The sequence below is a fragment of the Petrotoga sp. 8T1HF07.NaAc.6.1 genome (assembly GCF_016772115.1).
In the GTDB taxonomy this organism is placed as follows: domain Bacteria; phylum Thermotogota; class Thermotogae; order Petrotogales; family Petrotogaceae; genus Petrotoga; species Petrotoga mobilis.
Window position 1 is genome coordinate 57,672 of the sequence record NZ_AUPG01000003.1, and the last position, 57,671, is coordinate 115,342.

At 33.9% G+C, this 57,671-nt stretch carries 46 protein-coding genes, 1 tRNA gene and 3 pseudogenes (2 of these 50 cut by a window edge); 30 read left to right on the forward strand and 20 right to left on the reverse strand.

Features of this window, described 5'->3' with window-relative positions:
- From NAAC61_RS02955 to NAAC61_RS02975, 4 genes and pseudogenes are all read right to left on the reverse strand, one after another.
- Positions 1 to 110, reverse strand: the 5' end (the start) of a protein-coding gene (locus NAAC61_RS02955; RefSeq protein WP_103065187.1) for a taurine ABC transporter substrate-binding protein. 937 nt of this gene lie to the left of the window's left edge; only the first 110 of its 1,047 coding nucleotides appear in the window; its start codon is at positions 108 to 110; the stop codon falls past the left edge of the window.
- Between the two features lie 37 nt (positions 111 to 147).
- Positions 148 to 937, reverse strand: a pseudogene (locus NAAC61_RS02965) (ABC transporter permease).
- Between the two features lie 99 nt (positions 938 to 1,036).
- Positions 1,037 to 2,734, reverse strand: a complete 1,698-nt coding sequence (locus tag NAAC61_RS02970) for an FAD-dependent oxidoreductase (RefSeq protein ID WP_103065160.1) — start codon at positions 2,732 to 2,734, stop codon at positions 1,037 to 1,039.
- A gap of 89 nt (positions 2,735 to 2,823) precedes the next feature.
- Positions 2,824 to 4,116, reverse strand: coding sequence for a YeeE/YedE family protein (locus NAAC61_RS02975; protein WP_103065159.1), 1,293 nt, complete (start codon positions 4,114 to 4,116; stop codon positions 2,824 to 2,826).
- Positions 4,117 to 4,481: 365 nt separating this feature from the next.
- Between NAAC61_RS02975 and NAAC61_RS02980 the strand changes: the two genes are divergently transcribed.
- Positions 4,482 to 5,186 (forward strand): YjjG family noncanonical pyrimidine nucleotidase, encoded by a 705-nt coding sequence (locus NAAC61_RS02980; protein WP_103065158.1) that lies wholly within the window; start codon positions 4,482 to 4,484, stop codon positions 5,184 to 5,186.
- A 2-nt stretch (positions 5,187 to 5,188) separates the two neighbouring features.
- Here NAAC61_RS02980 and NAAC61_RS02985 read toward each other — a convergent pair whose 3' ends face one another.
- Positions 5,189 to 6,499 (reverse strand): alpha-amylase family glycosyl hydrolase, encoded by a 1,311-nt coding sequence (locus NAAC61_RS02985; protein ID WP_103065157.1) that lies wholly within the window; start codon positions 6,497 to 6,499, stop codon positions 5,189 to 5,191.
- Positions 6,500 to 6,682: 183 nt separating this feature from the next.
- Between NAAC61_RS02985 and NAAC61_RS02990 the strand changes: the two genes are divergently transcribed.
- The 8 genes from NAAC61_RS02990 to gcvH all read left to right on the forward strand — a co-directional run bounded on the left by NAAC61_RS02990 (position 6,683) and on the right by gcvH (position 16,236).
- On the forward strand, positions 6,683 to 8,164 hold the full coding sequence (locus NAAC61_RS02990) for a B12-binding domain-containing radical SAM protein (protein WP_103065156.1): 1,482 nt from the start codon (positions 6,683 to 6,685) through the stop codon (positions 8,162 to 8,164).
- A 13-nt stretch (positions 8,165 to 8,177) separates the two neighbouring features.
- The gene (locus tag NAAC61_RS02995; RefSeq protein WP_103065155.1) at positions 8,178 to 9,377 is read left to right on the forward strand and encodes a TolB family protein; all 1,200 of its coding nucleotides are present in this window, start codon (positions 8,178 to 8,180) and stop codon (positions 9,375 to 9,377) included.
- Between the two features lie 132 nt (positions 9,378 to 9,509).
- On the forward strand, positions 9,510 to 10,433 hold the full coding sequence (locus tag NAAC61_RS03000) for an alpha/beta hydrolase (protein WP_233186677.1): 924 nt from the start codon (positions 9,510 to 9,512) through the stop codon (positions 10,431 to 10,433).
- 34 nt (positions 10,434 to 10,467) lie between these two features.
- Entirely contained in the window at positions 10,468 to 11,481 is a 1,014-nt protein-coding gene (locus NAAC61_RS03005; protein ID WP_121959019.1) for a dienelactone hydrolase family protein, read from the forward strand.
- 294 nt (positions 11,482 to 11,775) lie between these two features.
- Positions 11,776 to 13,065: an amidohydrolase family protein gene (locus tag NAAC61_RS03010; RefSeq protein WP_158245193.1), complete on the forward strand. Its 1,290-nt coding sequence runs from the start codon at positions 11,776 to 11,778 to the stop codon at positions 13,063 to 13,065.
- Positions 13,066 to 13,140: 75 nt separating this feature from the next.
- Positions 13,141 to 15,141 (forward strand): S9 family peptidase, encoded by a 2,001-nt coding sequence (locus NAAC61_RS03015; RefSeq protein WP_103065151.1) that lies wholly within the window; start codon positions 13,141 to 13,143, stop codon positions 15,139 to 15,141.
- A 44-nt stretch (positions 15,142 to 15,185) separates the two neighbouring features.
- The gene (locus NAAC61_RS03020) at positions 15,186 to 15,782 is read left to right on the forward strand and encodes an ECF transporter S component (protein ID WP_012208096.1); all 597 of its coding nucleotides are present in this window, start codon (positions 15,186 to 15,188) and stop codon (positions 15,780 to 15,782) included.
- 103 nt (positions 15,783 to 15,885) lie between these two features.
- Positions 15,886 to 16,236, forward strand: coding sequence for a glycine cleavage system protein GcvH (gene gcvH / locus NAAC61_RS03025; protein WP_103065150.1), 351 nt, complete (start codon positions 15,886 to 15,888; stop codon positions 16,234 to 16,236).
- 30 nt (positions 16,237 to 16,266) lie between these two features.
- On the opposite strand, the gene NAAC61_RS03030 is transcribed toward gcvH, so the two are convergent.
- The 6 genes and pseudogenes from NAAC61_RS03030 to hutH all read right to left on the reverse strand — a co-directional run bounded on the left by NAAC61_RS03030 (position 16,267) and on the right by hutH (position 23,568).
- Positions 16,267 to 17,445 (reverse strand): ComEC/Rec2 family competence protein, encoded by a 1,179-nt coding sequence (locus tag NAAC61_RS03030; RefSeq protein WP_103065149.1) that lies wholly within the window; start codon positions 17,443 to 17,445, stop codon positions 16,267 to 16,269.
- 218 nt (positions 17,446 to 17,663) lie between these two features.
- Positions 17,664 to 17,752 (reverse strand) — tRNA-Leu (locus tag NAAC61_RS03035).
- A 57-nt stretch (positions 17,753 to 17,809) separates the two neighbouring features.
- A pseudogene (hutI, locus tag NAAC61_RS03040) lies at positions 17,810 to 19,083 on the reverse strand (imidazolonepropionase).
- Position 19,084: 1 nt separating this feature from the next.
- Entirely contained in the window at positions 19,085 to 19,984 is a 900-nt protein-coding gene (gene ftcD, locus NAAC61_RS03045) for a glutamate formimidoyltransferase (protein ID WP_103065147.1), read from the reverse strand.
- A gap of 12 nt (positions 19,985 to 19,996) precedes the next feature.
- Complete coding sequence (locus tag NAAC61_RS03050; protein ID WP_103065146.1) at positions 19,997 to 22,024, reverse strand: urocanate hydratase; 2,028 nt, start codon at positions 22,022 to 22,024, stop codon at positions 19,997 to 19,999.
- A gap of 17 nt (positions 22,025 to 22,041) precedes the next feature.
- Positions 22,042 to 23,568, reverse strand: a complete 1,527-nt coding sequence (gene hutH / locus NAAC61_RS03055) for a histidine ammonia-lyase (protein WP_103065145.1) — start codon at positions 23,566 to 23,568, stop codon at positions 22,042 to 22,044.
- Between the two features lie 360 nt (positions 23,569 to 23,928).
- On the opposite strand from hutH, the gene xylF reads away from it, so the two are divergent.
- The 7 genes and pseudogenes from xylF (at position 23,929) to NAAC61_RS03090 (ending at position 32,960) form a co-directional block, all read left to right on the forward strand.
- A complete protein-coding gene (gene xylF / locus NAAC61_RS03060; RefSeq protein ID WP_103065144.1) occupies positions 23,929 to 24,957 on the forward strand; it encodes a D-xylose ABC transporter substrate-binding protein in 1,029 nt (342 codons plus the stop codon).
- 83 nt (positions 24,958 to 25,040) lie between these two features.
- Positions 25,041 to 26,579, forward strand: coding sequence for a sugar ABC transporter ATP-binding protein (locus tag NAAC61_RS03065; protein WP_103065143.1), 1,539 nt, complete (start codon positions 25,041 to 25,043; stop codon positions 26,577 to 26,579).
- 41 nt (positions 26,580 to 26,620) lie between these two features.
- Complete coding sequence (locus NAAC61_RS03070) at positions 26,621 to 27,715, forward strand: sugar ABC transporter permease (protein WP_103065186.1); 1,095 nt, start codon at positions 26,621 to 26,623, stop codon at positions 27,713 to 27,715.
- A gap of 33 nt (positions 27,716 to 27,748) precedes the next feature.
- A pseudogene (xylA, locus tag NAAC61_RS11315) lies at positions 27,749 to 29,064 on the forward strand (xylose isomerase).
- A 23-nt stretch (positions 29,065 to 29,087) separates the two neighbouring features.
- A complete protein-coding gene (locus tag NAAC61_RS03080) occupies positions 29,088 to 30,284 on the forward strand; it encodes an ROK family transcriptional regulator (RefSeq protein ID WP_103065141.1) in 1,197 nt (398 codons plus the stop codon).
- 15 nt (positions 30,285 to 30,299) lie between these two features.
- Complete coding sequence (gene xylB, locus NAAC61_RS03085; protein ID WP_103065140.1) at positions 30,300 to 31,772, forward strand: xylulokinase; 1,473 nt, start codon at positions 30,300 to 30,302, stop codon at positions 31,770 to 31,772.
- A 201-nt stretch (positions 31,773 to 31,973) separates the two neighbouring features.
- Entirely contained in the window at positions 31,974 to 32,960 is a 987-nt protein-coding gene (locus NAAC61_RS03090; protein ID WP_103065388.1) for a 2-hydroxyacid dehydrogenase, read from the forward strand.
- Positions 32,961 to 32,962: 2 nt separating this feature from the next.
- Here NAAC61_RS03090 and lnt read toward each other — a convergent pair whose 3' ends face one another.
- Positions 32,963 to 34,438 carry an apolipoprotein N-acyltransferase gene (lnt, locus tag NAAC61_RS03095; protein ID WP_158245205.1) on the reverse strand — a complete coding sequence of 492 codons (1,476 nt, stop codon included), beginning with the start codon at positions 34,436 to 34,438 and terminating at the stop codon, positions 32,963 to 32,965.
- 234 nt (positions 34,439 to 34,672) lie between these two features.
- Here lnt and NAAC61_RS03100 point away from each other — a divergent pair, with 234 nt between their 5' ends.
- The gene (locus NAAC61_RS03100; protein ID WP_103065386.1) at positions 34,673 to 36,172 is read left to right on the forward strand and encodes a carboxypeptidase M32; all 1,500 of its coding nucleotides are present in this window, start codon (positions 34,673 to 34,675) and stop codon (positions 36,170 to 36,172) included.
- A 49-nt stretch (positions 36,173 to 36,221) separates the two neighbouring features.
- On the opposite strand, the gene NAAC61_RS03105 is transcribed toward NAAC61_RS03100, so the two are convergent.
- From NAAC61_RS03105 to NAAC61_RS03140, 8 genes are all read right to left on the reverse strand, one after another.
- Positions 36,222 to 38,594: a Lon protease family protein gene (locus NAAC61_RS03105; RefSeq protein WP_202695262.1), complete on the reverse strand. Its 2,373-nt coding sequence runs from the start codon at positions 38,592 to 38,594 to the stop codon at positions 36,222 to 36,224.
- 115 nt (positions 38,595 to 38,709) lie between these two features.
- Positions 38,710 to 40,005: an adenylosuccinate lyase gene (purB, locus tag NAAC61_RS03110; protein WP_443146877.1), complete on the reverse strand. Its 1,296-nt coding sequence runs from the start codon at positions 40,003 to 40,005 to the stop codon at positions 38,710 to 38,712.
- Positions 39,998 to 40,822 carry a pyrroline-5-carboxylate reductase gene (gene proC, locus NAAC61_RS03115; RefSeq protein WP_012208071.1) on the reverse strand — a complete coding sequence of 275 codons (825 nt, stop codon included), beginning with the start codon at positions 40,820 to 40,822 and terminating at the stop codon, positions 39,998 to 40,000. Before proC ends, purB begins: the two co-directional genes overlap by 8 nt.
- Position 40,823: 1 nt before the next feature.
- Positions 40,824 to 42,074 carry a glutamate-5-semialdehyde dehydrogenase gene (locus NAAC61_RS03120; RefSeq protein WP_202695264.1) on the reverse strand — a complete coding sequence of 417 codons (1,251 nt, stop codon included), beginning with the start codon at positions 42,072 to 42,074 and terminating at the stop codon, positions 40,824 to 40,826.
- 112 nt (positions 42,075 to 42,186) lie between these two features.
- Positions 42,187 to 42,477 carry a PadR family transcriptional regulator gene (locus NAAC61_RS03125; RefSeq protein ID WP_233186693.1) on the reverse strand — a complete coding sequence of 97 codons (291 nt, stop codon included), beginning with the start codon at positions 42,475 to 42,477 and terminating at the stop codon, positions 42,187 to 42,189.
- A 59-nt stretch (positions 42,478 to 42,536) separates the two neighbouring features.
- Positions 42,537 to 43,685 (reverse strand): MFS transporter, encoded by a 1,149-nt coding sequence (locus NAAC61_RS03130; RefSeq protein ID WP_103065384.1) that lies wholly within the window; start codon positions 43,683 to 43,685, stop codon positions 42,537 to 42,539.
- Positions 43,686 to 43,738: 53 nt separating this feature from the next.
- On the reverse strand, positions 43,739 to 44,530 hold the full coding sequence (locus NAAC61_RS03135; RefSeq protein WP_012208067.1) for an ABC transporter permease: 792 nt from the start codon (positions 44,528 to 44,530) through the stop codon (positions 43,739 to 43,741).
- Entirely contained in the window at positions 44,514 to 45,158 is a 645-nt protein-coding gene (locus tag NAAC61_RS03140; RefSeq protein WP_012208066.1) for an ABC transporter ATP-binding protein, read from the reverse strand. The genes NAAC61_RS03135 and NAAC61_RS03140 overlap by 17 nt, the downstream gene beginning before the upstream one ends.
- 289 nt (positions 45,159 to 45,447) lie before the next feature.
- Here NAAC61_RS03140 and NAAC61_RS03145 point away from each other — a divergent pair, with 289 nt between their 5' ends.
- The 13 genes in view from NAAC61_RS03145 to NAAC61_RS03205 are tightly spaced (at most 57 nt apart) and all read left to right on the forward strand, a layout consistent with a single transcriptional unit that may run on beyond the window.
- Complete coding sequence (locus NAAC61_RS03145; protein WP_012208065.1) at positions 45,448 to 45,954, forward strand: hypothetical protein; 507 nt, start codon at positions 45,448 to 45,450, stop codon at positions 45,952 to 45,954.
- Positions 45,955 to 46,011: 57 nt separating this feature from the next.
- The gene (locus NAAC61_RS03150) at positions 46,012 to 47,046 is read left to right on the forward strand and encodes a phenylalanine--tRNA ligase subunit alpha (RefSeq protein ID WP_202695265.1); all 1,035 of its coding nucleotides are present in this window, start codon (positions 46,012 to 46,014) and stop codon (positions 47,044 to 47,046) included.
- 45 nt (positions 47,047 to 47,091) lie between these two features.
- Positions 47,092 to 49,524, forward strand: a complete 2,433-nt coding sequence (gene pheT / locus NAAC61_RS03155) for a phenylalanine--tRNA ligase subunit beta (RefSeq protein WP_202695266.1) — start codon at positions 47,092 to 47,094, stop codon at positions 49,522 to 49,524.
- 36 nt (positions 49,525 to 49,560) lie between these two features.
- Positions 49,561 to 50,241, forward strand: coding sequence for a rhomboid family intramembrane serine protease (locus tag NAAC61_RS03160; RefSeq protein ID WP_202695267.1), 681 nt, complete (start codon positions 49,561 to 49,563; stop codon positions 50,239 to 50,241).
- Positions 50,242 to 50,262: 21 nt separating this feature from the next.
- Positions 50,263 to 51,630, forward strand: a complete 1,368-nt coding sequence (gatA, locus tag NAAC61_RS03165; RefSeq protein WP_237729728.1) for an Asp-tRNA(Asn)/Glu-tRNA(Gln) amidotransferase subunit GatA — start codon at positions 50,263 to 50,265, stop codon at positions 51,628 to 51,630.
- Positions 51,620 to 53,056 (forward strand): Asp-tRNA(Asn)/Glu-tRNA(Gln) amidotransferase subunit GatB, encoded by a 1,437-nt coding sequence (gene gatB, locus NAAC61_RS03170; RefSeq protein ID WP_443146880.1) that lies wholly within the window; start codon positions 51,620 to 51,622, stop codon positions 53,054 to 53,056. Before gatA ends, gatB begins: the two co-directional genes overlap by 11 nt.
- 23 nt (positions 53,057 to 53,079) lie before the next feature.
- Positions 53,080 to 53,871 (forward strand): hypothetical protein, encoded by a 792-nt coding sequence (locus NAAC61_RS03175; RefSeq protein WP_103876031.1) that lies wholly within the window; start codon positions 53,080 to 53,082, stop codon positions 53,869 to 53,871.
- On the forward strand, positions 53,861 to 55,003 hold the full coding sequence (hemW, locus tag NAAC61_RS03180) for a radical SAM family heme chaperone HemW (protein ID WP_202695270.1): 1,143 nt from the start codon (positions 53,861 to 53,863) through the stop codon (positions 55,001 to 55,003). Before NAAC61_RS03175 ends, hemW begins: the two co-directional genes overlap by 11 nt.
- A 13-nt stretch (positions 55,004 to 55,016) precedes the next feature.
- Positions 55,017 to 55,526 (forward strand): deoxycytidylate deaminase, encoded by a 510-nt coding sequence (locus tag NAAC61_RS03185; RefSeq protein ID WP_202695271.1) that lies wholly within the window; start codon positions 55,017 to 55,019, stop codon positions 55,524 to 55,526.
- Positions 55,527 to 55,561: 35 nt separating this feature from the next.
- Positions 55,562 to 56,395, forward strand: coding sequence for a 2-oxoacid:ferredoxin oxidoreductase subunit beta (locus tag NAAC61_RS03190; RefSeq protein ID WP_202695272.1), 834 nt, complete (start codon positions 55,562 to 55,564; stop codon positions 56,393 to 56,395).
- Entirely contained in the window at positions 56,392 to 57,003 is a 612-nt protein-coding gene (locus NAAC61_RS03195; protein ID WP_121514413.1) for a 2-oxoacid:acceptor oxidoreductase family protein, read from the forward strand. The genes NAAC61_RS03190 and NAAC61_RS03195 overlap by 4 nt, the downstream gene beginning before the upstream one ends.
- Positions 56,996 to 57,451 carry a diacylglycerol kinase family protein gene (locus NAAC61_RS03200; RefSeq protein ID WP_202695273.1) on the forward strand — a complete coding sequence of 152 codons (456 nt, stop codon included), beginning with the start codon at positions 56,996 to 56,998 and terminating at the stop codon, positions 57,449 to 57,451. Before NAAC61_RS03195 ends, NAAC61_RS03200 begins: the two co-directional genes overlap by 8 nt.
- A 57-nt stretch (positions 57,452 to 57,508) precedes the next feature.
- Positions 57,509 to 57,671 carry the beginning of a protein-glutamate methylesterase/protein-glutamine glutaminase gene (locus NAAC61_RS03205; protein WP_443146881.1) on the forward strand. It continues 863 nt past the right edge of the window, so 163 of the gene's 1,026 nt are visible here — the first part of the coding sequence; it begins with the start codon at positions 57,509 to 57,511; the stop codon falls past the right edge of the window.

Consider the following 57,671-nt stretch of genomic DNA (forward strand, 5'->3'; position numbering starts at 1 on the left):
TTGATCTCTTCGGGTAAGTCTTGCTGACCCTTATTACAACTTGTAAAAATAAGAGTTATCAATGTAATTAAAACCAAAAATAGTAAAGATTTCATTAATCTACTTTTCATATATGCCATAACACCTCCTCTAAGGAGAAACCAGTTTTTAAACCTTACCTTTCCAGAAAATTAATTTTCTTTCTAAAGATCGTAATCCATAATCTATTAAAACACCACTGATTCCCATTATAAAAATGCCAACGAATATGACATCGCTTTTTAAATAGTTAGAGGCATCAATTACCATCCAACCAATACCAGAGGTAGCTGCAACCATTTCAGAAGAAACAAGAGTTGTGTATGCCACACCGAAAGAAGTTCTGATACCGGTAAATATTTCTGGTAGACATGCAGGTAAAACAATTTTAAAAAACACATTCGTTTGATCTGCTCCCAAGGATCTTGCACTCAATATATAATCTTGGTTTATTCCTTTCACAGCGGAAACGCAAGCTATGTATATGGGAGCAAAGGCGGCTAAAAAAAAGTAAAACTTCTTTTGATAAGTCTCCTATACCAAACCATAAGATAAGAATCGTGTAATAAGCCAAAGGAGGTAAAGGCCTATAAAATTCTACGATAGAATCTATTATCGCTTCCACTCTTTTAAAATAACCACTTAAAAGTCCTATAGGTAAAGCAAATATTATAGCAAAAGCTATGGAAACGAATAACCTTTTGAAACTTGTTCCTATATGCACCCATAATGGAATATTGTTGTATCCATCTCTGATCAAATTTAAAAAAGCGGACCAGACTCTTTGAGGTGAGGGTAGCAGAGTTGGAGTAAATATTTCTAGTTTTGTAACAATATACCAGGCTAAAAATATCGTTAACCAAGTGAATACTGTTAATAAAATATGATTGTTTTTTTTGTTTGATTCATTATTATTCATGCAAACAATTCCTTCTCTTTTTACAAAGATTTTAAATGAAAGGCCATCAATTTTCTTGATGGCCTATGAATTGTATCACAATTTTAGTCTAAACATAAATCAATCAAAATTATAAGCGGTAACTATCTTTTCTCTACCAGTGATTTGGTCTAAATAATATTCATAATAACAGGTACCTAAGAATGAACCGGAAATATTAAAGACATTTTTGTACCCTCTTCCTTGAAGAGCTATAATCGCATTATAACTTCTCTGAGAAGAACGGCAATGAATATAGACTGGACGATCTTTAGGTATTTCATTCAGTCTTTCCCTAAGTTCACTCAACGGTATGTTAACAGCGGTTTTTAGATGACCTTTTTCGTATTCATCTCTTTCACGACAATCAATGATGAAAGCGCCATTTTCGACAAGTTCCCTAACTTTAGTCACAGGGACTTGTCTGAATCTACCATGCAATAGATTTAAACCAACTAACGCAGCATGATTAACTGGATCTTTAGCAGTGGAAAACAGAGGCGCATAACATAGTTCTAACTCTTTTAAGTCTTCTAATGTTCCATTCATACGAATTAGTGTAGCTATCACATCAATACGTTTAGGGGCATCACCTTCGCTAATTGCTTGTGCTCCAAGTATTCTTCCCGTAGGAACTTCGTATATCAATTTTAAATGTAGCTGATAACTATTCGGCATTAAGCCGACTTTATCCTGAGGAATGATATAAACAAAGTCGTAAGGAATGTTATTAGCTTTAGCTTGCTTTTCATTTAGGCCCGTGGCAGCTGCGTTTAAATTGAAAACTTTCACAACTGATGACCCAATAACGCCTTTATTTATATGAGGTATATTGTAAATATGATCTGCTGCAGCCCTTGCTTGTCGTTGGGCAGGACCAGCAAGAGGTAGTCTGCAAGGTTTGCATAGTAAAGCAGAATAGGTTTCTATGGCGTCTCCAACAGCATAGATATCATCATCGCTTGTTCTGTAGTTATGATCTACTTTAATACCACCTGTTTCACCTATTTCCAAACCAGCATCCTTTGCCAAAGAGGTTTCAGGGCATACTCCTACAGCCATTATAACAGCTCTAGCATTTACTTTTTTACCGGATTTTAGTTCTACATAATCATCAAAGATTTTAGTTACAGAATCACTTAAAATAAGGTTTACACCGTTATCGTATAACTCTTTATGTAAGATCTGAACCATATCGTAGTCAAACGTTTGCATTACTTGATCTAGAGCTTCTATCAAATTAACGTTATAACCCGCTAATTTAAGGTTTTCTGCAACTTCGACTCCAATATAACCTCCTCCAACTACCGCAACATCTTTTATGTTATTTTTTTCTATGTAGTCTTTAATTTTAACTATATCTACCACGTTTCTGACTGTAAATACATTTGCTCTGTCTATTCCTTCGATACTTTTTGGAAGAACAGGTTTGGCCCCTGGAGAAAGAACCAATTTGTCATAATGCTCTTCGTATTCTTCTCCCGTTTTTGTATTTCTAACAATGACTTTCTTTTGGTCCCTTATAATTTTTATAACTTCACTGTTAACCCTTGCTTCAATGTTATACTGTTTTTTAAATTGTTCTGGTGTCATCAAAACTAAATCATCACTATTTTCAACCATACCACTTAAATGAAATGGTAAGGCACAATTGGAGAAAGAAACATGGGGCCCTCTTTCAAACATTATTATTTCAGCAGATTCATCAAGCCTTCTTGCTCTTGCTGCTACTGAGGCACCTCCAGCAACTCCTCCAACTATAAGTATTCGTTTACCCATTTTAAAGGCCTCCTTTAGTTGACCAAAAAAAGTCTGAATCGCATTGCATCAATGAAATTCATCTTTTTTTATAGTTCACAACTATTGTGTTAATTCTTATCTACTTTAAACTCAGTTTTTGATGGGATCTTATAAAATATCTTATTGCTAACCACAGCACCTAAAACCATGAAAGCTAAAAATATCCAACCTGATAATGAAAATTCGACTATAGGACTGTATAGTGCTCCAACATTACAACCATTGGCAAAACGGGTTCCGAATCCCATCAAAATACCACCCAAAGCGTATAAAAAGGCTTCTTTTCCAGTTACACGCAGCTCTGATTTAAATGATTCAACAAATTTACCAGCTGATAGAAGATAAGCAAGTGCTCCTACTACTATTCCGAAGTTTTGAACTAACGATGCATTTTGAAAAAAAGGCGTAGTAAAGGTAGAAACAGGCATTTTTGTAAACTCAGCAATAGTTTCCCCTGAAACACCAAAAACCATAAGTATTTTGCCTATAAAAACCCCGTGTGGAGTAGAAGCTCCCCAACCTGCCTTTGTAACTCCAAACAATAGAACAAAAAGTATACTTAATACTACTGCCCCTTCAGTTAAAGTCCAAGGTTTCACAAATATATGATCATAAGTTTCTTGACTAAAAAGCTTGAAATTAAAAAGATCTAATTTCTTTCTGCTTTCTTGTTCTTTTTCTGAGGGAACTCCAAAATATGTATTTTCTTTCCTTCTCTTTTTTTCGTATTGGTAAGAAGCAAAAATCACTATTGAGGAAAATAATCCCAACAATAAGATAGCCCCTAAATAACCTTGAAAACCGTCCCATTTGAATAAATCTGGCAAAAAAACTCCTCCACTAAACTCAGCTCCAGTTGGAGATGTAATCCATGAATTGGTAACCCATCCAGCGGTTCTTTGAATAGGAAATCCCAGAAAAACACCTATTCCAAAAAATATCAAAGTTATCAAAGCTCTTGTAAATCCCATAGTTAAGTCGGTAAGTACACCTGTAGCACAACAAACAGAAAGGGACATACCAAAACCAAAGAGGAAAGCTCCCAACAGTAAACCTAAATTAATTGGGTTTATCCAAAGGCTGTAATTAGTGGGGTCTGAATTAAACAAAAATCCCATGATCATCACAGAGGTTATAAAAAACATAAATATCATAGCACGCATGAGTTGAGTAGATCCTGTTCTATAAGCTCTATTGACACTTCCAGCAAATCCGGTATAAGCTCTCGCTAAGGTGTATCCAAAACCTACTCCAATCAAAAGTCTAAAAAAAAGCATATCTGTTGCCAAAAGTGTGTTTCCGAGGATGAGAATCAGTGCAAAAGTTAACAAACCAAGGACTTTCTCTACTGTTTTAGTCATACTTTTTCCTCCTGTCTAAAGGCATTTTTAAAACAAAAGATTGAAATTTCTAAAAGAATAGTTTTACTAGAACATTAGTTTAATATTTAGGCTTCACCCCCTTTGTGAAATAGTTCATGAAGTATGAAAAAATATAAAATATTTTTAAACACTAAAATTTTAATTGTTAGTTCTTTCACTAATTACGATTCAAAATTATTCTAACAAAAAAAAGTAAAAATAGAATTAACTTTGTCAGCTTTTTAATAAAGAAAGATTAAATAATGGTTATTTCATAAGTTTTGAATAAAAAAGGTTTAATGTTATAATTAAAAAAGAGATTTTTTTCAGTAATTTTATCTAGTTGAAGAATAGAGGTGAAATATTTGAAAAACCAAGTAAAGATGATCTACTTTGATTTAGATCATACCCTTTGGGATTTTGAAAGTAATTCACAAGAAGCATTGAAGTTGGTCTATCAAAAGTACGGTCACGTTTTTCGTGAAACGTCTTTGGACAAGTTTGTAGAATCCTACCAAAAGATCAATAAAAAGTTATGGGAAATGTATAGGAAAAAAGAAATAGGTCAACATGAATTAAAACTTCTTCGTTTTGAAATTTCTTTGAATGCTTTAAAGATAAAGCATAGGGAAGATTTGATAGAAGAGATGAATAATACTTACCTAAATATTTTATCGAATCAAAAACTCCTCGTCGAAGGGACAGTGGAAATTTTGGAGTATTTAAAAGATAAATATGAATTGGGAATTTTGACAAACGGCTTTAGAGAAACTCAAATTGTTAAAATGAAAAGTTCGGGAATATATGACTATTTTAGTATTTTAGTTAGTTCAGAAGATGTCGGTTTTCCGAAACCCGATGAAAGGATTTTTAATTATGCCATTTTAATGTCTAAAAAGTCTAAAGATGAAATTATTTACGTTGGTGATGATCTTGAAAACGACATCCTACCGGCAATAAAATGTGGAATTGATGCCATCTGGTTTAAAAATCATGAGGAATCTCTTCAAATCCAAGAAAAGGATGTTCTCGCTATATCCAAGCTTATAGAGCTGAAAAATATACTTTAAATTCATTGAAGGTAATAAATGCCTTTTTTTAATTTCAAAACTTTTGTATTTCTAATTAGATCTAAATATTCTTTATCCAAATGATACTCTTGTTCTCCGATATAAATGACTACCTTTATCTCGTCATATGCTGCTTTCTTTTTAAAAATTAGTAAATTTTCTTCCGAAGTTATAAGTTCATAACTCCCTGATGAAAGAGAGGGGTGAACTCTTCTTAATTTAATGAGATTTTTACAATAATTGAAGGTTTGTTTCTCTAGATCTGACCAATCTTCTTTGAATTTCATCGCAACTCTTCCACTTTCGTGAAAATTTTGAATTGTTGAGTCTCCTTTTAAAGCTATCTCATTGCCATATTCTAACATCACATTTCCTGTAAGAGCCATTAATAAACCAAGTGCTATGTAAAATGTCTCTAATTCTTGGCATATATCTATGAACCTTGGAAGATCGTGATTTTCTATAAAATAAGTTAGCTGGAACACCCTTTCGTTTAATTGGTTTGATAATACTATTTGATTATATAAATCGAGTAACGACCCATTTTTCTTTCCTAAAACTTCTTTAATTGTATCGTATGTAGCAAAATCAAACAGACTGGTAAAACGTTGAGCATCTTCTCCTTTGAACTTTTTAAGGAGATTAAAATTTTTTATCTTATCTCCCTCGTCTTCCCATACTTCACCTAAAATTACCACATCTTTTTTTATTTTTTTCATCCTTGTAGAAAATTCCTCTAAAAAGTTTAATGGCAAGCCTAAGGCATGATCCAATCTAAATCCGTCTAATTCAAAGTTTTTTAGCCAATACTCTCCAACTCTTATTAAAAATTCTCTTGTCTCTTTATCATCTAGATTCCAAAACAAAAAGGATCTTTGCCATCTTTCTTCTTGAGGTGAACGGGGAGATTCAGTTTTAATGTTCAAATCTTTGGGGACAGAATTAAAATCAAATTCCTTTGAGGCATGGTTAAGTACTAGATCGATAATAACCTTTATTCCTCTTTTATGAGCATCTTCAATAAGCTTTTTAAAGATCGCTTTAGCATCTTCTTCGGAGTTGGAACTTATGTTTTCTGAGATAGAAAAATAATTGGTAATATCGTATCCGTGTGTGGTTTTACTTTTAAAAATAGGCCCAAGATATATCAAATCTATCCCAAGCTCTTTTAAATAGTCTAATTCTTTAATGACACCTTGAAGATCTCCATCTATTGCATTTTTTTCGTAATAGCGATAACTCTCCTTTGGAAAATCATTTGTTAATTCTCCATTTTTATAAAATTTTATTAGAATGTGGTATCCTAAAAACATAAAATTCCTCCCATAGTTTACTTCTGGTTATTTTACCACTCTTTTTTTAAAGAAATGAAAACGTTTCCTAAAGATATTCACTTTTTTTACTTTTAAAATTTAAAATTAAAAAATGTGGTATAATTAAATTATAAATGGATCGTTAGCCCCGTTGCAATAAAGCAACTAGAAGGAGGGGTAACTATGAACATACTTTTGGTTTATCCCGCTTATCCCGAAACATTTTGGAGTTTCAAACACGTGCTGAAATTTATTTCCAAACGCGCTGCTTTGCCGCCTTTGGGTTTGATTACAATAGCTTCTTATCTACCCGAAGAATGGAACATCAGGTTGGTGGATATGAATTGTGAAAAATTAAAAAAAGAAGATATATTAAATTCAGATTATGTTTTTATAAGCGCCATGGCTGTTCAAAGAGAGTCAGCGGTAAATGTGATCGAACAATGTAATGACTATGGCAAACCTATAGTTGCCGGTGGTCCTCTTTTTACAATGGAACCCGACACATTTCAAAATACTGTAGACCATTTTGTTCTTGGAGAAGCGGAAGAATTAATGGATGAGTTGGTTGAAGATATAAAAAATAACAAATTAAAAAGATATTATGCAAAACCTAATTTTTGCAATATTGAAACTACGCCTGTTCCCAGGTGGGATCTGTTAAATCTCAAATGGTATGGGTCCATGAGCATCCAGTATTCTAGAGGTTGCCCTTATAATTGTGAATTTTGCGATATTGCCGCCTTGAATGGTAGAAAACCCAGAACTAAGACAAGCGTACAGTTGATTCAAGAACTTCAATCTTTGTACGATGCAGGGTGGAGGCGTTCTGTTTTCTTTGTAGACGATAATTTTATCTCAAATAAATCAAAATTAAAAAAAGATGTGTTACCCGCAATAATACAGTGGCAAAAAGCTCATGGTTACCCGTTTTCTTTTTATACCGAAGTGTCTGTAGATTTTTCTAATGATGATCAACTCATGGACTTGATGTTCAAAGCGGGTTTTGACAGAGTTTTTATTGGCTTAGAAACCCCTGATCCGGATAGTCTACGAGAAGCTAATAAGTATCAAAATATTAAGCAAAATCTTGAAGAGTCTATCAAAAAAATTCAAAGTTTTGGTTTTGAAATTCAGGGAGGATTTATTGTCGGTTTTGACAGTGATAAGCCCACAATTTTCGATAAGCAATTCGAGTTTATTCAGAAAAACGGCATAGTTACCGCCATGGTTGGCATTTTAAATGCGCCAAGGGGAAGTGAATTATACTCAAGATTACTCAAGGAAAATAGATTACGGGGAGAAATAAGTGGAAACAATGTGGATATCAATACGAATATAATTCCAAAGATGAACTTGGAAATCCTAGTCAAGAATTACAAAAATCTTGTTGCTAAGCTTTATCAGCCCAAAAACTATTATGATCGTTTGAAGAAATTTTTGGTTAATTATAAGGTACCTGGATTCTCCAAGGCTAAGATAGGTTTTCAAGAAATTAGTGCTTTTATTAAATCCATCTTTATTTTAGGGATTGTTGGTAAAGAAAGAAAACAATATTGGAAAATGTTTTTTTGGAGTTTGTTTAAGAAACCTAAAGCTTTTCCAAAAATGATTTCTCTTTCAATTTACGGTTACCATTTCAGGAAAATTGCAGAAAATTTATAAGGTGAGAAAAGGTATGATAAAAAAGATAATTTTGGTTTTTGCATTTATTCCCGTTATAGTAGTCTCTTTTGCTGCAAATCTATCAAAAGATAATATGATTATAAATTTAAACGATAATACATGGATAACAAATCAAATTGCAGAAAAAATAAAAAGTATCGGAAGTTATATGTACAATATAAACATAAAAGATGCGATGTCTAACTCCATAAATATCAATGATTATGATGTAACAATGAATATATTTACAAATACTAAGGAAAATATCACAATTGCGTTTGGATACTTTGATGGCGGAGGTTTTTCATACTCTGAAGAATCTGGTGAAACTAGTGATTGGGTAGAAAAGTTTGCGGTAAAAACTCTGGAGACATTATCCATTCAAAGGTTTTTGTATGGAGAAAACTGGGATGTTTTACAGATCACTTTTTGGAAAGGGGTAGATGAATACCCTGTTTTTCAAAATAATAAGTTGTATCTTGTAAGCGACAGATATATTGGTAATAGGGAAATTTATATTTTTGACTTTAAAGAAGGTACACAAGATAAGATTCCATTGGAATATTCTGCTGAGTATTTTCCTGATATTTCCCCAAACGATGAGTATTTAACTTTTCAAACTACATTGTTTGGAAAATGGGATATTGTATTGTATAATCTAGAAACTGAGGAGATTCAAAAAGTAAGTCCGTCCGATAAGAATGCTTATTCACCATATTTTTATGATAATACTTTGATTCTATTCACTATGGATGAAGATGGTGGTCAGTGGACGGAAGTTTGGATTTATGACTTATACTACGATAAACTTGAGAAATTAACGGAATCAAAGGATCTTTTGAAATTTCGCCCCACCAAATGGGATGGTAACAAAATCAGTTTTTATGGTGTGGATCATCAAACGGCGAATATGAATGTTTATTTTGTTGACGAAGAAAACAGTATCTCACCGTTAATAGCACAACAAAATAATCAAACCGATAATTGGTCAAATGGTTCAGAGCTTCTTGTGTTTTCTGAGTTTAACGGAACCTATTTCAGTATATATGAATACGATGATGGAGAAAAAAGGAATTTATCAGGCATGTTGACAAATGACTGCTTCTATCCAACATATACACCCGACAAAAAATATGTTTTTTTTACTAATTATTATTCAGAATCTGATATTTTTGTTATAAACAGAGAAAAGATCAATATGAACGAACAATAAAACTCTATCGGAGTGATTTGAATAAACAACGAAAAGGTGAATGAAGAAAATTCCGACAAAAATGAGTATAAAAAAATTGCTAAAATCTTTGGATTAATTCTTTTGTTTTTTCTTTTTTTCTGGAATGCTTTGATGACTTTTTTTCTAATAATTCTATTGAATGCAAAAACAATTAAGAAATCTGTATTTGGGAACCTTCCATTGGAAGTTAAGAAAGGTTCCTATACTGATGCAATTACTGTGGAGTATAAAAAGGAAAAGTTACCTTTGAAATTAGATGTTTACTATCCTTCTAAAGAAAAAAGCAAATTTCCTGTAGTCTTTTTTGCTCATGGAGGAGGGTGGATAACTGGAAGTAGGAAATTATCAAGCGTTACCGCATGGGCAAAATTTTTAGCGAGTAGAGGATTTGCCGTTGTTGCAATAGATTACAGGTATAGCTATTTAAACAAATATGAAGAGTTGATAGAAGATTACCACGACGCCCTAAATTATATAAAAGATCATAGTGAAGAGCTGAGTTTAGACAAAGAAAATATCGTGTTGATGGGCACGTCCGCAGGCGGTACTTTGTCACTTTATTATGCAGCATATAATTCTTACTACAATCATTTTGAAAAGATGAAGGGAATAAAGGGAGTTGTGGCTTGGTACGCTCCATCGGATCTTTTAGATCTGTGGAGTAATCAAGTAGATTCTCTTTTTGCACAATTTGCAGTTACAACCACAATGAAAGGAACGCCTAAAACAAAATTTGAAGAATATAAGTTATATTCACCTATAAATTATATATCTGAAAGAATGGTTCCAACACTGTTAGTACATGGGGAAAAAGACGCTACCGTCCCTGTAACAACTTCTATAAAGTTAAACCAGAAGATAAAAGAATGTGGTGTTCCTTCTACATTGTTAATTCATCCAAAAGGGAAGCATTCTTTCGAATTAGAATTAAAAGATGTTTTAACCCAGAAATTTGTTGAAAAAACGGTGAGTTTTATTAAAAAAGTATGCCAAAATAAAGAAACTGATGATACATTAAATAGAAGAGCTGTTTAGAAATAAAGATCTACGAAGATGGGGAGATGAACATATGCTACAAGAGAATTTTAAAATAGATTTTAGTTATGCAAAACAAAATATAGAATTTACTCAAGCTTTCATAAATAAAGGTAAAAATTATAGAGAATCATTAATAAAATTTAATTCTTTATACAAATATAATAAAAAAGGTACCGAAACTAATGAAATCTATCTTTTTGAACCCCGAGGAAAGGCTTTGGGTGTTGCTTTGATACTTCATGGTTTGGGAACTAAAAACATTACCTATATCTTAAAAATGGGGCGATATTTTTCCAAATTAGGCATAAGGGCTGTAGTACCATTATTACCCGACAATTATACCAGAACATCTAACGGATCTATGAGTGGTAAAAATTATTTTTCTGCCGATATTTATACAACCTTGAACACCTGGGAACATGCGGTTGTTGACGTATTAAGTATCATAGATTTTTTGAAAGCGAACGCGCTTTGGCACGAGCGAAACTTCATGATAGGATACTGCCTTGGGGGCATGGTATCTGTTATCGCTAACGCTTTAAATCCTGAAATAAAGCACAATTTCATTATAGCCAGTGGTGGAAACATGGCTGAACTTATATGGGAATCACCTACATTGGAATTTACAAGAAGGGAATTGCTTAAAAAGAAAGACCAAATAGCTTATTTAAGCGATAGAGAAAGGCTAAGAAAGACCTTTCAAAACGATTTAAAGAGGATAGGAGAGTTTAAGAACATTCAAGAGTTTTTAAATTCAGATATACATCCATTGATGAAGGTTGATCCTGCAGCCTATGCCAAATTTTTAAACAGAGAAAAGGTAACATTCTTAGAAGCAGCTTTTGATAAAACCTTACCCAAAAATACAAGAAGGGTTCTATGGGAAAACTTAGGAAGACCTAGAAAGGTGACGGTCCCCATTGATCATATTACCTGGCTACCTTTTCAAAGGTTAATATCAAATATTATAATTAACGAAATGAGGTTCGAAGAAATTAAATACCGTTTCGCTAATTTAGGATATTTGGCTATTTTATCAAAGTGAAGTGATATTTCTTCATCAATTTTAACTTAGAAAATTCATGTTCATAGCGAGATATAAAAAATAAAGGCGTCGAAATTGAACGCCTTCATTTTTTTCTTTTACCCTGCAATTTCTACATTTTACTTAGTTTACAATTTCTTCAGAGTAAAGATGACATTTCACTTCTCTTTAGTCAATTATGTCGATAAATCTTAAAAATCGAAACTTGCATTTAATTTAAAAAATAAAAAAAGATTAGTGGTAAAATATTGAAATAAGGTAGAAACATTGACTTAAAAAGGGGGAAATTGAATTTTGTTTAAACTCAGTAGAAATGGTAAGTTTAAATTTGTGAGCACTAAACACAACAAACAGATATTCGTTACTCCATTGATAACAGATTCACATTTACATATATTGGGATTGGGAGAAAAGCTGTCTCAACCGACTTTGGAGAAAAAGAAACTATCTGAAATTAAGGGTATTATAGAAGAAATTGTCAGTAAAAGACCGAATAAAATTGTTTTAAGAGGTTGGACCGAAGAATTTGCAAATCCTGATAAAAATTTTTTAGATTCAATAAACAGAGAAATCCCCATCATGTTGGTTAGAAGATGCGGACATTTTGCGGTTGTTAATTCAAAGGTTTTTGAGGGTATTGATTTTTCAGATTCAAGTAATTACGTGGATTTTGAAGAAGGAAAAATCAAAGAAAGTGCGATCGATAAATTTTATAAAACCTTTGGCCCTTTCACAGACGTAAAAAATAATTACGAGACCTCAAAGAGGTATTTAAAAGAAAAAGGGTATGGTTTTGTTCATTCAGATGATTTACATGGTATTTCTCAAGACGAGTTACCATTTACACACGATAATGATTTTTTTGTATATGAAAAGGTTGCCGTTAAGGGCTATAATGAGCTTTCAAAATATTATGAATCAGGATATTTTAATGAATTTAAATGTGTTAAAATATATTTGGATGGTTCGTTAGGTGCACGAACAGCTTTATTGCTTAATAAGTACACCGATTCTGATACGTATGGGGAAAAATTATGGGAAGATACTGAGTTAACTGCGGTTGTTGAATTTTGTGAAGATAACGGACTTCATTTAGCTGCTCATGCTATAGGAGATGGGGCTATAGAACAAATTTTACGAGTTTTTGAAAGAGTCAATCCTAAATTAAGGCATAGAATAATTCATGCTATTCTGCTTAGTTCTAACCAAATAGAAAGGATTAAAAAACATAACCTTATTGTAGACATACAACCTCAATTCATTGAATCCGATAAAGTTTTTATTGCAGATAGATTGGGTGAAAGGGTAAAAGATGCGTTTAGATTTTATGATTTATACAAGTCACAAGTTCCTCTTTTTATTTCATCAGATGCTCCAGTTGAAGAACCAGATTGGTTGAGAGATATTAAAAGATTGAAAGAAATAGGTATCCCTTACAATTATTCTTTGTATCAGCTTATCTATGGCCCAGAAACCATAGATAACATTGATAGGCAAGAAAGCATGGAAAGTAACGCTTTAATATTTCAGGACGATCCTTTTGTTGAAATATCTCAACCAAAGATCTATCAAAATGAAAATTAGATTTTGATTTTAAAAAAGTGCAAGTATTAGAATTTTAACGACAGTAATAATTACATTTTGTGAGGAGGTAGAGTAATGGAGAAATTAGCTTTAGAGGATTTTACAAAGTACAAATTTATATCGAACACAAAATTTTCACCGAATGGTAAAAACTTAGCTTTTGTTGTCTCTGAGATGGATGTCGATGAGAACAAGTATCTATCAAATATATGGCTTTACAATGTAGATAATAGAAAGACCAACAAACTTACTACTTTCAATCAAGAAAGTTCTTATGTATGGTTGGACGATGAGAATATCATCTTCTCAACGGTAAGAGAGGAAAAGGATAAAAAGAGGAAAGAAAAGGGAGAACCTTTTACAATTTTTTATATAATAAACATCAAAGGTGGAGAAGCTCAAAAATACTTTGAACTCCCGTTCTTTGCATCAGATATTGAACCCATATCTAAGGATAAGTTTGTTGTAACTGGTATTTACGACCCGAAATATAAGAATTTGGATAACCTTTCAAAGGAAGAAAAAGAAAAGGAATTGGATAAGCTCAAAGAAGAAAAAGATTACGAAGTTTTAGATGAAATACCCTTCTGGTCGAATGGCCGAGGATTTACCAACAAGAAAAGAAATAGATTATACATTTATACGTTAGAAGATAAGAAAGTTACCCCCTTAACAGATGAATTGACAAACGTAGAAGGTTTTAAATTAAATGAAGAGAAAGATTTAATACTTTTCATTTCCAACACTTTTAAAGATAAAATGGAAATAAGATCCGATCTTTATTTATATGACTTAAAGAAAGAAAGTTTAGAAAAATTAACTCATGAAGATCCTTTCAATTATGTATATGCAGACTTTCTCAAAGAGAAAATAATCTTCTTAGGGTCCAACATGAAAGAGTATGGAATCAACGAGAACCCAAAATTTTATTTGATGGACTTACAAACAAAAGAAGTGAAACAAATTCAAACTGATTTTGATTTTAGTACTTGGAGTTCTGTAGGTTCTGATTGTAGATATGGTTCTAATAGTGAATTCAAAGTGGAGGACAATTACCTTTATTTTGAAACAACAGAGTATGGAAATTCTTTCATAAATAGAATAGATGAGAGAGGTAAGAGGGAAAAATTAACCACACAAAGCGGATCCGTTGATGGTTTTGATGTATTTAAAGATCGTATCATCTTTGTGGGGATGAGAGATGTTAAACTTCAAGAACTATACGAATTAGCAGGCAATGAAGAGAAACAACTAACTACTTTCAACGAATGGGTAATAGGAGAAAAAACTTTATCTAAGCCTGAAAAAATAACCTTTCTTGGCAAAGGTGAGATAGAAATAGAAGGATGGGTTATGAAACCTGTTAATTTTGAAGAGAACAAGAAATACCCCGCAATCTTAGATATTCATGGTGGCCCAAAAACCGTTTATGGTGGAGATGTTTTTTTCCATGAAATGCAGTATTGGGCAAATGAAGGTTATGTTGTTATGTTTTGTAATCCCCGAGGAAGTGATGGAAGAGGGGATGAGTTTGCAGATATCAGAGGAAAGTATGGAACAATAGACTATGAAGACATAATGGACTTTGTTGATAAAGTATTGGAAAAGTTCTCTTTCATAGACGAAAATAGAATAGGGGTAACAGGTGGTTCTTATGGTGGTTATATGACCAACTGGGTAATTGGACATACTGATAGGTTCAAGGCTGCTGTTTCTCAAAGAAGTATAGCGAATTGGATAGCTAAATTTGGCACTACCGATATCGGTTACTATTTCGTTGAAGATCAACAAGCAGCCACCCCCTGGAGTGATTATGAAAAGTTATGGTTCCATTCACCTATGAAATACGCAGATAACGTTAAAACTCCAACTCTTTTTATACATTCGGAAGAAGATTACCGTTGTTGGTTGGCTGAAGGATTGCAGATGTTCACTTCACTCAAATACAATGGCGTGGAATCAAAATTGGTTATGTTCAGAGGAGAAAATCATGAGTTGAGCAGAAGTGGAAAACCAAAACATCGAGTAAGAAGATTAAAAGAGATTACCGCGTGGTTTGACAATTATTTAAAATAGTTAAATGTTTGTAGCTAACTTTTCACATTAAAAGGAGAAAAAGCATGAGATCAAAAACCAAACGCTTGGTAACTATATCGTTGTTATCTGGTATTTCTTTTGTTCTAGGATTTACTCCATTGGGATTTATCCCTATTCCTCCAGCGAATGCAACAACTATGCATATTCCAGTTATAATTGGGGCAATATTGGAGGGACCTATTGCAGGAATGGTTATAGGTTTGATATTTGGGGTGTCTAGTATAATTCAAGCACTTTTAAGACCGAATATATTGTCTTTTGCTTTTGTTAATCCTTTAGTTTCTGTATTACCAAGAATATTGATTGGTTTAGTTTCATATTATTCATACAGGTTAGTATTTGAACTTTTCTCGAGTAATAAAGAAAAAGTTTCAAAATGGAGAGATAGCGTATCTATTGGTGTAAGTGCTGCTTTAGGAACTTTTACTAACACCGCAGGTGTTTTAGGTATGATGTATCTCTTATTTGCCGACAGGATAGCTACCGCTATGGGAGTAGCAAGGGAAGCCGTAGGTGGGGTAGTGTTGGCTATAGGCCTAACAAACGGTATTCCAGAGATCATAATAGCGATTTTAATAACTGTTGGGGTAATCAGAGCGGTAAAAAAGGCAGGCTATTGATTATCTCATCATTTGGGTGGGATGCGGGGGAAGGGCGCTATAGCAACTTTTTTGATTTCTATAGACAACAAAAATTACAAATTAAAAGGAGGAGTCAAGTATTATGAAGAAATACACAGCTACCCACGAATATGTAACAATAGAAGGAAATATTGCAACTGTTGGGATTTCTGCGAAGGCTGCTGAAGAATTGGGTGATGTAACCTACGTTGAATTACCAGAAGTTGGGAAAGAAGTAAAAAAAGGTGAAGTCCTGTGCACCATAGAATCTGTGAAGTCAGCCGAAGATATATATGTACCTTTAAGTGGAAAAATTGTTGAAGTTAACAAAGATCTTGAAGACCAGCCGGAAATAATAAACGAAGATGCGGAAAATAAAGGATGGATTGTAAAAATTGAATTTTCTGATCAATCAGAGATCGAAGATCTTTTGGATGAAGAACCTCCAATGTAGACAAGTATGATTCAAAATTAAGGGCCCTTATTAAATGGGGTCCTTTTTTCTTTTGTTAACTTGAAGAAGCCAGACATAAAGCAAAAAGATCAAACTCCATAGAAATAACGGAATAAATAAAGAATTAAATTCAATTGGCTCCCAAAATGTAAAAAGATTTACGAAGTTTTTTATTGACAAAGCAAAAAAAGTTGAAAAAGAATGAACAAAATTGAAAGGCAATAATATTGAAAGAACGCTACATAAGATTAGTAATGAAATAGCAGGGGTTAGAATGGGCGTTATGAAAAGTCCAATCAAAGAAATTTCTCCAAAGTGTATCAACGCTATAGGAAATATACCGACATATGCCGCTATAGGAACAGATAAGGATCTAAAATATTGATTTTCTATATGGTTCATTGAAAATAAAATCATAAAAGTTGCTGCATAACTCATTTGGAAACTAACGTTCATAAGATTATTGGGGAAGAACAAAAGGTTGAGATATCCTATTAATCCTAAGATGTTGAAAGAGCTAACAGGAACGTCGAAAAGTCTGAATAAGTTTAAAGTGACTAAAAGCGATACAGCCCGTACAGAACTTGGGGTGAATCCGGTAAAAACCAAATAAAAAGTGATGATAGTGGAGTATAAGATGAGTCTTAAATTCCTTTTCAAGATAAAAAAGTTGAGAAAGAAACTGATCATCGAGTAAATTATGTACACGTGCATACCTGAAACGGCAAATAGATGCAAAGTCCCTGTTTTTTGAAATACCTCTTTATCCCGTATATTACCCATAAAAGAGCTCGTCAATATATCAAGTGCCTCGGTATTTTGAATGTTTTCAGACAATCTATTGGTTGCAAGATCTTTTATCTTCATAATCGAATTGTTGTTGGCAGGAGCCACATATTCAGCTCTAAGAAAATCGTTTTCAATGGTTCCGTATATGTAGACGTTTTTGCCCGTAGTGATGGGAACCGTACTGAATTCACCATAGTAAAATTTATAATAATTCCTGTATTTCTGCCATTGATTTTCATAATAGATTTTTCTTGAAAATACCGTATAATAATTTCCTCTTTTGTCTATAATTTTCCCTAAAATACCTGCTTCTGAATTGAGATTGATGGGAATGTATAACAAGCCAGGAAACAACAAGACACCGATTAAAAAGACTTTTAATTTATCTTTCTCAAAGAGTTTTAAAAGAAGAAGAAACAAAAAATAGCCTATTAATACTGCGGCTTTATTCAAGTAGGAAAGTACTAATAACAAAGAAAAGGCAATGAATAATTCAATAAAAAAGGGGAAGGTAACTTCAGTTTTCTTTTCTATACTTTTACCCCCAGTAGATAGAAATCAGAAGTGAGATTATCAATCAGGAATATAATAAAATTAATTCAAAAAACAAAAGGATCGTAAAACACGATCCTTTATTCTGGTGCCGGGGGCGGGACTTGAACCCGCACGAGTGTAAATACTCATATGGCCCTCAACCATACGTGTCTACCAATTCCACCACCCCGGCGAAAAAGTTATTTATGTCAATATATCAAAATTATTATACACTACGTTATAGGCTTTGTCAAGAGACCGTGGCTATGTCATACACTTCACCATTTTTGATAACAGTTTGAGTGTGGTTTACTCCGAAGTGGTATATTAAGTATTCTATATTTGGAACATCGAAAATCGCCATATCAGTTTTTTACCTACCTCCAAACTACCAATTTTATCTTCTAATTTCAGTGCACAAGCCGCATTAATAGTAACCGATGTAATTATTTCCTTTGGATTCATATGTAATTTTATTGCCCCAAACGTCATAACCAATTGTAAATTTTCTGTAGGCGAACTTCCTGGGTTATAATCGGTCGATAATGCAATTGGTATACCAAGTTCAATCATCTTTCTGGCGTTTGCATACTTCTCACTTTGTAAAAAGAAGGTTGTTGTAGGAAGAAGGGTAGCTATAACGTTGTTCTCAGCCATTTTTTTCAAGCCTTCATCACTTGCACCTACCAAATGATCTGCTGAAACGCAGCCTAACTCAGCAGCTAATTCGGTACCTCCTAAAGGTTCTATTTCGTCTGCGTGAATTTTGAGGAATAGACCGTGTTCTTTTGCAGCAGAAAGTATTTTTCTGGATTGATCAACTGAGAAAACTCCTTTTTCACAGAATACATCACAAAATTTAGCTAAATTTTTTTCTGCTACATACGGGATCATTTCAGTTATGAGTATATCTACGAATTTATCGACGTTGTCTTGGTACTTTTTAGGTACGGCATGCGCCCCCAAAAATGTAGGAACCAAATCTATGGGGTGGATTCTATTGAGTTCTCTTATGACCTCAAGCTGTTTCAATTCTGTGTCAAAGTCATCAAGCCCATAACCGCTTTTTGCTTCAACGGTTGTTACTCCGTAAGACAACATTCTATTTAAACTCTTTTCTGACTTTTCAAGTAATTCTTCAAAAGATGCCTTTTTAGTTGATTCAACGGTGTCGTATATTCCTCCCCCAGAACTTAAAATATCTAAGTAACTCTCACCTTCTAATTTTTTAAATAATTCATATTCCCTTGAGCCACCATGGACCAAATGAGTGTGAGAGTCTATTAAACCGGGTGTTACAGTTTTCCCTTGGGCGTTTATAATTTTTGCATCTTGAGCTATTTCTATGTCTTTTGGCAAATCACCACTTCCAACGTAGATAATCTTATCTTTTGAAGCAGCAATTATGCCATTTTTTATTAAGCCAATTTCTGACATTTCCTCTTTCTTTCTTGGTCTATTAGGACCTCTCATCGTTATTAAATTTGAGATGTTTTTTATTATTAAAGTAGCTTTTTCGCTCATATCAATCGCCATAAATCCTATTCTCCAAAACTTTGTCATAACTGAAATCTTCTAATTTTAAAAAGTAATCAGCTGTATCAACAAGGGCATTCAAAGGTACCAACCCAACTATTTCACTTCCAACAACGTTCACTCCATACCTGTTCGCTTCATTTTCTATCACCTGAAATACCCTGTACAAAGGTGTTTTTGTGTAATCAACCATATTCATGGAAACTTGGACTATATTTCTTTCTTTCAATTCAAAACCCAACGCTTTACAATATTTAAATCCTCCACTTTTACCTCTCACAGCTTGGGCTATCTTTTTTGCAATGTCTATGTTGTTGGTATTTAGGTTCACGTTGAAAGCTATCAAAGGCATCCTTGCCCCCACGGCGGTAACTCCTGCACTTTCATGCGGTTTATCTGGGCCAAAATCTGGTTTGAACGCTTCTTGTTTTAACTTCTCAAACATTCCTTCGAACTCGCCTTTTCTTATAACAGCTAAATCCTCTCTTTCAGGTCGGCTGGCTGATTTTTCATACAATATTACGGGGATATTCAACTCTTCTCCTATTCTTTTTGCCAATTTTTTAGAGTACTCTACACACTCTTGCATCGATATGTTTTTAATTGGAATGAGCGGTATGACGTCTGTAGCCCCCATTCTTGGATGTTCACCTTTGTGGGTTCTCAAATCTATCAATTCAGCCGCTTTTTTACAAGCGTTAAAAGCTGCTTCTATTACTTGATCTGGTTCCCCCACAAAAGTAACTACGCTTCTGTTGTGGTCTCTGTCCATAGAGTAATCTAATAATTTTACTCCTTCTTGTTTTCTTATTTCATCTACAATACGCTCTAATTTTTCTTTATCTCTTCCTTCACTGAAATTTGGAACACATTCTACAATTTTGTTCAAAGTATCTACCTCCTAACCCTGATAATATTTATCAACTAAATCTTTTACCATATTTTCATCAGCAATGTACGGTAAAGTTATGTGGTCTGTATTTTTGTTTTCTTTGTTGTACTCTATGGATGTTTCTATAGAAGCTTCATTCCTAGCCCATGATCGTCTGGCAACCCCAACCATAACATCCCATGGAATTGCGTCCTTTATTATTTCATCCACCCTTTCGCTTCCATCCAGAACCAAGCCAAAGCCACCGTTAATGGCTTTACCGATACCAACTCCACCTCCGTTGTGTAATGTTACCAAACTCATTCCCCTTGCTATATTTCCAGCGAAATCATGGGTTGCCATATCAGCCATTATATTACTCCCATCTTTTATATTCGCTGTTTCTCTAAAAGGAGAGTCAGCTCCGCCTGCATCGTGATGATCCCTTCCAAGCATAATGGGACCAACTTCCCCTTTTCTAACCATTTCATTGAATTTAAGGGCTATCTTCATCCTTCCCATAGCATCCTGATAAAGAATTCGTGCTTGAGTACCAACAACAAGATTGTTTTTATCTGCATCCCTAATCCATATGTAGTTGTCTCTATCCTGGCCCCTTCTATTGGGATCTATGCATTCCATCGCTGCTTTGTCCGTTTTCAATAGATCTTCCCTTTTTCCACTTAAACATACCCATCTGAAAGGTCCATAACCATAGTCGAATATTAATGGCCCCATTATATCTTCCACATACGAGGGAAATATGAACCCTTCGCTTTCATCTAACCCATTTTTTGCTATTTCTTTCACTCCTGCATCAAAAACCGCCTTCATGAAACTATTCCCATAGTCAAAAAAGTAGGTTCCCCTTTCAACCATTGTTTTTATAAGCTCGAAATGTCTTCTCAATGAATTGTTGACTAATTCAACAAATCTCTCTTTATTTGTTTCTAAGAGGTGATTCTTCTCTTCATGAGTCAAGCCTTGCGGGCAGTACCCTCCCTCGTAGGCGGCGTGACAAGACGTCTGATCTGATAGCAAATCTACCTTTATACCTTTCTTTACAATGTATTCCAATAGATCTACAATATTACCATAATAACCTATGGAAATGGATTCTTTTCTATTTAGATGATCGAAGGCTATTTCAAAAACTTCGTCCAAATCTTTGCTGTAAGTTTTTAGCCAACCTTGGTTGAGCCTTGTTTGAATTCTGGAATAATCTACTTCTGCAATTATCCCAACCCCTCTTGCAATTTCTATTGCTTTTGCCTGAGCACCGCTCATTCCACCTAAACCTGAACTAACAAACAAACGTCCTCTTAGATCACTATCTTGTGGTATCCCTAATTTCAACCTTCCAGCGTTCAACAAGGTATTGTAAGTGCCATGAACGATACCTTGAGGTCCTATATACATCCAACCTCCTGCAGTCATTTGCCCGTAGTTGGCAACACCCATAGCTTGTGCCTTAATCCAATGTTCTTGGTCATCGAACATCCCAACCATCAAGGCGTTTGTTATTATCACTCGTGGACTATTTGGAGTTGATCTGAACAATCCTAGGGGATGTCCTGAAGCTACAACTAAGGTTTGTTCTCTTGTAAGTTCTTCTAGGTATTTTTTAATCAACCTGTACTGCATCCAATTTTGACAAACTTGACCGGTTTCACCATAGGTTACCAGTTCATAAGGATACAAAGCGACATCGAAATCCAAGTTGTTGTCGATCATGACCTGAAATGCCTTTCCTTCAATACATTTACCCTTGTACATATCTATAGGTTTTGCTTTAATGTTGCCCTCAGGCCTATACCTGTATCCATAAATTCTACCTCGAGTAAACAACTCTTGCAGAAATTCTGGAGCCAATTTTTCATGCAAATTTTCTGGTACGTACCTTAAGGCGTTTGCAAGGGCTAATTCAACTTCTCTTTTTGATAAGTTCAAAGGCCTTTTAGGTGCCCTTCTTATGCCTTCTATGAATTTGGGCATACTAGGAAGTTCATCAACCAACTTAATGGACATTGCGTTAGAAATATCGATATTGTTCACCATGATAATTTCTCCTTTCTTTAAAATAATTTACCAATTACTTTTTCCACTTCTTTAACGATTATGCCAGATTTTAATATGTCTTCACATTTATCTATCACTTCGTACATTGCTCTGTCTTCGTTTATCTTTGGTACTTTATCTCTTACTATATCATAAACTATCTTTGAACCTTTTCCTAAACCTTTATTCCCTCGTAAATCTATGGCTTGGCAAGCACACATCATTTCCATAGCTAATACTTTTTGGACGTTGTTTAGAATATTTTTCGCCTTCCTCGCTGAGATTGTACCCATAGAAACGTGATCTTCTTGGTTTGCAGAAGAAGGAATCGAGTCAACACTTGCAGGATGAGCTAAGACTTTGTTTTCTGAAACCAACGAAGCAGCTGAATATTGAACCAGCATAAAACCAGAATTCAAGCCACTTTCTTCTATCAAAAAAGGAGCTAACCCACTCAATTTAGGGTTAACAAGCCTTTCTATTCGTCTTTCTGATATATTTGCAATTTCAGACAAAGCAATCGCCAAAAAGTCCATGCCCAATGCAATTGGTTGGCCGTGAAAATTCCCCGCGGATATTGCTTCTTCTTCTTTTGAAAATATCAAAGGATTATCGGTTGCTGCATTCATCTCTTTCACGATGATATCTTCTACATAATTTACCGCATCACGTGAAGCACCGTGAACCTGCGGGATACATCTCAAGGAATAAGCATCTTGAACACGTAATACCCCTTGATGAGACACCATTTTACTACCTTCAAGTATTTTCCTTAAATTATTAGCGGACCCAATTTGCCCTTTATGAGGTCTTAGATTGTGTACCCTGTCATCAAAAGCCTCGATGACACCGTTCAGCGCCTCAAAACTCAACGATGAAATTATGTCTGCTGTTTTTAAAAGTTCTATGCTATCGTATATCGATAATGCACCTATAGCCGTCATAACTTGTGTTCCATTTATCAAAGCGAGACCTTCCTTGGCAACAAGATTTATCGTATCTATTCCCGCCAACTTCATCGCTTCTTTTCCATTTAACCGTTTGCCCTCGTAATAAGCTTCTCCTTCTCCTATCATCGGTAAAACCATATGGGCTAAAGGAGCAAGATCACCACTGGCTCCTAAAGATCCTTTTTCTGGTATTATTGGGTGAACCTTCTTGTTGATCATATCAATCAGAGTTTGTATGGTGGATAACCTTATTCCAGAAAAACCTTTGACCAAAGAATTCGCACGAAGCAACATAATCGCTCTAACAGTTTCTATATCCAAAGGATCCCCAATTCCGCATGCATGGCTTCTGATCAGATTCTTTTGTAATTTCTCTGTTTTATCGTTCGAAATGAAAACATTACAGAGTTCTCCAAAGCCAGTAGTTATACCATATATGACTTTTTCCTCTTCTGCAAACTTTTCTACAATTTTTCTGGAGTTCTCAATGTTCTCAAGGACAGATTTATCGATAGCCACTTCGTAATAATGTCTAGCTACATTAATCACATCTTCCAAACTCAGATGTTCGCCGTCTATATAGACCTTTTTCAAATATAAGACCTCTCTTTCGATTAAGCAAAAACTTCACATCTTCTAACAAAATTATAACACCGTGAAAAAAATTTCTCACTTTTAAATAGAGCTGATTAATGTCGATTAAAAACAATCTAAGTCGATTAAACAAGAAAATCTAATGAAATCTTACAAAACAATTTTTAACAAAATTCAAGAAAAACTAAGAAAAAGCTTCCTAATCGCAAATAATTGCTCGTAATTGCTCCTAATATTAGTTGATTGGATAAACTTACTATTGACAATGATAAATAGAATATTTTAAAATGGAAGTAGTTAGATGCAGTTTTTACCATTAGTACTAATGGTAAAAAAACAAAAAAAGAGGAGGTTAGTAAAATGAAGAAAGTTCTTTTGGTTTTTCTGGTGTTTTTATTAACATTTGGTGGTGCTTTATTTGCAAAGGATGAGGTGTTGATTGGGCTTTCTGTTGCTAATTTGCAACTTGAAAGGTGGCAAAAAGATAGAGATATTTTTGTTGAAACTGCTGAGAAACTTGGTGCAAAGGTTATTGTACAATCGGCCAATAATGATGATTTATTGCAAGTTTCTCAGGTTGAAAACATGATGAATCAAGGAGCTGATGTTTTAGTTATCATTGCACATGATGGTTATATTATGGGAAGTGTGGTTGAAGAGGCTCACGCTAACGGAATTCCAGTAATTGCGTATGATCGTCTTTTAATGGAATGTGATTTAGATTATTACATTACTTTCGACCCAATAAGAATTGGAGAAATTCAAGCACAGTACTTGGTTGATAGGAAACCAGAAGGTAATTATTTCTTGTTGGGAGGGTCTCCAACAGATATGAATGCGCATTTTGTTAGAGAAGGTCAAATGAACGTTCTTCAGCCATATATTGATAGTGGGGCGATAAAAATAGTAGGAGATCAATGGGCAAAAGACTGGTCAATGCAAGAAGCTATGAAGATTGTAGAAAATGCTTTAACCGCTACTCAAAATCAGATTGATGCAATTGTTGCTTCCAACGATAGTACAGCTGGAGGGGCGGTAGAAGCGTTAAAGGAACAAGGACTAGCGGGAAAAGTTTTAGTATCTGGACAAGACGCAGACCTGGTTGCCTGCCAGAGAGTAGTTGAAGGTACACAAACAGTGACCGTCTATAAACCTATAAAGGATATCGCCACAATGGCTGCTATTATGGCTGTTTCAGCTGCTAAGGATATTCATATTGTAACAAATGGATCAATTAACAATGAGTATAAGGAGGTTCCTACTTTCTTCTTGGAGCCTATCCCTGTTGATAAAACTAATATAGTAGAAACGGTTATAAAGGATGGTTTCCAAAGGTTAGAAGATGTATATAAAAATGTTCCCAAATCTCAATGGCCGAAAGTGGATTAAACAGAACTTTGAATATTGGGTTAGGGGTCAATCCCTAACCCTTCAGTCTCATTTTTATAACACATAACAATTGAGGTGATTAAATGGCCGCTCTTTTAGAATTGAAAAACATATCAAAAGAGTTTCCAGGGGTAAAAGCCCTTGAAAATATCAATTTAAAAATTGAGGAAAATACAATCCATGCTATTTGTGGAGAAAACGGAGCAGGAAAGTCTACTTTGATAAGTATATTAGGTGGAATATATCCATTGGGAACCTATGAAGGTGAAATTTATCTACATGGAGAAAGGGTGAAATTTAGAAATCCAAAAGAAGCAGAAGAAGCAGGAATCGCTGTTGTTCACCAGGAATTGAGCCTATTTGACGAATTAAATATCGTTGAAAACATCTTTATGGGTAAAGCTATTGTAAGAGGAGTTTCAATAGATTGGAATGAAATGATCAAGGAAGCTAAGGAATGGTTAAAAAAATTGAAGATGGAGAATGAAAATGTTCTTAATAAAGTAAAATACTTAGGTTCTGCAAAACAACAGTTAATTGAAATTGCTAAAGCCTTAGTTAAAAATTGTAATATTTTGATTTTGGATGAACCTACTTCATCTTTAACAGAAAATGAAACAAAGATATTGTTTGCTATTTTAAAAGAGTTGAAATCTGAAGGGGTTACGTCTATTTATATTTCACATAAGCTTGACGAAATTTTTGAGTTAGCTGATACTGTCAGCGTTCTAAGAGATGGCAAATTAATTGACACAAGGCCCATTGGTGAAGTAAAAGAAAGTGATCTCATAAAAATGATGGTGGGGAGAGAAATAAATCAAATGTTTCCCAAAAGACGTTATATTCCAAACGAAATAGTATTTGAAGTGAGTGATTATACGCTTTTTGAGGATTACGATTCTCAAAGAAAAGTTGTTGAAAATATTAGTTTTCACCTTAGAAAAGGAGAAATATTAGGTCTGTTTGGATTAGTCGGTGCGGGTAGAACAGAATTAATGACTAGCATAATAGGATTCAATTCGAGTAATAAAAGTGGAAAGGTATTTTTGAATTCCAAAGAATTAGAAATAAGTTCACCAAGGCAAGCGTTAGAACTCGGAATAGCTTATTTATCTGAAAATAGGAAAAATTTGGGGATATTTCCCAATCTATCTGTAAGGCAAAACCTTTCAATTACTTTCATTAAATCGTTTGGTAGTTATTTTAAAATATCTGAAGAAGACGAAATAGTAGAAGCTCTTAGAATGATCAAACAACTAAATATTAAAACTTCTTCTCCAGAAACAAATATTACTACTTTGAGTGGAGGTAATCAACAGAAGGTTTTACTAGGTAGAAATTTGATAAGAACACCAAAAATATTGATTATGGATGAACCTACAAAAGGAATAGATGTTGGAGCTAAGCAAGAAATATATTCATTAATGAATGATTTAGCATCTCAAGGTATTTCAATAATTATGATATCTTCTGAATTACCAGAAATAATAGGTATGAGCGATAGAGTTATAGTTATGCATGAAGGTAAATTTATGGGAGAATTAGAAAATATCAACCACAATTTAACCCAAGAAGAAGTTATGTACCTTGCCACTGGGACTAAAGGAGGAGAGGTGTTTTGAAAAGGGGAAAGATTAGTTTAAATTTAAGTTTAAGATCGTACATGATGATAATAGCTCTAATAGTAATTTGGGTATTTTTTACCATCTTGACCGAAGGTTCTTTTTTAAGTGCTAGGAATATTTCTAATTTATTCAGACAATCAGTATTTTTATCAGTATTAGCAATGGGTATGGTTTTTGTTATAATATTGGGGCAAATAGATCTTTCGGTTGGCTCTATTGTAGGACTAACTGGGGGTATTGTAGCAATTTTGCATGTGTGGAACGGAATGGATCCTTTTATTTCTATCCTCATTACTTTAGGTATTGGACTTCTTATAGGTCTATGGAATGGATATTGGGTAGCTTACCGAGGAGTTCCAGCCTTTGTTGTTACATTAGGTGGCATGCTCATTTTCAGGGGAATTCTATTAGGAATTACAAAAGGTACTACTATTGGTCCAATGAGAGGTTTTTTTGAATTTTTGGGAAAAGGTTATCTATCAAACATTGTAGGGATAATAATAGGAGTTATCGGTGCTATTCTCATAATACTAGCAGAACTTAATTCATGGAAGAAGAAAAAATCTCATGGATTAAATGCTCCCTCTTTGAGAGTAGAATTTTTAAAATTATTGGCTTATATTTTATTAATAACCATTTTTATTGTAATTTTCAATTCTTATCGAGGAGTTCCTTTTCCTGTTTTAATAGCTGTTATTCTTTTAATATTCTTCACTTATATTTCTCAAAATACAGTTTTTGGAAGATATATATATGCAATTGGCGGTAATAGTCAGGCTGCAACTTTATCTGGAATAAACGTAAAAAAGATTACACTTATAGTTTTTATGATTAATGGACTATTAGCAGCTTTTGCAGGCATTTTTTTAACTTCTCGACTTAATGCGGCGGCTGTTTCGGGTGGAGAAGGAGCTGAGTTAGATACTATAGCTGCTTGTGTTATAGGTGGTACAAGCTTAATGGGAGGAATAGGTACTGTTGTTGGTGCAGTAATTGGAGCAATTGTAATGGCAAGTCTAGACAATGGAATGAGTCTTATGAATGTCCCGGTTTTTTGGCAGTCTATAATAAAAGGTTTAGTATTAATATTTGCGGTATGGTTTGATGTTGCAAGTAAAAAGAAAGAGGCTTAAATATGTACAAAAAAACTTACAGGAGGTCTTAAAATGACAGAATACTTCAAAGATATTAAAAAGGTTGAGTATGTTGGTAAGGAATCAAAGGATCCGTTAGCTTTTCACTATTATGATCCCAAGAGAAAAATTGGTAATAAAACTATGGAAGAACATCTGAGATTTTCTGTGGCCTACTGGCACACTTTCACCGCAGAAGGAAGGGACATGTTCGGTATAGAAAGTGCCAGCAGAGAGTGGAATAAGTTTTCAGATTCTTTAGATAAAGCTTACGCAAGATGTGATGCAGCATTTGAGTTCATGAGCAAATTAGGGGTTAAATATTTTTGTACCCATGACAGAGACTTAGTTGATGAACAAGAAACGTTGAGAGAAACAAATAAGTTATTAGACAAAGTAGTAGAAAGAATAAAAGAAAGAATGAAAGAAACAGGTATAAAGCTTCTTTGGGGAACAGCGAATCTTTTCACTCATCCAAGGTTTATGCAAGGTGCAGCAACGTCTTGTGATGCAGATGTATATGCTTATGCCGCTGCACAGGTGAAAAAGGCACTTGAGATTACTAAGGAATTAAATGGTGAAAATTATGTTTTTGGGGTGGAAGAGAAGGATATGAAACCCTTTTAAACACTAATATGGAGTTGGAATTGAACAATTTGGCTAATTTTTTACACATGGCTGTAGATTACGCCAAAGAAATTGGTTTTGATGGCCAATTTTTGATAGAACCCAAACCAAAAGAGCCCACAAAACATCAATATGATTTTGATGTTGCGAACTCTTATGCATTTTTACAAAAGTACGATCTTGATAAGTATTTCAAGTTCAATATAGAAGCAAATCATGCCACTCTTGCTGGTCATACTTTTCAGCATGAATTAAGGTATGCAAGGATAAATAATATATTGGGAAGCGTTGATGCTAACATGGGTGATCTATTGTTGGGATGGGATACAGATCAATTCCCAACAAACGTATTTGAAAACGTTTTGGCAATGTATGAAATACTTAAGAATGGAGGAATAGCTCCGGGTGGTTTGAACTTTGACTCACATGTTAGAAGACCTTCTTACGAAAATATTGATCTGTTTTACGCTCATATAGCAGGAATGGATGCATTTGCGTTAGGATTGATATTAGCCAATAAGATTTTAGAAGACAAAGTTTTGGAAGACTTTGTAGAAAAAAGGTATAATAGTTTTAATGAAGGAATGGGTAAAAAGATAGTGGATGGACGAACTAATTTCAAAGAACTCGAAGAGTATGTACTAGATAAAAAAGTGGGAGTACCAAAATCTGGAAGACAAGAATATTTGGAAAACTTATTAAATTTGTATATCTACGAATAGACAATAAATCAGGAGGCTTTGTTTTGAAGATAAAGAAAATCAATGCAGAAAGAATGGGATATTCAAACAAATTAATGGTTTTCAATTTGATCAGATATTATTCTGGAATCTCAAGAAATGAGATTTCTAAGCTTACAGGTTTGGATAAAAGTACTGTGACAAAGATTACGTATGATTTGATTTCTAAAAACTTAATAGAAGAAGGAGATAGAAAATCTTCTAAAGGGGTTGGAAGAAAACCTATAAAACTGGAAGCAGCGAAAGGCGTTGCTGCTTCCATTATCGTTAAGGTTGGAGTTGAAAAAACAGTCGTAGGTCTTGGATATATGAACAATTCAATAAATAAGATTGTTGAATTTGAAACCCCAAAAAATTTTAATGTTTTTATTGGTAAATTAGCTGTTGAGATAAAAAGAATATATGAAAATGCTAATGGGAATAATATAGTAGGCCTTTCTTTTTCTTTTCCAGGAATGATTGATAGGAAAAACTTGATTATCGAATACGTACCTCATTTTAATTGGAGTGAGATCGATCTTAAAGCAGCTCTTTTAAAGGAACTACCCAAATGTGACAAACCAATTTTCGCTGCAAATGAGGCAAAGTTAGCTCTACAAGCAGAGATGTATTTTAACAAGAATATTGCCAACCTAAACAACGGAGTCTATGTTTTCATATCTCAGGGGATAGGAGGAGCTTTGCTTATAGATGGTCAAATTCATTTGGGACCTAATTTCACAGCAGGTGAATTTGGTCACATGAGCATCGATGAAGATGGAGAAAAATGTTTTTGCAATAATCAAGGATGTTGGGAAACGTTTGCCTCAATTGATACAGTTTCTAAGATATATGAATACAGCAATGGGCGATTGGAAGGCAACAATTACGAAGAAAAATTTAGAAATCTTCTTATAAAAGCCCAGAAGAAGGAAGGAAACGCCGATGAAATAATTAAACAGATGTTATATTATTTGGGAGTAGGGACGGTTAATTTAATAAATATCTTAAATCCTGAGTTTGTAATTTTTGGGGGGTATGGGTATCTTTTCCCGGATGAGTATTTCACAGAGATTGAAAATATTATAAAGACTCGAGCTCTGAAGCCAACCTTAAAATCTTTAAAAAAGCCCTTGAGACCTGTTTTTGATATAGAAACAGCATGTTTGACGGGGGCAAATTTAAGGGTGATGGATGATTTTGCAGAAAAAGCTGTAATTTAGAATGAGGTGATAAGTTTGCATAAGTACTTAGGAATTGACGTTGGGACAACTGGATTGAAGGGTTTAGTAGTATCTGAAGAAGGAGAAGTTTTGGATAGTTATTCCTATCCATTAGAAATGAAAGTTCCCAAACCTGCATGGGCTGAACAAGACCCTGAAGATTGGTGGATTGGTGTATACGAAATATTAAAAAAAGTTTCCAGAACGCATCAAATAGATGTAATAGGGTTTTCCGGACAAATGCATAGCTTGGTGGTTTTGGATGAAAATAATAAACCTATTAGGCCAGCAATCCTTTGGTGTGATCAAAGGACCACTCCCCAGTGTAAAAAAGCTACAGAAGTTTTTGGTGGTGAAGAAAAGGTTATCTCCAAAATAGGGAATCCCTTTTTGGAAGGTTTCACTTTCCCAAAAATACTGTGGTTAAAAGAAAATGAAGGAGAGAATTTTAAAAAAATAAAGAAGATTCTTCTACCTAAGGATTATATTGTTTTTAAGTTAACGGGTAGTATTGGTATAGATTATTCGGATGCTTCTGGAACAGCATGTTTTAATGTAAAAACAAATTATTGGGATGAAGATATATTTGAAACTTTTGGCATTAATATGGATATAATGCCTGAATTGTATCCTTCTTATGGGATTCGAGGCGAATTAAAAGAAAGCTTGCAAAATGAATTGGGATGGAGGAACACAAAAGTCGTTTCTGGAGGAGCAGATAATGCATCAGCTGCATTTGGAATAGGTATATCAAAAGTGGGAGAGTCGATGGTTAGTATCGGAACTTCAGGCACTGTTTTAACCCTCACTGAAAAAAAAGTTCCTGATTTATCTGGAAAAATACATTACTTTAACTATGTAATACAAGATAAATATTACTACATGGGAGTAATGCTTTCAGCCGCTCATTCTCTAAATTGGGTAAAGAATCGATTTTTTCCCAGTTCAGATTGGGCAGAAATAGAAGAAAGAACAAACCAATCAGTCCCTGGTTCAAACGGTATTATTTTTCTTCCTTATTTAAACGGAGAAAGAACCCCGCATAGAGATCCTAACGCAAGAGGCGTTTTCTTTGGGATTTCTTCTTTGAATACTGAAAATGACATACTAAGGGCAACTATGGAAGGTATAACCTTTGGCCTTAGGGATTCTTTTGAACTTATAAAAGAAAAAACAGAGATAAAAGATATTAGAATAGTTGGAGGAGGGGCCAAAAACAAAGCATGGGCAAAGATAGTTGCAACAAACTTCAAAATGCCTGTTAAAATGCCTGAAATTGATGAAGGTGGTGCTTATGGAGCAGCTATGTTGGCTGCAGTGGGAGATGGCCAAAAGCTTGAAGATGTTTTAAAATGGGTAAAATTTAAAGAAGTTATTGAACCTGATTATCAAGATACCAAGATTTACGATGATTATTATGAGACTTACAAGAATTTGTATAAATCGTTGAAGGGAAATTTCGAAGAGTTGGCAAAAATTCAAAAATGATATATAAAAAGAGCGGCTTTAGCCGCTTTTAAAATTGTTAATTTAATTCCGACTTTTTTTGTGATATAATTAGTATGGATCATTAAACAATGATGGTTACTGGGGAAAAGGGAAAAGAACTTTTATCCTTATGGGCGGGCTGCGGGGCGAAGGGGCGCTAAAGATAGTAAAATTAATCACTTTGAGGGGGTATTAAAAAAATTGAAAGTATTGTTTATGAACAAGTTAAACTCGTATTGGAGAGAAAAAATTAGTGAATTGAAGAAATTATTTCCCAACGATGAATTTTTAGATAGTGATGAAATCAGCAATATTGAAGATGCAATGGAAGTTGCAGATGCAATAGTGTTTGGTGGAGACTTGGACGAGAACGTCTTGGGAAAATCAAAGAATTTGAAAATAATTTTTGTTCCCTATGCTGGAGTGAACCAATTACCTTTAGAAATACTTAAAGAAAAAGGCATTAGCGTTGCAAATAGTCATGGTAATGCGAGAATAGTTGCAGAAAGGGCTTTTACTCTTGCTTTAGCTCTTCTTGGAAAAATTGTACCTTATCATAACGATTTAAAAGAAGGAATTTGGCATGGATTTAGTGCCGGAGAAAGCGTTAAAGATTCATGGGTATCTATTCAGAACAAAAGTTGTGCAATATTGGGGTTAGGCAATATAGGAAAAAATCTTGCACAAATGCTTAAAACCTTTGACTGTAAAATTGTTGGTTATAAAAGAAACGCAAATATAGATATTGAAAATGTGGATGAGATTAGTTCCAATTTAGATTATGTAATAGAAAAAAGTGAAATTGTATTCGTAACTTTGCCCTTGACGAAATATACAAAAGGTCTTATCGACGAAAAGGTGTTTAATAAGATGACTGGCAAATACATAATAAATGTTGGAAGAGGTGATGTTATAGATCAAAAGGCACTATACGAGGCTTTGAAATCTAAAAAATTAGCTGGAGCCGCTATAGATGTTTGGTACAATTATCCTTCCAAAGAAAAGCCATCGATCTTGCCAGCTAATTACCCAGTTCATACCTTTGATAACGTTGTTTTGTCTCCACATGTTGGAGGCTATAACACTGAAGCTACAAAGTACAGTATCGATGAAACTGTAGAAAATATAAAAAGTTTTCTAAAAGATGGTACGGCAAAAGACTTAATTGATTTAGAATTTGGATACTGAATTTAAAGAATTGCAAGCAGAAGAGCTCCGATAAAAAATAAGATTTTTAATATATCTGAAGCCTTAGAATAAAAAGAGATGTTATCGTTTGGATTGACAAAAAAGATTCCCGTTTTTTCTTCTTTGGATTCAAATATGTTGGTAATTCTTCCATATTTGTCGATTGAGCCGGTTAAGCCTGTATTTGAAACCTGGATGAAATCTCTTCTCGTTTCTACTGCTCTAAAAACGCCCTGACTGAAGTGTTGAAACAGGCCTGTTTTCGAATTAAACCAACCGTCGTTAGATATTGCAATCAATAAATTTGCTCCATTCTTAGCTTGATTAATTGCGACTTCCGGGAAATAGGTTTCAAAACATATTTGTACTCCAATATCAGTTTCGTTCAATGAAAAGGTTAGGTAATCTTCCCCAGGGGTATAATAGTTTAATAATCTAAAAACATCAAAGTTTCCAAATATAGTTTCATACGGTAAAAATTCGGCAAATGGTGTTAATTTAACCTTATCGTAGATACCCTCAATACTCCCATGTGGGTTATACACCCAGGCAGAGTTAAAATGGTTATCGTTTCCTATCCTTGGGTGTCCTAATATTACAGGTTTGTATAAGTTTTGAATGTCTCTTACCATTTGACTTTCTATTTCTGATTTTGAGATGTCTTCAAGAAAAGTTGATTCTGGAAAAACTACTACATCCACATCCCTATTTTTAAATTCTTCGATATTCTTAGAAAAAGTTGAATAATCTTGTATTGGATTTGAGGAGTATTTTATCTCTTGAGGAACATTCGTTTGAACGACTCCAACTTTTATGGAATCGTTTGTGCCATTAATGGGAGGTAGATACCTCACTATAGCAAAGTTAGAAATGTATATAGTAGTAAATATAGCAAGAATTTTAAATACCTTATCACGTGAATTATCGAAAGCAATCAGGGCATTGACAAAAACTATGATAAAAGTTAGACCAAAAGACCCTATAATTGAGGCAATTTGTATTATCCCTGTATGATCGTAAAGGGCGTAGGATAAATTTCCTCCCATAAAAGCCAAATCTCCAAAACCCCTCAAAATTTCCGCAACAGTGTAGGCAAAAGAATAGAAAAAAACCAAAGAAAGATAATTGTATTGCCTATCTTTTCGATGGTAAAGTTCTGATAACAGCCAAATGATGAGGTAAGGTATCATTAAAAGTATTATCATTCCAACGTATCCAAAAAAACCTACTATTGAAGAATAATTTTTTAAAATTTGGGGTATATTTTTAGACAAAGTAGGAAGCAGCCACCAAAGAGTAGTTACAAGCATGGAAGAGGAATATATTATCGTATGAAGTAATCTTTCATAATGAGTTTTTGATCTGGCTATGTTTCTAAGAAAGAAAACCAATGAAAACCAGATGAAAAAAGAAAATAAATTACCCGGCATAGCCAAACCGGTTAAAACACCTGAAATTAAAGTAAGTAGATATTTCATATATACCCCCATGGATTATATTTTGAAAATCTTGTTTCTTGTATAATTATGTTGTCGTTACAATATTATACAGCAAACTTTGTGATAGTTCAAGAAATCTGATATAATAAGGATAACTAACAAAATTTGTGTTACTCCTTTATCCTTAAGGGTGGGGAGCGGGGCAAAGGGGCGCTATAACAAGTTTTAGAATATCTAAAGAGTGAAAAAATTTATGTAAGAGGGGGTAAAAAGATGTCTAAATTGGAAGAATTTAAAGAGTTTCAAGCCAAGATTTCAAGATACAGTCAGGCTATCGCACTCATGCACTGGGATTTAGAAACTAACGCTCCCAACAATGCTTTTGAGTATCGTTCTAAAGCTTTGGGAGAACTTATGGAGGCACTTTTTAGAATGTCTGTTTCTGATCAGATGGGTGAATTTTTGGATTATTTTTCAAAGAAGGAAAATTATGATGAATTGAGTGAAATTGATCAAGCAATGGTAAGAGTAACCAAGAAAGATTTCGATAAGTTTAAAAAGTTACCTCCACAGCTTGTCAGAAAATTAGCCGAAACGACTTCAAAAGCAGGTCATTTTTGGAAAAAAGCCAGGGAGGAAAATAACTTTTCTTTATTTGAGCCTTATTTGCAAGAAGTCGTATCTTTAGAAAAAGAGCAAGCAGAGGCTTTGGGATATGAAAAAAATAGATACGATGCTCTTTTAGACTTATTCGAACCTGGAATGAAAACAGAAACGGTGAAAGGTACAATAAATTATTTAAAAGAGTATCTACTACCTTTTCTGAAAGAGCTTTTAGAAAAGGGAAAAGAACCAAGATACGATTTCTTTGAAGGAGATTTCGACGTAAATAAGCAAAAAGAGTTATCCCTGGAAGCGTTAAAATTTATGAATTTCGATTTCGATTCTGGACGTATGGACATGTCTGCTCACCCTTTCACAACAAAAATTGGTCCAAAAGACGTAAGAATTACAACAAGATACAACAACAAAGATTTGAGATATTCTTTATTTTCAACTATGCACGAAGGTGGACATGCTTTATACGAACTTCATATCCCTGAGGAATTTTCAGAGACTCCTTTGGATGAAGGTGCTTCTATGGCTGTGCATGAATCCCAATCAAGATTTTGGGAAAATATTATAGGAAGAGGGCCTCATTTTTGGGTTTTCTTTTCTAAAAAGTTAAAAGATATTTTCCCATCTTTTGAAGGAATAAGTAGTGATGAGCTGTATAAAGGTGTTAATATAGTTAAAAAAGATTTCATCAGAACTGAGGCAGATGAAGTAACTTACAACTTTCATATTATGCTGAGATTTGAAATCGAAGAAGCACTGATAAACGATAGAATAAAAGTAAATGAACTTCCAACGGTATGGAACGATAAAATGAAAGAATATTTAGGTATTGTGCCGGCAAACGACGCAGTAGGTGTTTTGCAAGATGTTCATTGGTCAAATGGACAATTTGGTTATTTTCCTTCATATATGTTGGGTAATCTTTACAGTGCTCAATTGTTCTCAAAATTGAAAAAAGATCTAAAAGATTATCCATCTCAAATAGAAAAAGGAGATTCAAAAGAAGTTTTGAACTGGATGGTTGAGAATGTCCATAAGTACGGTAAAATGTACGAACCAGAAGAACTTTTGAAAAAGGTTACAGGTGAAACTCTTAATCCCAAATATTTTGTAGAGTATATAAAAGAAAAGTTTTCTGCAATTTATGGTTTATAATTAAAATCCCCCATCTATATACGATGGGGGATTTTAAAATTAATCACAGCTATTTGTTATCTTTTTCGTCTTTTTCTTTTTTCTCCTCTTTTGATAATTTCTTGAGGTTTTCACTTACATAGTAATAAAATGTGCCTTCTTCGTATTCACCGTTTTCATTTGGTGTCCCTGCTTTGTAATCTGTCATTAGTTCGATCCCTTCATCTATATTATCAATAGCCCAAATATGGAACTTTCCATTTTGTATATCTTCATTTATTTCGTCTTTCAATACGATATTATCGATATTTTTACTTGGAATAATCACCCCTTGATCTCCAGTAAAATTGAGATTTTTACAGGCGTCGTAAAATCCTTCAATTTTTTCGATTATTCCTCCAACTGGCAAAACTTCTCCGTTTTGATTCATAGATCCGGTGATGGCAATATTTTGTTTCAATGGAATGTTAGCTATGGAAGACATTAAAGCCAGCGTTTCTGCTATTGTAGCGCTGTCTCCTTCGATGATAGAATAAACTTGTTCAAAATTTAAAGATACACCGAAACCTGTTTCTATGAAAGAAGAAAATTTATGTTTGAAATAGTTTTCTATGATCAATGAGGATTTTTTGTATATTTTCCCGCTTAAATCGATATCCCTGTGTATGTTTATGATTTTTTCAGAAGAGGATCTGTAACTTTTTGCTGTTATTTTGACGGGATGCCCAAAGGTGAAATCTCCTGTATCCAAAACAGTCAATCCATTTATTTGTCCGACTTCAGAGCCTTCAGTTCTTATGTCAATCTTTTGTTCTTTTATCGCATTAAATAATTTTTTCTTATGAAAGGAAAACATTTTTTCTCTAAACTTTGTAGTATCTTTTATATCTTTGGCGGTTATGTATGGGCTTGATCCATTTTTCCGTGAAATGTTGAAAGAGTCTATTAGTAGATTCTTAATTTCCCCCAATCTTAAGGAGAACCTTTTGTTGTTTCCATTCATCCTACAACTGTACTTGATAATCTCTTCAATCGCATCTTTTGTAAAGTGTGAGATATCGTTTTCTTCCACTGTGTTGCTTAAGAAAGCTAAAAATTTATTTAAATTCTCGTTGCTTAACTCTGCCTCATAGTCAAATTGTGATTTTATGGGAAAAAGTTTTTCGAATTCGCTATCGTAAACTCTTAATAAATTGTACACCCATTCTTCTCCTATGAGAATCACTTTAACGGTTAAAGATAAAGGTTCTGGTTCCAAACTTTCAACACTCGAATAGCCTTCAGCGGTTTGAATATTTTCAATTTTTACTTCTTTCTCCGATAAAAACCTTTTAATTACCTCCCACGCGTAAGGTTTTCTTAAAACTTTTTCTGCTTCCATTATTAGATAACCACCGTTTGCCCTGTGAAAAGCTCCAGATTTTATCATTGTAAAATCCGTTTGAAGGAGTCCCATTTGGGAATAATACTCTATTCTACCAACTAAATTTGAAAAAGTGGGATTGTCTTCTTCTATCACAGGTGCACCTTGTAGATAAGAATTATCCACTATAATGTTGACATTGTATCTTTTTTCTTTAAGATAAGTTATTAGATTTTGATTTTCGGAAGTTAATTGGGATAGGTGAGAAGCTATGTCCTCTTTCAAGTTTTGAAGGTATTCAAAAACATCAGAATATTTGAGATATTTCTTTTCAAGGGGTTCGAAAAGCTTAGCTAAGCTAAAAGCTGCCCAGTAACGTCGTAAGTTTTTAACTTCCTCCCAGTATTCTTTATCCATCTCCGTGATCTTTACCATTGTTTTTTCAATTAATTCTCGCAACTTCTCGGAATTTTTTCGAAAATACTCTTTTATCTCTTCCGGAAGATTTTCAAACTCAGAGGTGCTTATTTTTTTGCCATCGTACACTGGAACGCTCACTATACCTTTTTCAGAAGCCTCAAGTATAAAACCAAGAGCTTGAGCCTGTTTTCTCAGATCTGACCACAATTTTTCCCTCTGCTCGTTGTATTCTTTTTCTAACGAACTTAACCTTTGTTGAAATTCTTCTGTCTGCATCGTTTTATTTAAAACTTGTACAGAGGAATTAATAATAGATTGCAATTCAGATTTGAAATTTTTGGCTTCTCCGGCGGGCAGTTTCAACAACTTGGGTTTCTTTTCTTCCTTAAAATTAAAAACATACATAAGATCTTGAGGAGCTTTTTGAGTTAACGATATTCTTTCGATTATCTTTCGAGTCATACCTCTTCTACCACTACGATTTGGACCAACTAAGAAAACATTGTTTGAATCGTTGCTGCTTTCCAAGGCAAATTGTAAAATTTCACAAGCAGCCGTTTGTATGGTGTAATCTTGATAAGAACCAATTTTTATTTCTGAAGTGTTATCGATTTTGATATCTGGGATTTTAATTTCAAAATCACTTAAAGTTAGTTTCATTATCTACGCCTCCATTATTTGCACTTTTACCGTTGTTAAAAATTCTAAAAACTTGTTTAATAGCGCCCCTTCGCCCCGCTCCCCACCCTTCTAAGGAATGGGCCTGCAGCCTCTACTAAAGTTCAAACCTTTCATAAATTTCATTTATATTTTTTAGATAATAATCAGGTGAGAATATATCTTCAAATGCTTCTTTATCTGATAATTTTGCCTTTACTCTATTATCTTCCAATAAAATTGCTTTAAAATCACGCCTTTCATTCCAAGCTTTCATCGCGTTTTCTTGAACTATTTTATAAGCTTCCTCTCTACTTACCCCTAATTCAACTAACTTCAGCAATACCCGTTGAGAATAAATTAAATTATACGATTTTTCTATGTTTTCTTTCATTCTATCTTTGTGAACCACTAAGTTTTCAACTAAGTAATTTGCTTTATTCAACATATAGTAAGTAAGCATGGTTGCATCCGGTATAAACACCCTTTCTACAGACGAATGAGAAATATCTCTTTCGTGCCATAAGGAGATATTCTCATAAGCAGAAGATAGATAAGATCTTAGCATTCTTGACATCCCGGTCAACCTTTCGCACAATATGGGGTTTTTCTTATGTGGCATCGCTGAAGAACCTCTTTGCCCTTTTTTAAAAGGTTCTTCTACTTCCAACACCTCTGTTTTTTGAAGGTGCCTGATTTCTATGGCAAGTCTTTCTATACTGCTTCCTATCATAGCTAAAACACTGAAAAATTCAGCATGAAGATCCCTTGGTAAAACTTGAGTAGATACTTTACAAGGTCTGAGGTTGAGTTTTTTCAAAGCGATTTCCTCTACTTTTGGTTCTATGTTAGCATAATTTCCAACCGCTCCACTGAGTTTTCCTTGGGAAATGTTATCTATAGCCTTTTCTAATCTTTCTTTGTTTCTTTCTTCTTCCGCAACAAATCCTAAAATTTTTAATCCAAAAGATGTTGGCTCAGCGTGTACCCCATGGGTTCTTCCAACTATAATAGTATACTTATGATCCACAGCTAATTTTTTGAGGTTAGCTATGTATTGAGTTAGCTCATCAAGAATAATCTCTTCTGCTCTTTTTATAGCTAAGGATAAAGCTGTATCGACAACATCTGATGATGTTAAACCCTTGTGAAAGTATCTTGCCTCATCTCCCATGTCTTCAGTTACCACTTTTATAAAGGCTATCACGTCATGATCCACTATTTTTTCTGTGTCTAATATTTTTTGAACGTCTAATTTTGCTTTTTGTCGAATGTTTTGGGATGTGCCTTTGGGAGCAAGGTTAAGTTCTTCAAAGGCTTCTATTACAGCTATTTCTACTTCAAGCCATCTTTTATACTGGGCATCTAAAGTCCAAATGTCTTTAATTGGAGAAAGAGAGTACCTTTCAATCAACATCCACACCCCTTTGTGAATTAAGTTCTTTTGACCTTATAGTTGCTTCTTTTACTGCGTCCATAAGGATACCTCGTAAACCATGAGATTCTAAAACTTCTATTCCTTTAATTGCTGTGCCTCCTGGGGAAGTAACCATATCTTTCAACTCTCCAGGATGTTTTCCCGTTTCTAAAACCATCCTTGCAGCGCCAAGTAATGTTCTTGCGGCAAATTCAGTGGAAAGCTCTCTAGGTAAACCCATCAGGACACCGCCGTCGGATAAAGCCTCTATCATCATATAGACATATGCTGGTCCGCTCCCGCTTAAAGCCGTTATCGCATCCATTATATCCTCTTCAACCAAATATACCTTTCCAACGCTTTCCAAAATCTCCTTAACCCTTTTCAAGTCATTTTCGTCAACGTTCTTCTTTTTGCTAATAGCAATAACACCTTCACCTACTAAAATAGGGGTGTTGGGCATAGCTCTTATTATCTTTGATGAAGTTGGTAAAGCTTTATCCAAATGGCGCAGACTTACTCCTGCAGCTATTGATATAACTATCTTGTTTTCACAAGAAGAACTTATTTCTTCCAATACTTTGTCTATTACTTGTGGTTTCACAGCTAAAAGAACGATGTCGGATTCTTTCACCGCTTTTGCGTTATCCGAGATAGTTTTTATGTCGGAGTAATTAGAATTTTTTTCAGAATCGTATTCAAAGAGATCTGTTCCGATTATTTGTTCTCTTTTAAGTGTTTTTGTTTGGATTAGACCTTTTACTAAAGTGCTCCCCATTTTTCCCAATCCTATTACACACAGTTTTTCATTCATACTATCTAACCTGCCCGTTTCCCAAGATAATATATTTGGTGGTCGTTAACTCGTTGATTCCAATCGGTCCTCGAACATGTAATTTTTGTGTACTTATTCCCATTTCTGCACCAAAACCGAACTCTTCACCATCGGTAAATCTCGTAGAAGCATTGACATAAACCGCAGCAGAGTCTATTTCGTTTAGAAATTTTTGAGCGATCGTATAATTTTCGGTTATAATGGCTTCAGAATGTTTTGTGCTGTACTTGTTTATATGGTTTATCGCTTCTTCAGTGCTATCAACAATTTTTACTGCCATTATGTAATCTAAATATTCAGTTGACCAGTCTTCTTCTTGTGCCGCTTTCATTTGAGGTATTATTTTCAAGGTTTTTTCACAACCTCTTAATTCTACTTTCTTTTCAAAGAGTGTATATATTTTTGGTAGAAACTCTTCCGCTATATCTTTGTGAACCAACAATTTTTCTGCGGCGTTACATACTGATGGTCTGCTTATTTTAGCGTTTTCAACGATTTTTAGTGCCTTTTCGAGATCTGCTTGTCTATCAACATAAACGTGACAGTTTCCAGCCCCCGTTTGTATAACAGGGATCATAGAATTTTCAACGGTATTTTTAATTAAAGATGGTCCGCCTCGAGGTATCAAAACATCGATGTATTCGTACAGTTTCATCAATTCATCAACGGCTTTCCTATCTGTAATCTCAATGAACTGCACTATATCCTTTGAGAAACCAGCTCTTTCAATAGCTTGGTGGATAATTTTTACTAAGGCATTGTTAGAATGAATCGCTTCAGAACCACCTCTTAATACCACACAATTACCAGATTTTATACATAAAGCAGCTGCATCTACTGTTACATTTGGTCTGCTTTCATATATAATGGCGATTACCCCTAAAGGAACTACCATCTTTCCAATCATCAAGCCGTTTGGTCTTTTCCACATCTGAGAGATGTTGCCCACACTACTTTGAAGTTGTGCGACTTTTTGGACACCTTCAGCCATTTTGGTGATTCTTTCCTGGTTCAGTAACAATCTATCTAAAAGACTGCTTGACATCCCAGTGTTTTTAGCCGATTCGACATCCTTTTGGTTTTCTGATATTATATAGTTTTTATTGGCCATTAGCTCTTCCGAAATATAGTTAAGAATTCTGATCTTATCTGTTTCAGAAGTTGAGCTAAAGTTTCTTGAAGTATCTTTAGCCTTTTTTGCCTTACTTAAAACGTACTCCTCCAGCTTCACAATTTGACCCTCCCTCTGTCGATCTTTTCCCCATTCTTTTTTCTATGTTTTTTAATTATATCATAACTTTTTGAATGTGAAAGTAAAGGCAAATCTCACCTTTTTTATATAATTATATTATTTCATGAAATAGTTCTTTTACTTTTGCCTTTAATTCCTTTAATAAGTTTTCTCCTTGGCTCGTAATAGAGTAGTATATTCTTTTTTTACCTTCTACTATTTCAATTCTTTTACTCAGAAGATTTTCTTTCTCCATCTTGTGTAATAAAGGATACAAAGTACCTGGGCTAATATTGTATCCATGCCTTTTTAATTCATAAATCATCCAGCTTCCATAGATTGGAGCTTTTTGTGAATGGTGCAATATATGTATTTGAATCAAACCATTCAAGATTTTATTCAAATATTTATTCTTTTCAATATAATCTTTTGATTCTTTTATGATTATTTCCCCCTTTCTTTTTAATTTAGAGGGTTGCCAAGCTTAGATTTAAGCAGAAAAAGAGTGAAAACGGCTGCACTTTCTACTATCATGGAAAAGACAACCAAACTCACGATTGCGCGATCGTACAAGATTCCCATAACTGCACTACCTATGAACCAAAAAAGGCCAAAGATAGCGTTAAAAAAACCATATGCTGTTCCTCTTTTCTCGGGGGTGACGATATCGGCTACTACAGATTTTAAAATGGATTCCTGGGCACCCATTCCGATTCCCCACAAAATAACACCTAAAATCACTAACAGTGAAGATTCAGATAAAAATGAAAAGGGTGAAAAGAATATTGAGAGGCTGGAGGCAATTATAAGACTTGTAACTCCGACTTTATCGTAAAGGAAGCCGAAGATCAATGCAGAAATAGCATCCACGCCCATAGCTATCGCATACATAAAAGGTATCATAGTTGAATTGAAAATATCAATTCTTTGAAAATGGAACGCCAACAAAGGGAAATCCGCAAAACCTGCAGCAATCAGGGAAATGGCTACTAAATACAACCAGTACGATTTTGATATTCCCTCAAAGTTGATCTTCTCCTCTTTCACTTCAAACTTCTCGGGTTGTGGAAAGTTCAATCTACTAATCAACAACAAAATTAAAGTAATCAATGCAGGTATCAATAATATTGCAAATGCGAATCGGTAATTCGTTAACTCATCTCCAGACTTGAATAATAGAATCAAACTTAAAATAACAGGCCCTGAGACAGCTCCAATTTGATCAAGGACCTCTGCTATGGCAAATCCTTTACCACTTCCCACATTTCGTGCTGCATAAGACATAAGGGTATCTTTCGAAGGCTTTCTTATAGCTTTTCCTGTTCTTTCCATAATTATTAGCATGGCTGCTATTTCCCATCTTCCGGCAAGAGCCAATAAAGGAACAGCAAATAGATCCATTCCATAACCTAAAAATGTGAAAAGCCAATATCTATGAGTTTTATCGCTTAAATAACCCGTTAACAACCTTAAACCATAACCTATGAACTCACCTAAACCTGAAATGATTCCCACCGCTGTAGCACTTGCTCCTAATAAACCTAAATAAGGACCGATTAAACTTCTTGCTCCTTCATGTGTGATGTCTGCGAATAAACTCACAATTCCCATAGCAACTATAAAACCAATAGCTGTTTTTTTCGTTTTAGAACACCTTCCTTTGCTTATTTTTTAAAGATATCTTGGCGAAGTATCCCATACTCATCGAAGCTACTTTTCATTGTGAATAATATCGTTAAGGTTACAGAAAGAGAAACCGATGTTAAAATAGCTACATATATGGCAATTTGGTATTTTATAGCTGTTTGTGGAGATGCACCTCCCAAAATCTGACCTGTCATCATTCCAGGCAGATACACGATTCCAACTGTAGCCATACTTGCTATGGTTGGTCTAAGGGCAGATATTAATGCGTTCCTTAAATATGGAAGTGTGGCTTCATAAACGGTAGCCCCATTTCCCAAAGCAAAAAAATATCGTTGTTTATTTCTTTCTATATCTTTATAAAAATTACTAATTCCAATAATATCTCCTGTTAAAGCGTTACCTAAGAGCATTCCACCTAGGACAACGAAATATCTTGCGGTGAAAATATCATCCAATCTTAAAATTATAAAATCGAAGTAAAAGAGTACAATAAAATTAGAAATACCAAGGGCAAAAAATACTGGCCAAACGAACCTTTTGAAATTTAAACCGCTGCTACCAATAACTCGAAATACAGCAAAAGAAATCATAAAAAATAACCAGCCTATATTCAACCATGTATAATCAAATTGGAAAAGATATACTAAAATTAAAGACATGATGAAAAGCTGAATGCTCATTCTGAATGTTGAAATTAAAGTATCTCGGGTAATTTTTAAATTAAAAATATAACTCAAGATAATGGGGAAAAATATTAACAAATACGCCATTGCAAGTGAAAATAAAGAAATATCAGTTGTAGGTTCCATTATTATTCCCTCCCATTTCTATTATATTCAAACCTTCTTTATTTAACCATTCCTGATCATGAGATATTGCAATCAAAGTCCACTCTTTTTTTGATAGTAAATATTCTATGACTTTATTTTTCATTTCTCTATCTAAAGAAGAGGTAATCTCATCTAGTAAGTATAATTTTTTGTTTAAAAGTGTAAAAATAGATATCAAAACTCTTTGTTTTTCTCCACCTGAAAGAGATTGGAAGTCTTTATCTAAAATATTTGCTGGTAGTTCAAAAAAATCAAATAATTTTATTAATTTTGATTCTTCAAAAGGTACTTTGAGATTTATTTTATAATTCAATATAGTACGAATTATTTCTCTTACGGTTCCATCAGAAATATCTAATTCCTGCCCGATGTACACAGCATCTCTTCTTAAATCCCATACATTTTTACCATTCAACTCTTCATTTTTGTATAGTAATTGTCCTTCATCTGGTTTAATGAATCCTAAAAGTAATCTAAAAATAGTGGTTTTTCCAATTCCGGATTTTCCAAAGATAAGAGTTTTACTCCCTTCTTGAACCTTGAGATTAAAATTTCTTAGAACGTACTTATCTTGGAATTTTTTTGAAACATTTTTAAATTCGATCAAAATTATTCCCTCCTTATATCTAATGTCGATATCGGAAATTGATATTGTAATTATAACTCTTTTTTTCAAATTGTCAATAAAGATGTCAGTTTTTTCTATTGTTATGGTATAATTTTCTTTTGGAGGGATAACTATTGGTATTAATCAATTCACTGAAAAAATTGTTATGCCTTTGTACCTGATTACAATTAAAAGTAGTTCTTTATAAATTAGATAATAGTGTCTTAAAATAGCTTTAATAGATAAGTGCTTTGAGAGATTCAAAAAATGATAAAAAGAGGTGTGCAAGGTGATTGAAGAGGAAATTTCAAATAGCATCATGCTGGATATTGTACAACCTTCTATCACCTTTCCAGAGATTAAGTTGGAAAAAGGTAATTCGTTAGGTTTATATACCAGTGAGACTGAATTAATGACATCGTATTTCTTTAAATTAATTTCTGAACCTGAAAAGTACGCAAAGGAAGTTAAAATAAATGGATTTCTTGCAAATGGTATGAATTGGGTGGGAAGATCTTTTACTCATATAGTGGTTCCTCAAATTTGGAAAGATAGCATATACAACATACTTAAAAACAAACCTAAAAGGCGTCATTTGATATTTATAGGAGCAAAAAAGTGTGATATTAATTACGACGAGCTTTCTGACATTTCAACGATCATTTCTTATTATAGAAAGGATTGCAGTATATTAGTGATAAGTGATTCTTTTGAACTATTGCAAGCTACCACAGACAGAGTAGTTAATATGTTGGGAGAACCTATCATATCTGGATCAAAAGATTATTTCAAATGATAATTCAGAAAAAACCACTTTTCAAAGCTAAAATTTTTAAAATTTAGGAGGATTTTGATGGCTTTAACAATAGACAGAGATGAAATCATAGGTACTTTAAAAAGAGAAATACAAGAAATAACAGATATGCAGGAATTTCAAAATCTAAAATCTAAATATTTAGGTAAGAAAGGTTTAATCAAGTCTCTAATGAACAGTCTTAAAGATATCGATGATGTAGAATTAAAAAAAGAGTATGGTAAAAGTGTAAATGAACTAAAAGAAGAATTAGAAACCCTTTTTGATGAGAAGTTAAGTGAGTTGAAAGAAAAAGAAAGAGAAGAAAAGGAGAAAAAAAACTGGGTTGATATTACGATTCCTGGGGCTCGTAGAAAGATAGGAAAAGAGAATTTGATCACAAAAACAAGGAAAGAAATAGAAGAAATATTCATTGGAATGGGTTTTTCGGTAGCTGAAGGTCCAGAGATTGAAAATTCTTGGTACAATTTTGACGCACTTAATACTCCTGAATGGCATCCTGCCAGAGAAATGCAGGATACTTTTTATTTGTCCTTGGACAAAGAAAAGCTTTTAAGGACGCATACTTCTCCCGTTCAAGTGAGAACTATGTTGAAAAGTAAGCCCCCCTTGGCTATAATATCCCCGGGAAGGGTATACAGAAAAGATGAATTAGACGCCACTCATTCCCCGGTTTTTCATCAGGTAGAAGGGCTCTATGTTGATAGAAATGTTTCCGTTTCCCATTTAAAAATGTATCTTGAAGTTTTTGCTCAAAAATTTTTTGGAAATAAAGTTTCGGTCTTGTTGCGTCCGAGCTATTTCCCTTTTACCGAACCAAGTTTTGAGGTAGATATCAGTTGTATCTTTTGTGGAGGGAAAGGGTGTAATGTTTGTAAAAATACCGGATGGATAGAAATATTGGGAGCCGGTTTAGTTCATCCAAACGTTTTTCAAAGCGTTAATTACGATCCAAAAGTATGGCAAGGCTTTGCTTTTGGAATGGGGATTGAAAGAGTAGCGATGTTGAAATATAACATTCCAGATTTGAGAGAATTATACAAAAACGACATTAGGTTTATAGAAAATTCATAATCAATTATCCGTCATTGGCAAGCAAAATTTTAGAGGGAGGTAACGATGAAAGTATCTTTAAATTGGCTTGAAGATTATATAAAAGTCACAAAAAATATCGAAGAATTAGTAAAAGAAATAAAACTCCACTCGGTAGATGTAGAAGGTTTTGAAAAAGCGGGGAATAATCTTAATAATATAACAGTTGGAGAGATTATGGAAATAACCCCACTTGAAAATGCTGATAATTTAGTAGTTTGTAAGATAGACGTAGGGAAAGATATCAAAAATATAGTCACCGGGGATCTTACAGTTAAGATTAGAGAAAAAGTTCCAGTTGCACTTCCTGGGGCAACTTTAGCAAACAATATAAAAATAGAAGAACGAGAATTCAAGGGAGTTATCTCTGAGGGAATGATGTGTTCTTTGAAGGAATTAGGTATATCTGGGGATGCGGATAAAATTTACAGAATAGTGGATGACGTTCCGAATGGAACGGATTTTGTAAAATTTTTTGATCTTTATGACCAAATTTTGGAATTAGATATACTTCCCAATAGGCCTGATTTACTGTCTTACTTAGGTGTTGCCAAAGAGTTAGAAACAATAGATTGTGGTGTGGGATTTAATTTACCTGACTATATAAAAATTAGTAAGGGTGAGGGGTTTCCGGTAAGAATAGAATATGAAAAATGTAATCGATATATGGCAACAGTTGTAAAAGATATAAAAGTTGGTCCATCCCCAATGTGGCTGGTTAAAAGGTTAGGAAGGTCAGGAATAAGAAGTATAAATAATATTGTAGACATAACAAACTATGTAATGTTAGAGACAGGTCACCCCATCCATGCATTCGATTTAGATCTTATAGGTGACCAAATAGTAGTTAGAAAAGCTAAAAAAGGCGAAAAAATCCTGCTTTTGGATGGTAAAGAGTACACCATGGAAGGGGAAGAAACACTTATAACCGATGGTGACAACATAATTGCACTTGGTGGCATAATGGGGGGAGAATTAAGCGGCATCAATGAAAATACGAAAGATATCTTATTAGAAGTTGCCCATTTCGATCCTGTCAATATAAGAAAGTCCTCTACTTACCATAAGATAACCTCTGATTCTTCGTATCGTTTTGAAAGAGGAGTTGATCCAAACGATAGTGAGATGGTTATGGGTAGATTGATTAAATTGATTAACGAATTGGCAGGAGGAAAGGTAGAAGGAGCTACAACGGATATATATCCTAAGCCTATAGAAAATAAAAAAATATCGATTAAAAAAAGTTTTATAAACGATAGGTTGGGGAAAGACTTAGCAGAAAAAGAAATTGAACAAATATTAAAAAAATTAGATTTCTCTTTCACAATAGTGGAAAAAAGTTCGCAGCAGAAGGCAATGGAAGATGTAGTCAAGATGATTGATTTACCTTGGGATATAATAGATGAAGAATGGAACGTTTCTATTCCCACAAAAAGGCCAGATATTACCCAAGATATTGATCTCGTTGAAGAGGTTGGTAGAGTTTACGGTTACTCAAAAATTCAGCCTGCTTTCCCAAATCTAAATGGATTGATAGGAAGTAAGGGAGATTTTGTTTCTTTTAAAGAAAAGGTAGAAGATACTATGTTGGCTAATGGTTATCATGAGGCAAAGACCTTTCCGTTGAACAATGGCAACAGAATGTGGATGGAAAACGAATTGGAGTTAAGATTGATTAATCCTATCTCCTCAGAATTAGAATACATGTCATCCAAATTGATATATGGTTTGTTAGATTCAGTTTCTTTTAATTATAGAAACCAAACAAAAGATATAAAAATGTTCGAAATTGATAAAGTTTTCCATGCAAATAAAGACAGTGAAACAGGTGCAAAGGAGTTTACTAATCTCGCCTTTGTGGCAACAGGGAGAGAAAATAATGATGATTTCACGGATAAGAGAGAGGTTACATTTTATTCTGTAAAAGGTGCTTTAGAAAACTTATTGAATGAATTTCATGTGAAAGTAGAATACGTAAGAAGTGATCAACCTGGTTTTTTGAAAGCTCAAAGTGCTCGTCTATTTATCAACAACGAAGAAATTGGTTTTTTAGGTCTACTTGATCCGGTGATAGCCGATAATTATTACGAAATAAAAGACCCTATATATATCTGTGAGATAAATTTGGATAAAATATTTGAAGGTAAGAAAGAAATAAAAAGGGAATTCAGAAAAGTAGATTTTCCTGCTATCAAAAGAGAGTATTCTATGATTGTTCCACTAAACATCGAATTTAAAGAGATTCAAGAAATAATAATAAGTGTGGCAGATATCGTAGAAGATTTTAAAATTTTTGATGTTTACAGAGGAAAAAATATAGAAGAAGATAAAACAAGTATTACCGTTTCAATAGTTTATAGATCAGAAAATAAAACTTTGACAGAAGAAGAAGTCAATCAAGTCGAAAGATCTATTTTAGAAAGTTTGAACAATAAAGGGATCAAACTTCGAGAATCCTAGGCATACCATACACATAGACAAAGAAAGGAGAAAGAGATGCAAAGAAATGTCACGAGTTACTTAATAATGTTGAATGTTTTGATATTTATAATGATGTTTTTATTTGGTGGTTTTAGCGCTTTTTCTAACCCACGTATATACATACTTTTTGGTGCACAATTGGGTAATTTAATCACAGCCGGAGAATGGTTCAGATTGATTACATCAATGTTTGTTCATGGTGGGTTATTTCACATATTTTTCAATATGATCGCTTTATTTTACGTAGGTAACATAGTTGAAAGGGCTTATGGAAAAGAAAGATTCATTTCTATATACATGTTATCAGGTGTTTTTGGTAATCTTTTAACCCACTTATTTTTACCTAGTGCAATCTCTGTAGGAGCATCAGGTGCGATATTCGGATTGATAGGACTACTTTTTGGGGCGGGATTTAGGCACGATACCCCAACTATATTGAGACCTGTAACAGGTACCGCTCTACTCCCGATTATCTTAATAAACGTGATCTGGGGATTCTTACCAGGTGCTAATATAAACAATTTTGCCCATTTAGGAGGATTAGGAATAGGTTTTACCTTTGGTTGGTTAACACCTATAAGGTACACAAAGAGGAGTTACCAAGGGTGGAGAACGGTTTCTTACTTGTCTTACGGATTAATTATTGCAAGTTTTGTTTTACTTTTGATATTCGATTTTAGATACTACATATTTTAATTAAAACTCTTTTTTGAGGTGATGTATTTGACCATAGATGATTTGGTTGGTAAAAATGTCATAGAAGAAAGTATCAAAAAGATTTATGAAAAGGATAAAGAAATAAATTCAGTTTTGAGAATAGAAAAGGTAGAAGGGAATAAAGATGGCGACTATTTTGGCATACCTTTTTTGGTCAAGGATAACATTTTAGTTGAAGGAACTAAAACAACAAACGGTTCTAAAATCCTTGAAAATTATAATTCTCCTTATACCGCAACTGCCGTTGAAAAACTTTTAAAGGCAGGTTTTACAGTGGTAGGGAAAACTAATATGGACGAGTTTGCCATGGGTAATACCAACGAACATTCAGCCTTTGGAGCTGTAAGAAATCCTAAGGATTTGGCACGAGTCCCAGGGGGTAGTAGTGGAGGTTCAGCTGCAGCTGTAGCAGCAGGGTACGTTCCATTTTCTCTGGGATCCGATACCGGAGGCTCAGTAAGACAACCTGCCGCTTTTTGTGGTGTTGTTGGATTTAAGCCGTCATACGGTATGATATCACGATACGGTTTAACCGCTTTTTCATCTTCATTGGATCAAATAGGTGTTTTTGCAAATAATGTTAAGGACGTTAGAACTGTTACAGAAATTATGAAAGGAAAAGATCCCAAGGATTCAACCACGTTGGAGCACGATAAAGATCTCGTAAAAGATGTAGATATAGATTTATCCAAAACCAAAATTTGCATTCCAAAGGTTGTTTACCATGAAAATGCAGATAATAATGTAATAAAACAATTTGAAAGCGCTATTAACTTTTTGAGAAGCAAAGGAGCAATAGTTGACGTAAAAGACATACCGGAACTTGAATATTCAGTAGCAATTTATTATATAATAGCCCCTGCTGAAGCTTCATCCAACCTTTCAAGATACGATGGTGTCAAATATGGGTTGAGGAACGATGCCTTAGGTTTGAATAGAATGTATAAATCTACTAGAGAAGTTGGTTTTGGCATGGAAGTAAAAAGAAGAATAATGATGGGAACTTTTAATCTATCTTCTCTTTATTATGATCAATATTACTCAAAAGCCTCAAAAGTAAGAAAATTGTTGAGTGAAAAAATAAAGGAAGTTTTAAACGATTATAATTTGATAATGACCCCCACATCTCCTGTTCTCCCACCAAAGATAGGGGAAAAGTTAAAACCTTTAGATTATTATTTAATGGATATTTTTACAATCCCTGCGAATTTAAATGGATCACCTGCCATAAGTATTCCCTTTGGTGATGTCCAAGGGTTACCTTTTGGTATACAATTCATTGGTCGATATATGAAGGATGAGGAATTATTAACTATAGCAGACAATTTCTTTAAAGAGACCTCCAGGGAGTTGAAAAATAATGTATAAAACCATTATAGGATTAGAAATACACGTCCAATTACTAACAAAATCCAAAGCCTTTTGTTCATGTAGTACAGAGCATTATGAAGCTGAGCCGAATATTAATATTTGTCCAGTATGTACAGGCCAACCTGGAACGTTGCCGGTATTAAACGAGGAAGCGCTTAAACTTGCGATAAAAGCTGGATTAATATTAAATGGACGTATAAATAAGTTTTCTAGGTTCGATAGAAAGAATTATTTTTACCCCGATTTGCCAAAGGGTTATCAAATTACGCAGTATTTTCATCCCATAGTAAGTGGAGGATACATAGACGTTGAAGGCAAAAAGATAAGAATAAGAAGGATGCATATGGAAGAAGATACGGCTAAGATGCTTCATGAAGGGGATCAGATTTCCTATGCTCAAGAAAGTTTAATCGATTTTAATAGGGCAGGCATACCTCTTTTAGAAATTGTAACCGAGCCGGATATAGAGACTCCTAAACAGGCAAGGATATTTATGGAGAAATTAAGAAATTTGCTTAGATACGCTGATATTTCAACGGGTGATATGGAAAAAGGAGCTTTGAGATGTGATGCAAATATCTCTATTCTCAACCAAGAAAACGAAGAAATAAGTAAAAGGGTAGAGATTAAGAATATAAACTCATTCAAATTTGTAGAAAAAGCGTTAGAATATGAAAGAGATAGGATTATTAATAATTTAGAAGAAGGTCGAGAGTTAATACAAGAAACGAGAGGGTGGGATGCCAACAAAAAAGAGACATTTTCGATGAGAACAAAAGAAGAAGAGATGGACTACAGATATTTTCCTGAACCAGATCTCCCCATCCTAATTTTGAACGATGAACTTATTGAAACCGTAAAAAAACTCATTCCGGAAATGCCAGAAGAGAAGACTAAAAGGTTTGTTGCACAGTACAACATACCTGAATATGACGCACAAATTCTTTCTTCAGACAAAGAGTTAGCTGATTATTATGAAAGATGCGTAGAATTGACTAAGGATGCCAAATTTGTTAGTAATTTTATCTTAACTGAGTTATTAAGAGAGATGAAAGAAAATGAGGATAGTATTGAAAATGTAAAAATTAAACCCGAGCATTTTGCGGAATTAAAAATGCTTTTAGATACAAATACAATTTCAACAAAGATCGCTAAAGATATTTTTCCCCAGATGTATAGAACAGGTGATACCCCCAAACTGATCGTTGAAAAGAAAGGCTTAAAACAAATAGAAAACGAAGATGAGTTAAGAAAAATAATTGAAAATGTTTTAAAAGAAAATCCCGATAGTGTTGAAAAGTATAAGAATGGTAAAAAGAAACTTTTGGGATTTTTTGTTGGCGAAGTTATGAAGCAAACAAAGGGCAAAGCTAACCCTCAAAAAACGAACGAAATACTCAATGAATTACTTGAAGATAATTGAAAATCATCACGAGGTGATGATCCTTGAGAAAATTGTATTTTATCGGATTTTTTATGTTTATTTCAACAATACTTTTATCTTATGTAGGGTACACTCCCTTTGGTCCAGAGATAGAAAATAAAGGTGCGACCTTTACACTGTCTACATCGTCTTTTGAAGATTTTGGATTAGAGATCGGTTATTCCGATTACCACTCTTTATATATAGAAAATAAGCTCTTCAACAGGACGATAAAACTGAAAACTGGAGAGTCTTTTTTTAATGTGTTTGTGAATGTACCAGTATACAACAGTGAATTTGGTGTAGGATATGAGTACAAACTTGAAAATAATTTTTTGGGAGTTTTGACAGTAAAAAATTTTCAAAGAGTTGAGGTTAAAAATGTCGACCACGATATATATAACTTCACTCAAGCTAAGTTCAATGTCCCTTCATATGCTATAGGAAATTTATTTCTTTTTAACAATAAAAATATAAATCTATTTGAAGTAAAAGCTCGAATATATAGGCCTATAGAAATACCAATTAGTTTAGGTTATTCAAATGGTTTCTATTTAAATGTTCCTCTCGTTAACCTAGACAGCTACTATGTAGATACAATCGACGTAGGAGCAGCGTTAATACAACAAAAATGGTACCCAAATATTGGATTTTCAGTTCCAATGAATATATTCGATCAGCAGTTGCATCTTGGTACAAGAATAGCTTTTGGTCAAGACTTTTTTTACGAATTTTATATTTATAATGAAAATCTTAAGTTGCCTCTACTTTTTTCGTTCAACGAAAAAGGAGGAGGTTTGTTTTTTGAATTCTAATGATATAGCCGTATATTTACACATACCTTTTTGTGTGAGGAGATGCCTGTATTGTGACTATGTATCTACAACCGATTTATCCTTAAAAGAAGAATATTTTAATGCATTATACAAAGAAATCACTTTGAAAGGTAAAAAATTAAAAGATAGAAAAGTTAGAACGATTTATTTTGGAGGTGGGACCCCATCTTTTACTGAGGAAGAATTTATTTTGCAAACCTTTCGTTCATTACAAGAAAATATGGATTTATCTGATTTAAAGGAATTCACGATAGAGGTAAATCCAGAAAGTGTTGATGAGAAAAAAGTGCAGCTCTACAAAGAAATAGGGATTAACAGAATATCTATGGGGTTCCAGAGTACTTCTGATAAGATATTAAAAACCGTGGGAAGAGCCCATGATTTTAATAAAGGCTTGGAATCTTATAAACTTTTGGCATCTTTTTATGATAATATAAATGTGGATTTTATTCTTGGATTACCTTATGAAAATTTTGAAACGGTTAATAGTAATTTAGAGTTTATAGAAAAGATGAAACCCTCTCATATTTCTTATTATTTATTGGATTCTTCACACGATACTCCTTTAAAACATTTTCTTGAAACCAAGGAAATGAAACTTCCGGATGAAGACTTTGTATATGAACTTCTCGATTATATCTATGATCAATTGGAAAAATTAGAATATAACAGATATGAAATTTCAAGTTGGTCTCTACCCAACAAAGAATGTATGCACAATAAATTTTATTGGTATAACCTAGATTATGTAGGATTTGGGGTTTCCGCAGGAGGGCATATCAACAACGAAAGATATGTCAATACTTCAGATGTTAAAGCATATATTACAAAATTAAATAATGAGGAACTTCCATACGACACAAAAAATGTGAACGATGAGTTTACCGAATTGATAGAAACCCTTTTTTTGTCTTTGAGACTAACAAGGGGAATAACCTATGATTCTTTGGTACAAAGGTTCCCCAAAAATTTGGTTGACAATGTCTTAAATCAGTTAAAAAAGAATTTGGAAGAGTATATATCTATTGATGATTCTATTAAATTAACTACAAAAGGCTTGAATTTTTCAAGGTATGTTTTTGAGAATTTGTTAGAGGTATCTCCAACTTAAGGGAGGCTTATTCTTGGGTAAAAAGGACGAAGTTGAAAATTATTTGAAGAATAAAAATTTTAATGATCCCAACTTATTCAAAGAAAGGAAAGATTGGGACAGGTATTTTATGGAAGTAGCGGATTTGGTAAGTAAAAGGTCCACCTGTTTGCATAGAAAGGTTGGAGCCGTAATAGTTAAAGAAAAAAGGATCTTAGCGACTGGTTACAATCAACCGCCATCTGGTTTTCCCCATTGCGATGATATAGGCTGCATAAGGGACGATTTGGGTATAAAAAGTGGAGAAAACCAAGAGATTTGTTATGGCCTTCATGCAGAACAAAATGCCTTGATGCAAGCTGCTAAATTTGGGATTAGTACTGATAACGCATCAATTTATATCACACATCAACCTTGTTCCGTATGTGCCAGGTTGATAATAAACGCTGGAATAAAAAAGGTTTATTATAGAGAAGGCTATCCGGATAGTCTAACGAAATTGTTTTTTGATACGTGTAACATACAATCAAAAATTGTCGAATGATCAAAATAAATATCAAAATGGAAAGGTGGGATAAAATGCCTGTAGAGAGATACTTTAAATATTTAAGAAAAGACAGAATGACCCACGTCTGGTGCCCAGGATGTGGTAATGGAATAATAATGAAAAATTTTGTGGAAGCGGTCGATAATTTAGGTTTAGATAAAAATAAGGTGGCAGTTGTATCGGGTATAGGATGTTCTTCAAGAGTCACCGGGTACTTAGATTTTAACACTATGCACACGCTTCATGGAAGGGCTATTGCCTTTGCCACTGGGGTTAAATTAGCAAAGCCAGAGTTTAATGTGGTAGTAATGGGTGGAGATGGAGATATACTGGCAATAGGTGGAAATCATTTTATTCACGCTTGTCGTAGAAACATGGATCTAACAGTTATTATATTCAACAATTCTATTTATGGGATGACAGGAGGGCAATATTCACCTGAAACACCTGCCGGAACCTATGCTTCAACTTCCCCTTATGGGAATTTAGAAAACGAGTTTGATGCAGTTAATCTTGCTATAACTTCTGGTGCCACTTACGTCGCTAGATCAACCGTTTTCCATTACATGTTATCCGTTAAATACATAGAAAACGCCTTAAAGCATAAAGGTATGTCGGTTGTTGAAATAGTTACAAATTGTCATACTTATTATGGGAGATACAACAAAATGACGCAACCCACCCAAATGTTGCAATATTTTAAAGATAACTCCGTAATGCTAAGCAAAGCCAAAAATATGGATGAAAATGACTTGAAAGATAAGATTATAATAGGTGAATTTCTAAATGTTGAAAAAGAAGGGTACGTTGATAGGTATGAAAAATTAAGGAAAAAATTGGTTTCACAGGAGGTATCGCCGAAGTGAGTAGTTTAATTAGTACACCTAATTCGGTGAGATTCAGTGGAGAAGCCGGTCAAGGTAACATCTTAATGGGAATAATATTTGCAAAAGCACTGGTGAAAGAAGGATTTTGGGTTGTTCAATCCCAGCATTATGGTGCACAGGTGAGAGGTGGACTTTCTTATTGTGACGTGCTTTTTGATCAAGAACCTATAGATTATCCTGAAGCTAAAAATTTTGATATATTGTATTTGATGCATAATGTTGGTTTAAATCATATTGGAAATCTCAAAAGAAATGGTATTTTATTCTACGATGAGAAATTCGTTGAAAGTATACCTCAGTATGTAGAAAGAATAACCAAGAAAATAATCAAGGTTCCAGCTTCACAAATAGCAATAGAAGAATTTTCAAACAAAAATGTCGCAAATATGGTAGGATTAGGGGTTCTTTGCTCAGTAACTCAGATAATAAGTTTGGAAAGTCTTATAGAAGAAGTCAAATTGAACGTATCGAAAAATTATATAGAGATTGATGAAAAAGCCATCAAAATTGGCTATGATTTGTGCAAAAAAAGGTATCCGTTAGAATCAACTAAAATGTATAAAAAATTAGGGAAAGGTTATGAATAAAAATAATGAAAATAGGAGTCTAAAAAAAAGTTTTTCTTACGCATTGCAAGGGCTCATCGAAATTTATAAATCTCAAAGAAACTTTAGAATACAAAGTTTAATAGGACTGATAGTATTAATTGTTGCTATTTTTGCCAACTTAACTCAAGTAGAGTTTATACTTTTAATATTCACAGTCATGCTGGTGCTGATCATGGAAACAGTGAATACTGTAACAGAACAACTGTTGGATTTTCTTCATCCTTTTTATAGCTCTTCGGTAAAGATAATCAAAGATGTATCAGCTGCATCGGTTTTTATAACTTCCATCTTCGCAGTTGCAATTGGAATAATTATCTTCGGTCATGCTTTTTTCAATCTGAACCCTAAATATGGTATAATTTTAGCAATAGTTTTTTTGCTTTTTTTGAATTTATGTGGCTTTATATATAAAAAAAGAGAAAAATAATGAGGAGGAAGATACTTGGATCAGATAAGGGTCTTAATAGTTGATGACTCTGCTTTCATGCGAATGGTTCTAAAAGACATTATTGATAAAGAACCTGACATGAGGGTAGTTGGATTGGCTAAAGATGGAGTTGAAGCTGTAGAAAAAGCTTTATCCTTAACACCAGACGTGATTACTTTAGATGTTGAAATGCCTAAAAAGAATGGACTCGATGCTTTAA

Bases quoted from the DNA above. Each gene is read 5' to 3' on its own strand.
- NAAC61_RS02970 (WP_103065160.1), bottom strand. From the start codon at position 2,734: ATGGGTAAACGAATACTTATAGTTGGAGGAGTTGCTGGAGGTGCCTCA.
- NAAC61_RS02975 (WP_103065159.1), bottom strand. From the start codon at position 4,116: ATGACTAAAACAGTAGAGAAAGTCCTTGGTTTGTTAACTTTTGCACTG.
- NAAC61_RS02985 (WP_103065157.1), bottom strand. From the start codon at position 6,499: ATGTTTTTAGGATACCACATTCTAATAAAATTTTATAAAAATGGAGAA.
- NAAC61_RS02990 (WP_103065156.1), top strand. From the start codon at position 6,683: ATGAACATACTTTTGGTTTATCCCGCTTATCCCGAAACATTTTGGAGT.
- NAAC61_RS02995 (WP_103065155.1), top strand. From the start codon at position 8,178: ATGATAAAAAAGATAATTTTGGTTTTTGCATTTATTCCCGTTATAGTA.
- NAAC61_RS03000 (WP_233186677.1), top strand. From the start codon at position 9,510: ATGACTTTTTTTCTAATAATTCTATTGAATGCAAAAACAATTAAGAAA.
- NAAC61_RS03005 (WP_121959019.1), top strand. From the start codon at position 10,468: ATGCTACAAGAGAATTTTAAAATAGATTTTAGTTATGCAAAACAAAAT.
- NAAC61_RS03015 (WP_103065151.1), top strand. From the start codon at position 13,141: ATGGAGAAATTAGCTTTAGAGGATTTTACAAAGTACAAATTTATATCG.
- NAAC61_RS03020 (WP_012208096.1), top strand. From the start codon at position 15,186: ATGAGATCAAAAACCAAACGCTTGGTAACTATATCGTTGTTATCTGGT.
- gcvH (WP_103065150.1), top strand. From the start codon at position 15,886: ATGAAGAAATACACAGCTACCCACGAATATGTAACAATAGAAGGAAAT.
- NAAC61_RS03050 (WP_103065146.1), bottom strand. From the start codon at position 22,024: ATGGTGAACAATATCGATATTTCTAACGCAATGTCCATTAAGTTGGTT.
- xylF (WP_103065144.1), top strand. From the start codon at position 23,929: ATGAAGAAAGTTCTTTTGGTTTTTCTGGTGTTTTTATTAACATTTGGT.
- NAAC61_RS03065 (WP_103065143.1), top strand. From the start codon at position 25,041: ATGGCCGCTCTTTTAGAATTGAAAAACATATCAAAAGAGTTTCCAGGG.
- NAAC61_RS03070 (WP_103065186.1), top strand. From the start codon at position 26,621: ATGATGATAATAGCTCTAATAGTAATTTGGGTATTTTTTACCATCTTG.
- lnt (WP_158245205.1), bottom strand. From the start codon at position 34,438: ATGAAATATCTACTTACTTTAATTTCAGGTGTTTTAACCGGTTTGGCT.
- NAAC61_RS03100 (WP_103065386.1), top strand. From the start codon at position 34,673: ATGTCTAAATTGGAAGAATTTAAAGAGTTTCAAGCCAAGATTTCAAGA.
- NAAC61_RS03105 (WP_202695262.1), bottom strand. From the start codon at position 38,594: ATGAAACTAACTTTAAGTGATTTTGAAATTAAAATCCCAGATATCAAA.
- proC (WP_012208071.1), bottom strand. From the start codon at position 40,822: ATGAATGAAAAACTGTGTGTAATAGGATTGGGAAAAATGGGGAGCACT.
- NAAC61_RS03130 (WP_103065384.1), bottom strand. From the start codon at position 43,685: ATGGGAATTGTGAGTTTATTCGCAGACATCACACATGAAGGAGCAAGA.
- NAAC61_RS03135 (WP_012208067.1), bottom strand. From the start codon at position 44,530: ATGGAACCTACAACTGATATTTCTTTATTTTCACTTGCAATGGCGTAT.
- NAAC61_RS03150 (WP_202695265.1), top strand. From the start codon at position 46,012: ATGGCTTTAACAATAGACAGAGATGAAATCATAGGTACTTTAAAAAGA.
- pheT (WP_202695266.1), top strand. From the start codon at position 47,092: ATGAAAGTATCTTTAAATTGGCTTGAAGATTATATAAAAGTCACAAAA.
- NAAC61_RS03160 (WP_202695267.1), top strand. From the start codon at position 49,561: ATGCAAAGAAATGTCACGAGTTACTTAATAATGTTGAATGTTTTGATA.
- gatA (WP_237729728.1), top strand. From the start codon at position 50,263: ATGTATTTGACCATAGATGATTTGGTTGGTAAAAATGTCATAGAAGAA.
- NAAC61_RS03190 (WP_202695272.1), top strand. From the start codon at position 55,562: ATGCCTGTAGAGAGATACTTTAAATATTTAAGAAAAGACAGAATGACC.
- NAAC61_RS03200 (WP_202695273.1), top strand. From the start codon at position 56,996: ATGAATAAAAATAATGAAAATAGGAGTCTAAAAAAAAGTTTTTCTTAC.